A 56,090-nucleotide genomic window follows, 5' to 3' on the forward strand; every position below is an offset into this window, starting at 1 on the left:
CGAATGGCCGCCGTCAGCATCATACTGAGCAACCTCGTCATTGGGGTTGTTGAACATGGGTGATCCTTTCGACCGGTTGAAGGTCTAACTGAGGGTGGAACAGGAAAGTGCGGGGAACGCTTAGAAAACAGACCAGCCCGTGCGGTCCGAAAGGTCGGCGAGCGCGGCGCTGCCCGCCAGGGAATTGCCTTTTGCGTCCAGGCGGGGACTCCAGACGGAGATGGCGCAGTGGCCCGGGACAATGACCAGGATGCCGCCACCCACGCCGCTTTTCCCTGGCAGTCCTACCCGGTAGGCGAATTCGCCTGCCGCGTCGTACATGCCGCAGGTCAGCATGATGGACCCAATGCGTTTCGCCTCGCTCCGGGACACCACGGTTCCCGACGTTCCGCGGCCTTCCCGGGCGAGGAAGAGCCCTGCCTTGGCCAGTTCCGCGCAGGTCATCATGATGGAGCACTGGCGGACGTAGTTTTCCACGACAGCCTCGGCGGACTGCCTGAGGTTGCCGAAGTCTTTGAGAAAGTGGGCAAGGGCCAGGTTGCGGCTGCTGTTGGAAAGCTCACTGACCGCGGCTGCCTCGTCGATGAACGGCCCCGGTTCCCCCGTTTGTCCGGTGAGGAAGCGCAGGACCGCGGTGGCGGCGTCGGGCGTCTCTTCCATCAGACGGTCGGTGACCACCAGGGCGCCGGCGTTGATGAACGGGTTCCGCGGGATGCCGTGTTCCACTTCCAGCTGGACCAGGGAGTTGAAAGCGGAGCCGGACGGTTCGCGGAGCACCCGCGACCACAGCGCTCCGGAACTGTCGCGGCGCAGGGCCATAGCCAGGGTGAACACCTTGGAGATGCTCTGGATGGAGAAGGGGACATCGGCGTCCCCTGAGGTGAAGATCTCCCCGGCCGCGGTGGCCACTGCTATTCCGAATCTGCTGAACGGAACCGCCGCCAAGGAAGGGATGTTGGCCGGAACAGAACCGGCTTCCCTTGGCGGCCTGTGGCTGCGGACGATGTCATCGAGCATCGGGCCCAAGGGCGGAGCATCGATTGTCGTGGTCATTTCCTGCCTCGAAGGTCTTTATGGATGGCGGCCCATTCCTGAATATGCAGCAGGGCCACCAGTGCATCACGCGGATTGCCAAAGTCCAGGCCCGTGACCCGGGCGGCCTTGCTGATCCGGTAGTAGACGGTGTTCTTGTGCAGTGCCATGCGTTTCGCGCATTCGGCCACGTCGAGCGAGGCGTCGAAGTACACAAGCAAGGTTTCCGCGAGGTCGCCGTCGTCCCGCAAAAGGGCGGAGAGGCTGCGGTGACGGAACGTCGAGGACAGAAAATTCCGGACGGCGTCACGGAAGAGGATTTCTCCCTCGAAGTCAGCCACCGTGGCCACGGTGGTGTCAGGGGAGGTGCGGACGCAGTCCAGCAGCGCCTCGGTGATCGGGGTAACCGTGTGGAGAGTCAACAGGTCCGGTGCCACCGGGCCGACGGCGGCAAAGGGGCTGATGCCCAGGTGCTTGCCGGCGTCCCGGATGATGGAGTCGGCCAGGCTCCGCAGCCCGGGTTCCGCCGCCGTGGACTGGAGCCCCGGGACGATCACCGCAGTGTCGCCCCTGAATTGCCCGACGACGGCGCATGCCTTGTAGGCGGCGGCGTGGATGGATGCCAGGCTGGCGAGTTCGCCGTGCTTGAGTGCGGCATCATCAGCCTGCGTGTCCGCGCCGGACATTCCGATCAGAATGAGCGCGGCTGGCCGTTCCGCCGGAATTTTCCCGCTGTGGGCACTGGCGGCAGCCTCCGCGGGGCCGGACAGGATCCGCGCAATACGGTCTTCGCGCATGTGCACCGACTGCTGGTTGCGGTGCCGGATCAGCTCGGCGGAGGCCCGGGCCGCGGATCCCGTCAGCACGTAGTCGACATCCGCGCCGAATCCGTCCCCGGTCTCCTGAAGCCAGATGTAGCCCATGATCCGGTCACCGGCGAAGAGCGTGATGGCCACGCGTTCCCGCAGTCCGTCCTGCGGCCGGGCCGGCACGCGCACAGGCAGCCGGGTTCTGTGCAGCTCGCGGTAAGCGCCGAGGTCCTTGAGCAGCAGTTCGTATTTCCGGGGGCCGCGCCGGGTCAGGATGGATGCCTTGCGCAGTTCGTCGATGTCGTTCGAGACGGTGGAGTAGGCCAGGACCTTGTTGGCGGCATCCTCGATAACCACGTGGCTGGAGGTCAGCCGTGCAGTGGTCTGGGCGATGGCGAACAGGTCCTCTTCCAGCAGTGTCAGCACTTCGCTCTGGTAACTGCGCGGCTGGATCCGGTCCTTCGCGATCGACAGCAGCCGGTCCCAATCGGCAGCCGGGTCCACCAGCAGCAGCCCGCTGCCCGCTGCGGCCAGCAGTTCTTCGGCGTCGGTCAGCTCCTCACGGGTACCCTTGACCGCGACAACCTGCGGCGGATTCTTCAGCAGCCGTCGCAACGCGGGCAAAGCCGAGCGGCCGCGGACGCCGATCAGCAGGACAAAGGCTGTGCCGGCGTCGGACGTTTCATCATCAGCGTCGACGATCAAGAACCGTTCAATGCCCGATCGGTCAGGGGCTGGTCGCAGGATGAGGCTGGCGAAACCCAGAGGGAAATCCGAAAGGATATCGTCCACCGTAACCGCGGGCATGGGCTTCCTTCTGCGTCGATCCACCCGGACGGCTCTGTCCGGTCATCTCATGCTATCGAGCCGGAATCAGCCGAAATATGTGACGGAACCCAAATAGTTTTGTATGTTTTCGGTTTCCGGTCCAATGCGCCGCACGTTTTCGTTCCCGGCTGGCCCGTCGTCCTGACAGTGCAGCGGGGGCTTCGGGCAGACTGGTGCCATGAGTGATGATTCGAAGGCGGTTACGACCCGGCGGTCGACAGTTGAGGACTGGACGCGGGCTTTGTCGGAGTCCGTCGGTTCCCCGGGCGGCGGCGCCGGGGCGGGCGTGATGCTCGCCATCGCCGCGTCACTGGCATCCATGGTCGCCGGATATACGGAAGCTGACGGGCACCAGCGGCAGGAACTGGCTGATGTTCATGCCCGCGTGCGTTCGCTGCGGGAAGCCGCCCTTCGGCTGGCCGACGAGGACGCCTCAGCGTCCCAGGCTTTCGGCGCCGCCTTCCGGCTGGAGCCGGGGCCGGAACGGGAGAACGCGATACACGGGGCGTCCGTAGACGCCGCCAAGGCCTCTGCCGTGCTCGGCGAGCACGCCATCGATGCCATTGCGGACCTGGAGTGGCTGGCGTCCAATGGTAATCAGGCCCTGGTTGCCGATGTCGTCGTCGCCTTCGGGGCCCTGCGGGCAGCAGTGACCGGTGCCCGGACCAACGTGAGTTTCGACCTCGCCGCGCTCACCTCCGCAGGTCGCACCCTTGAACAGATTCGGGACGAGCAGCCGGCCCTGTGGTCGACAGTCGGGGACCTCGACGCCGCAGTCGAGCGGATCGACCGGCTGACGGCCGAGGTGGACCGCCGTTCCGCTCCTGCTGGTTCCGGTTCCCAGGGCGAAACCCGTCGGTGACAGGCGGCGGGGGTTTAGCCGGCCAGCTGGCCGGGATCCGATGCAGGGACAATCGTGTGTCCCAGCGCCGAACCGAACAGTTCACGGGGCTCACACCCGTTGGCCCTGATCCAGAACAGCTCTCCCGAGGGCGTGACGGTTTCCACGTGGCCCACTCGGATGACCATTCCTGCTCTTTCCACCCTGACCTCTGTCCCAATGAGGTCGCGGGCGTCATGTGTGCTTCCTGCAGCTGTCCCCGGCGTCACTGTCGGTGGCTCCTTCGCTTCGAACGGCGTTGGCCTGACCCTTGGGTCCGGACCAGATAAATGAACATCATTCATTTTATGCGGTCCGGGGCGTTATTCATAGCGGCAACGCCCGGAGTTGCTCAGGCGCCTTCGGGGTTCGGCGCCGACGGCCGGCTGCGCAACGTTTCCAGTGCTTCAGCCAGAGGCCTGCGGAGAGCAGCACCATGGCCCGGCAGCACCACCGAGGCGTCGATTTCGTCCAGGCGATGGGTGGCTGCGAGCGCCTGTGCCGGGTCGGTGTGGAACATGGGATGCAGCATCTGCGGGCCGGCTGTCCGGCTCAGCGGATGGCCGCTGACGAACGAATCACCCACGGCTATCGCCCCGGCTTCAGGAAGCAGGATCGCGACATTGCCCGGTGTGTGCCCAGGCAGCAGGACAGCCTCCGGCTTGCCGGGAAGGTTTCTCAACGTGTCGGCGGTCCAGGCCTGGGCCTCCGTTGCGGGCTTTGCCTTGAGGGCTCCCGACCTGATGACATGGACCATCCAGCGGAACACGCGCGGCCGCCAGGCGCGGACGATGACCTGGCCGAACGTGACCTGGTGTTGTTCCCTCCCTTGGACGTGGGCCAGCTCCTCCGGCGCGCACAGGACGGGTGTGCCATAGGTTTCGGAGAAGTAGGCCGCTGAACCGGTGTGGTCCACGTGGCCGTGCGTGATGAGCAAGGCCCGGGCATCCGTCGGCTGCAGGCCCAGACGGCGGATGGATTCAAGGAACAGCGGACGGTCGGACGGGTACCCGCTGTCGATGATCATGAATCCGGTCTCGTCGCGGACCACGATCCAGTTTGATGCCGGTCCCTCGACGAAAAAGACACCGGGGGACGGCTCGGACGTACTGGAGGAGGCCTGCCATCTATGGGTTTGCTGCTTCACATGCACATCCTAGCCACCGGCCTGTGGGGCCCGGTGCCCATTTCGCCCTCGCGTGGCTACCGCAAGTGTGCTTGTCTGTAGCAAGCAGCGCAGATCCGTCAGGGGTCCGCGGCCGTTGTTCGACGAGGTGACACGACATGAGGTTGACCACCACGACCAACGTCTCGGTTGACGGGGTCATGCAGGGGTTGGGCGGACCCGACGAGGACCGCAGCGGCGGCTTCGACCGTGGCGGATGGGCCATTCCGCTTCTCGACGCCGAAGCAGGGGACTATCTCAACCAGGCTTACGGCGGGGCGGATGCGTTCCTCTTCGGCCGCCGGACGTACGAGATCTTTGCAGGGTACTGGGGAGTGATGCCCGACCCGGACACCAACCCGATTGCCGCCGCGCTGAACAGCCGCCCCAAGTACGTGGTGTCCACCACTCTGGCCGACCCTCGGTGGGCGGGCACGACTGTCCTGCGGGGCGACGTTGGCACAGCCATCGCTGAACTGAAGACGAATCACGACGGCGAGCTGCTGGTGCCGGGCAGCGGTGCCCTCGTCAGATGGCTGCTGGCCAACGACCTGGTCGACCAGCTCGACCTGGTCACCTACCCCGTCGTCGTCGGCCAGGGAACACGGCTGTTCCCCGATAGCGGTCCCGACATCGCGCTCGAACTGGTCAGCTCGCGGTCCACGTCCCGGGGGATCACCATCCAAACATATCGGCCCAGCGGGCGGCCGGAGTACGCGGCGTCCACCGTCGGCCCAGAAGACGTGTTCTAGCTGCGCCGATGATGGCGGATTCCGGTGGCCGGACCGTTGACAAGGCCAAAAGGGGGCTGTTTAGCTTGCCGCCAGAAGACTACCGCCGTCGAAGGAGCGCCGCGTGAACTCCGCTTTGCAGGCCGGGCGCGACATCCGCCCGCTTTCCGAGTCCGAGGCCGAGGTGTATGTGGCCTCCGTGTGTTTCAAGACCGGACCGCCGGGCGCCGCCGGTGTGGAGGTCGAGCGAGTGGTACACGACGTTGTGGATCCACAGATCCCGGTTCCGGTGGCACGGCTGAGCGCGGCCATTGCGGCATCTCCCGGGCCGCTGCCCGGCGGCGGGGTCATCACCTTTGAACCAGGGGGCCAACTGGAGGTGAGCTCCGCCTGCGCCCCCGGTCTTCCAGCCCTCGTCGCGGCGACCCGGGCAGACCTGGCAGCCGTTGCGGCCCGGCTCTCAAGGGCTGGTCTTTGCTTCGGACCTATGGCCCTGGACCCCGGCCGTCCAGCTGTGCGGTCATTGGCGCATCCGCGGTACGCGTCGATGGAACGGCACTTCGACCGTTTCGGCCCGGCCGGACGAACCATGATGTGCTCCACCGCTTCCCTTCAGGTTTCACTGGAAGCCGGATTCGACACTCCGGGGTCCACCGGTGCAGTGCAACGCTGGCACCGCCTGCATAATCTCCTTCCGGTTTTTGTCGCGATGTTCGCGAATTCGCCTTTCCTTCACGGCATCCCCAGCGGATGGCACAGCAACCGGCAGCGCACCTGGCTGGACATTGACCCGACGAGGACCGGCGCCGTCCCTCGTTCGGAGGATCCACGCCAGGCGTGGGCGCGCTACGCCCTCGACGCTCTCGTCCTGTGCATCCCGTCCGAGGAGGCCTGCTGGGATCCGCCACGGGAGCTGACGATGCGCGACTGGCTGCAGGGGAGGGGGCCCAGGCCGGCGACGCTGGCCGACCTGAATTACCACCTGACAACCCTTTTCCCGCCGGTGCGGCCACGCGGATTCATGGAGCTCAGAGTGATCGACGCACAGGCAGGGCACGACTGGGAACCGGTCACGGCGATCGTCACAGCGCTCATGGACGACGAACTCGCTGCCGATCTCGCCGCAGACGCCTGCGGGCCCCTTGCTGCGCTGACCGATCCGATGCGAACTGCCGCCCGCGACGCGCTGACGGATCCCGTGCTCGCCGCCGCGGCCATCCGCTGCGCCGAGGCCGCCCTGATGGCGCTTCCCCGGTTAGGGGCGGACGCGTCAACCCGCAGACGGGCCGAACGGTTCGTGGAACGCAATACGGGGCGGAGCCGGTGCCCGGCGGACGAGCGCCTGGACGTGTGGCGAAGAACCGGCAGCTGGTTTGCCCGACCAGAGCCTGACGAGGAGGCCGACAATGCGGAGTGAGCTTTCCGGAGCACCTGCCGATCCCGAAACTCTCAGGTCCTTCATCGCCGACGGGCTGGAACGGGCCCGGAACCGAACCCATGCGCTGACCGACTGCGACGAGGAAGATCTCCTAAAGCAGCACTCACCGCTCATGTCACCACTGGTCTGGGACCTCGCACATGTAGGCAGCCAGGAGGAACTCTGGCTGGTACGTGACGTCGGCAAGATGGAACCGCTGCGGTGCGATCTCGACCAGATGTACGACGCGTTCCAGCATCCGCGAAGCAGCCGCACGACGCTGCCGCTGCTATCGCCGCAGGAGTCACGGAAATACATCGCCGAGGTCCGCGACAAGGCGCTCGACATTCTGCAGCGGACCCCCTTGGAAGGCTCACCGCTGGTGAACCGTGGTTTCGCTTTCGGAATGATCATCCAGCACGAGCAGCAGCACGACGAAACAATGCTTGCCACGCACCAGCTCCGTATAGGAACGCCGGTCCTCCACGGTCAGCCTTTCGCGCCCGGCGTCGGACCCCAGGATCTGCATGCCCTGCCACAGGAGGTTCTCATCCCTTCAGGGCCATTCACCATGGGGACGTCAGTGGAACCGTGGGCACTGGATAACGAACGCCCGTCCCATACAGTGGACGTGCCCGCCTACTGGATCGACACCCTTCCGGTGACCAATGGCGCCTACCGGCATTTCATAGACGACGGCGGATACCGGAATCCCCGCTGGTGGACCCCGGAAGGCTGGGATCACTGCAGGGGCGCCGGGCTGGCGGCTCCCAAGTACTGGGAACGCGACGGCGACGGCTGGAGCAGGACCCGGTTCGGCGTCGTCGAGCCTGTTCCGGACGATGAACCGGTGCAGCACGTGTGCTGGTTCGAAGCGGACGCCTACGCCCGGTGGACAGGGCGGCGGCTCCCGACCGAAGCCGAATGGGAAAAGGCGGCGCGCTTTGATCCCCGGTCCGGGCGTTCCCGGCGCTACCCGTGGGGGGATGAGGATCCTGCACCTCACTACGCCAATCTTGGCGGGTCAGCCCTCCGCCCGGCTCCGGCAGGCTCCTTTCCCGCGGGGGCCTCGCCACTGGGAGTGCGGCAGCTCATCGGCGACGTCTGGGAATGGGTCTCCAGCGACTTCCGCCCGTATCCCGGATTCACCGCATTCCCGTATCCGGAATATAGCGAGGTGTTCTTCGGGTCCGACTACAAGGTGCTCCGGGGAGGGTCCTGGGCGGCGGATCCCGCCGCCTGCAGGGGCACTTTCCGGAACTGGGACTATCCGATCCGCCGGCAGATTTTTACCGGATTCCGCACAGCGCGCGACGTGACTCCGGTGGAGGGCGGCTAGCCCATGTGCCGTCATTTCGCCTACATCGGGAAGCCGATGCCGCTGGCCGAGCTGCTGTTCGCCCCCGACCATGGGCTTTTGGAGCAGTCGTGGGCGCCCCGCCGCCAGCGGTACGGGACAATCAATGCCGACGGATTCGGTGTCGGCTGGTACGCCCCGGACGATCCTGTGCCCGCCCGCTACCGCCGTGCCATCCCGATCTGGGCGGACAGATCCTTCGCCGACGTTGCCCGGGTTACGTCCAGCGGGGCCGTGCTGGCAGCCGTCAGATCAGCAACACCGGGGATGACGCCTGAGGAGTCAGCCGCCGCGCCGTATGCCCATGGCCCCTGGCTCTTCAGCCACAACGGCCGCGTGGAAGGCTGGCCGCATGCGGTGGAAGAACTGGCCGCTTCACTCCCGCCGGCGCGACTGCTGGCCCTTGAGGCGCAGGTCGATTCGGCGCTGCTCTGGGCCCTCGTTCTGGAGCGGCTGGACGCCGGCGACGCCGCCGGGGAGGCGCTGATGCACGTGGTGAACGCTGTCTCAGCCGTCGCTGGAGGCAGATTCAACTTTCTGCTCACAGACGGCATGGCCATCGCGGCCACAGCCGCCGGCGACAGCCTCTTTTGGCGCAACGGCACCGGGGGCGTCGTCGTCGCCAGCGAACCATGTGACGATGGCCCGGACTGGCACCAGGTGCCTGACCGTTCCCTCCTGACCGCCACCGCAGGCAGCGTCGAAGTACGTCCCATTCCGGCACTCACGAAGGAGCACGCAGCCCCATGAGCCTTTCCGCCGACCGCACCGACATCATCCATCACCTTCCCCCGGACCATCTGGAGCGCAGCCTGCGCGCAGACGTGCGCGCGGGTCTCAGCTCGTCACCCAAAACGCTGCCGCCCAAATGGTTCTATGACAAACTCGGCAGCGCCCTGTTCGAACGCATCACGAACCTGCCCGAGTACTACCCGACGCGCGCCGAACGTGAAGTGCTGGAACTCTTCGCCCCAGAGATGGCGGCCGCGAGCCCGGCAGAAACATTGATTGAACTCGGATCCGGGTCGTCCAGGAAGACCCCGCTGCTGCTGGATGCCTTGAGGGACGCGGGATCGCTCCGCCGTTACGTCGCCGTGGACGTCAGCGATAGCGCGCTGCTGGATGCACGCAATGAACTGGCTCCGGCGTTCCCCGATCTTCGGCTGGAGGCAGTGGCAGCGGACTTCGAAACCCAGCTGCACCTTCTCCCTCGAACAGGGCGCCGCATGGTGGCTTTCCTGGGCGGCACCATCGGCAACTTTGAGCCGCAGGCCAGGGCCCGCTTTCTCACGGGTATCCGCGAGCTGCTCGACGGCGACGGCGGTTCGCTGCTGCTTGGCACGGACCTGGTGAAGTCACCCCACATCCTTGTCCCGGCCTATGCCGACGCCGAGGGGGTCACCGCGGATTTCAACCGGAACGTGCTCCGTGTCCTCAACTCCCAGTTGGGCGCCGATTTCGAGGTCATGGCCTTTGACCACGTCGCGCTGTGGATGCCCGACGAAGAGTGGATCGAAATGCGGCTGCGTGCCAGGAAACCGATGCTCGTGCGCCTGCCCGGAGTGGGGATGGACGTCCGGTTCCACGAAGGCGAGGAACTGCGCACGGAGATTTCCGCGAAATTCCGGATCGAGGGCATAGCGGGCGAGCTGGAATCAGCCGGATTCTCCATTGCAGGGCAATGGACCGACAGTCAGAACCGCTATGCGATGACGCTCGCGGAGGCGCTATAGCCGGGCAGCTGCGGCAAACCGGGGGAGCGCAACGCTCACCTGAGTAGATGCACCAGCCGCTGGATCTCGGCCTCGGTGTTGTAATAGTGCACCGAGGCCCTCACCACCGTGGGCGCTGCACATGGTTTGCCGGCGAGGACAGCGTTGACCTCACTAGAGGGCAGGGGAGCCACGGAGACGTTGATCCGGTGATCTGCCAGCTTGGCCCTGACGGTCCCCGCGTCGCTTCCCCGCACCGAAAACGTCACGATGCCGCTCCGGATCACCCCGCCGTCGTGGACGGTTACCGCCGGAAGCGCAGACAAGGCGTTTCGCAGGAGCTCCGCGAGCCTGGCCACTCGCTCCTGCACGGCGTCCAGGCCAAGGGCCAGGGCATAATCGACGGCGCGGCCCAGACCCAGCCTTCCGGCGACACTGGTCTCCCAGCTTTCAAAACGGCGCGCATCGCCGCGGATTTCGAGTCCGTTGGCGCCTGACGGAACGGCTGAATGCCCGTCCAGCATGACCGGCTCCAGCTGCTCCAGAACCGAGGCACGCACATACAGGAACGCGGTGCCGCGGGGACCGCGCAGGAACTTCCGCCCGGTCCCCGCCAGCACGTCGCAGCCCAGCGCCTCCACGTCCAGGGGCATCTGGCCCACTGACTGGCATGCGTCGAGGACAAACAACACACCGGCGGCCCGGCAGAGCCGTCCCACCTGCGTGGCCGGATTGACCAGTCCGTTGGCCATGGGCACGTGTGTCAGGGCGACCATTGCAACGTTTCCGCGCTCAAGCTCCCTCTGGAGGTGCTCGACGTCGACCTGCCCATGGGGGTCGTCGCGGACAACCACAATCTGCAGGCCATGTCGACGCGCAAGCTGCCGCAGGGCGATGACGTTGCCGGAATACTCCGTACGGCCAATCAGCAGCCGTGCCCCGGGCTCAACGGGCAAGCTGTACACCGCCGCACCCCACGCCCGGCTGCCGCTCTCGGCCAGGGCGATCTCGTTTGCCTGTGCCCCGATGAGCCGCGCCACCGACGAGTACACGTCGTCCAGACGGTCAGCAGCCTCCTCGGCAGCTTCATAGCCGCCAATTTCCTCCTCCCGGCGCAGGTGGCCCACCACGGTCTCCGCCACCGGGCGGGACATGAGCGAGCTTCCCGCATTGTTCAGATGGGTCACGTTCCGGACACCGCGGGTCTCTCGGCGCACCGCTTGCACATCAATGGACATGAACCTCATCCTGTCACTAACCAAGGGCCTAAATTAGGCTGACGCTGTGGAGTACAAAGCCCGCGGCATACCAGTACATTACGTGGAGCACGGCGAAGGGGCGCCGCTCCTGGTACTACACGGTGCGGGTGTGGATCACCGCGAGATGGTCGGTGCCATGGAGCCGATATTTACCGGAGTGGCTGATTGCCGGCGTCTTTACCCTGACCTTCCCGGCATGGGTCGCACGCCGGCGGGCACCCTGGACAGTGCCGACGACGTTCTCGACCTGCTGCTCGCGTTTGTAGATGGTGTGATCGGTGACGGGAAGTTTCGGCTCATTGGCCATTCCGCCGGTGCGTACTATGCCCGGGCCGTCGCCGGCAGGCGCCCGGAGCAGGTGACAGGGCTGGCGCTGATTTGTCCGCTGGGGGAGAACGTTCGGAATCTTCCGGCGCACCAGGTCTTGCACTCCTCGGTGGATCCGCGCGAGACGCTCGGTCCGGCTGAGGAGAGCGTGTTCCGTGACTACTTCGTCGTGCAGACCCAGTCCATGCTGGAGCGATACACGCAGTACATCGTCCCTGCCCTCGGCCTTGTCGACGAAAAAGGACTCGAGCGGATCGGCCAACACTGGCTGTTCAGCAGCAGCCCCGAAGCTGGCCCACCGTACTCCAGCCCCGTCCTGATCGTCACCGGACGCCAGGATTCGACAGTGGGGTACGCCGGCCAGTGGGACCTGCTCGAGCACTATCCACGGGCAACCTTCGCTGTGCTCGACCGCGCCGGTCATGCGCTGCCGCACGAGCAGCCCGGCCTCATCAAGGCCCTGATCACCGAGTGGCTTGACCGCGTGCGCGAGCATCGCGCCGGCACTGGCCTGTAAGTTCCCCGCGTAACGGAACCCGCCCCCGGACGCCTGTCCCCGAGCGTGGCGCGGCGGGGGAGCGTCGTCTGTAAAACCTACTAACGTGGATCTTTTGCCTGCTCGCTTCTGGGCCAGTTGGGGAAACTTGCCGCATCACTTTCTGCGATTGCTGGGTTGATTCGCTGTACTAGCCGTCGCAAGAATGAACGTCCTGACGAGCTCTAAAAAATAAATAAGGCTGGACTAGATGTTTAAATCGGCGTAGTTTTGCTTATGAAACAAGTGAACGTGACTTGCATCGCAAGATGCCGCGGACGAGGGGATTCCGACCAACACCTACTGGAGCGCCAAGGGGCACTGATGACAGCAACGATGAATGACCTGATCGACGATCCGTTCGCGGATCTTCCGGCGCGGCGGACCTGCCCGGCCGAGGATTTCGCTGCCCCGGTTCTGACCGTCACCGTCAACGACCAGGCGGTGCTTGCGATCGCTCGCCGCCTGCATGATGGGGCGTGCCTGCGCGGGAGTGGCTGCGGACTCCGCGACTTCCACGCGATGGACAATCACGAGACGGATGTCCGGGTCATGCTGGCCGCAATGGTGCAGGCCGGCGCCGACGGCGACAGTCCGGAAATCAGCCCCTGCCGCAGCGTAACTGAGCGCCGATGGTTCCGCGGCAAGTGGTCGTGCGCTGCATGCGGCGGCGGCATCCGCTTTGGTGGCGGCACCGGCTGGGTCCACGCCCGCTGACCTGATGCACCGTGGGAATGAGGCCCGCTGTTCTTTGTCTGCGTATCGCAGGCGCTCCGCAGCAGTAATGAGGCTTTGAGCTCGAAGACGCCGCGTCACCTAAAGGGGGAGGGTTTATCGCCCGTCGGCTGGAGCTCTCGCGAGGTTACTTTACATAATGCTGATTATCGGCATTACGTAGGGAGGTGCAGAAGTGGGTGCGAAACATCCCGTACGGACGGCCCGCATGGCTTACAGATCAGGTTCATCTCCGTACAGTTTTGACCATTTGAGCCACTGCCTGCGGCCATGAAATGCTTGCCGGCACTGAGTCGCTGATTAGAGATTCGAACCATGTGGCGTTTTAGAACCTTTGTCCGGACGATCACATCGTCGCGCAGGATCCGTGTCGGCACACCGCCTGATCCGGCCAGCTTCGGGACGGCCGCCAATCTGCCTTGCACCCAACAGCCGGCGGATATCGGCGGAGAAACCGCCAGGAAGCCGCCATCACCGGCTAGCTTGACATAATGTCAGACTCTCCCGGCAACCGGGGCCGCTGCATGCTGGAAGATCGTCGTCGTCGCCCTGATAACGTTCACGGCGAGCTTCGTCGCCGCGGCAGCCATCGTGCAGGTTGCCATGAACTTCTAGCACGAAAGGAAGGAACCATGCTTATCATCAATGTCCGTCCATGGGGCGGGAACGCCGTGGACATCGAGGTCCGTGACGGCCGGATCGCTGCACTGCACCCCGCCGGGACCGCCGCCGTCAATGCCGGGACCGCCGGTGGTGCAGTGGACGGGCGCCACCGGATCGCCATCCCTGCCTTCACCGACGTCCACGTCCACCTCGATTCGACCCGGATCGGGCTGCCGTTCCGGGAGCACACCGGCGGTCCCGGGGTATGGAACATGATGTGCAACGACCGGGAGAACTGGCGCGACACCCCCATCCCCTACCCGGAGGTGGTGGCGGGAACGCTGGAACGGATGATTGCGCGGGGCACCACGCGTGTCCGCTCCTACGCCCAGGTCGACGTGGACTGCAGGCTGGAGCGCTTCGAGGCGGTCTTGGCTGCCAAGGAACGCTTCGCCCGCGCCGCAACCGTGGAGATCATGGCATTTCCCCAGGCCGGACTGCTGCTGGAGGACGGGACCGTCCCACTCCTTGAGGATGCCCTCAGGGCAGGTGCCACGACCATCGGCGGCATAGATCCCTGTCAGCTGGACCGGGATCCGGTGCGCCATCTGGACATCGTTTTCGGCCTGGCCGAAAGGTACGGGGTCGACGTCGACATCCACCTGCACGAGCCTGGCCACCTCGGCGTTTTCAGCGCGGAGCTCATCTTTGAACGAACCCGGGCACTGGGCATGCAGGGGCGCGTCTCGCTCTCCCACGCCTACGACCTGGCCAACGTCCACCCCGACGTTTCCGCGCGGCTCCTGGAGCAGATGGCTGAACTGGACATCGCCTGGGCGACCGTGGCCCCGGCGAGTGGCGGCACCCAGTTCGACCTGGCCCGGATGACCGACGCCGGGATCCGGGTTGGGTTGGGCGAGGACGGCCAGCGGGACTACTGGAGCCCGTACGGCAACTGCGACATGCTCGACCGCGCCTGGCAGTTGGCGTTCACCCATCGCCTCCGCAAAGACCGGCTGATCGAGCACTGCGCGGCGATCGCCACCGTTGGGGGTGCCTCCATCATGGACCGTGCAGTCCGCCGCCTCACGAGCCCCGACGACCGGCCGGGCCTGGCTGTTGGCGACGAGGCGGACATCGTCCTTGTCGACGGAGAAACCGTCACGAGCACCGTCATGGACCGCGGAGCGGACCGCACCGTCATCCACGATGGCCGCGTCGTGGCCGATGGGCTGTCCGTTCTGCCGGATCCGGCGGCATAACCTACATGCGAGTCCGTCAGTTGGCGCCCACGTAGGCTGCGAGGTGCTCGCCGGTCAGCGTTGAACGGCCGGCAACGAGGTCTGCCGGCGATCCTTCGAAGACGATATTGCCGCCGTCGTGCCCCGCGCCGGGCCCGAGGTCGATGATCCAGTCGGCGTGCGCCATGACCGCCTGGTGGTGCTCGATGACGATCACCGACTTGCCCGAGTCGACGAGCCGGTCGAGCAGGGCCAGCAGGTTTTGGACGTCGGCCAGATGCAGTCCGGTGGTCGGTTCGTCGAGGATGTAGACGTCACCCTTTTCTGCCATCTGCGCGGCCAGCTTGAGCCGCTGCCGCTCGCCGCCGGACAGCGTTGTGAGCGGCTGGCCGAGGGTGAGATAACCAAGCCCGACGTCGGCCAGCCGGTCCAGGATCTTGTGGGCGGCCGGTGTGCGGGCATCGCCGTCCTCGAAGAACTCCTCGGCCTCAGCCACCGACATCGCCAGCACCTCGGCGATGTTCCGTCCCCCGAGCGTGAACTCCAGAACCGCTGCCTGGAACCGCTTGCCGTCGCACTCCTCGCACGTGGTCTCGACCGTGGCCATGACACCCAGGTCCGTGTAGATGACGCCGGCGCCGTTGCACGTGGGGCAGGCACCCTCCGAATTGGAGCTGAACAACGCGGGCTTCACGCCGTTGGCTTTGGCAAACGCCTTGCGGATCGGCTCCAGGAGCCCGGTGTACGTGGCCGGGTTGCTGCGCCGGGAACCGCGGATGCCGGCCTGGTCGATCACCACCACGCCGTCCCGCTTGGCGACCGAGCCGTGGATCAGCGAGCTCTTGCCGGAACCGGCAACGCCGGTAAGGACGCACAGCACGCCGAGCGGGATGTCGACGTCGACGTTCTTGAGGTTGTTAGTCGACGCGGCACGGATCTCCAGCGCGCCGGAAGCGGAGCGCACCGACTCCTTGAGCTGCGCCCGGTCATCGAGGTGCCGGCCGGTGATGGTGTCACTCCCCCGCAGCCCCTCGACCGTGCCTTCGAAGCAGACGGTGCCGCCCCCGGTGCCGGCGCCCGGGCCGAGGTCGACGATGTGGTCGGCGATGGCGATGCTCTCCGGCTTGTGCTCCACGACGAGCACCGTGTTGCCCTTGTCCCGCAGCTGGAGCAGCAGGGAGTTCATCCGCTCGATGTCGTGCGGGTGCAGGCCGATCGTGGGCTCGTCGAAGACGTAGGTGACATCAGTCAGCGACGAACCGAGGTGGCGGATCATCTTGGTGCGCTGTGCCTCTCCCCCGGACAGTGTCCCCGATGGCCGGTCCAGCGAGAGGTAGCCCAGTCCGATTTCCGCGAACGAGTCCAAAAGGTGCTGCAGCCCGGCGAGCAGCGGGGCCACGGACGGCTCGTCGAGGTCCCGGACCCAGTCGGCCAGGTCGGTGATCTGCATGGTGCAGACGTCGGCGATGTTCTTTCCCTTGATCTTCGAGGACAGCGCTTCCTGGCTGAGCCGGGTGCCGCCGCAATCGGGACAGGTCGTGAAGGTGATGGCCCGCTCCACGAACGCACGGACGTGCGGCTGCAGCGCGTCCACGTCCTTGGACAGCATCGACTTCTGGATCTTGGGGATAATGCCCTCGTAGGTCAGGTTGATGCCCTCGACCTTGATCTTCGTCGGCTCCTTGTAGAGCAGGTCGTGGATTTCCTTCTTGGTGAACTTGTTGATCGGCTTGTCCATGTTGAAGCCGGCTCCGCTGAAGATGCGGCCGTACCAGCCATCCATGCTGTAGCCCGGAATGGTCAGGGCACCGCCGCTGAGTGACTTGCTGTCGTCATACAGCGCCGTAAGGTCGAAGTCGCTGACGTTGCCCATGCCTTCGCAGCGGGGGCACATGCCGCCGAGCCGGTTGAACGTCGCCTTCTCCGCCTTGGTCTTGTTGCCGCGCTCGACGGTGATTGCGCCGCTGGCCTTCACCGTCGGGATGTTGAAGGAGTAGGCATTGGGCGAGCCGATGTGGGGCTGGCCCAGCCTGCTGAAGAGGATCCGCAGCATCGCGTTGGCGTCGGTTGCGGTGCCTACGGTGGAGCGCGGGTTGGCCCCCATCCGCTCCTGATCGACGATGATGGCGGTCGTCAGCCCCTCCAATACATCCACCTCAGGCCGCGACAGTGTGGGCATGAACCCCTGCACGAAGGCGCTGTACGTCTCATTGATCATCCGCTGCGACTCGGCGGCGATTGCGCCGAACACCAGGGAGCTCTTGCCTGAGCCGGAGACACCGGTAAACACCGTCAGGCGGCGCTTGGGGATCTCGACGCTGACATCCTTGAGGTTGTTCACGCGCGCGCCCTGCACCCGGATCAGGTCATGGCCATCGGCGGTGTGCAGTCCGGATGACTGCGTGTCCGTCCTCGTGGTTATGGTCATCGTGTCTCCCTCTGTCAGGCGGATAGCCGGTTCGGTCCGGCTTCGCGCGCCACGTCTGATTCTTGTTCGTTGTCGCGGTTGCGGCAACAGTAACTCCGCACGGCAACCGGCGGACGCAACAGCTGCGCCCGCCGGTCGTGATCGGAAGTCCGGTTGTGATCGGAAGTGTCTTACAGGACTTCGTTGATGCGGATCAGGTTCCCCGCAGGGTCGCGGAATGCACAGTCGCGGACACCGTATGCCTGCTGGGTGGGCTCCTGCACCACCTCGGCGCCGCTGGCCTGCACCTTTTCGAAGGTGCCGTCCAGGTCCGGGGTGGCCAGCACGAGGCGGGCGTAGGTCCCCTTGGCCATCATTTCGGTGATGGTACGGCGTTCGTCCTTGGTGATGCCCGGGTCGGCTGCCGGCGGTTCCAGGACCACAGAGGTGCCGGGCTGGTCCGGAGGACCGACGGTGAGCCAGCGCATCCCGCCGTACCCCACATCGTTGCGGAGCTCGAATCCGAGGGTGTCGCGATAGAAGGCCAGGGAGGCGTCGGCGTCGTTATGCGGAAGGAAAGTCCAGTGAATGGTGAGGTTCATGCCGCCAGTCTAGGTGCGGCCGGACGGGACCGCTTCTCGATTCCTGACCGGTCTGCTTACCTGTTTCACCACGCATGACGCCATGCCCTCGGTATCCCCCGCCGCCTGTGTCCGGTACACGCTGGGCGGCATGCCGACCAGCTCGGTGAAGCGGCTGCTGAACGTCCCCAGCGACGAACAGCCGACGGCGAAACACACCTCCGTGACGCTGAGGTCGCCGCGCCGCAGCAGTGCCATCGCCCGCTCGATGCGCCGCGTCATGAGGTAGGCGTACGGGGGCTCGCCGTAGGCTTCCCGGAACTGCCGGCTGAGGTGACCGGCTGACATGTTCACGCCGCGCGCAAGCGCCTCGACGTCCAGCGGCTGGGCGTACTCCCTGTCGATGCGGTCACGGACGCGGCGCAGCCGCGCCAGATCGTCCAGGCGCTGTTCTGCGGCGGGTCTGGTGGTCACATTCGTGATCGTGCTACCTCCCGCCTGAGTTGTCCAGTTGCCGCCAGGCCAATCCATTGTCTTAACCTGCGCTCTCGCTAAGAATGAACCAATGACGGTCTATGTGAGAGCTCTCGAAACCGCAGTCCCGCCGACTTTGCTCATCCAGCACGAGGCCCGTGACGTCTTCGCGTCGCAGCCCGGGCTGACCCGGCTCGGCTCCCGGCTTGTGTCCACGTGCTTTGATTCCGCCGCCATCGACACCCGGTACACGGCGGTCCGCGAACTGACCCTGGACTCCGCCGCCGAAGACCCCCAGTTTTTCGATCCGCAGACCCGCGTGCTGCGGAGCCCCAGCACCAAGGCACGCAACAACCTCTTCGCCGAGGAAGCCACGAAGCTTTTCATCGAGGCGGCGGACGCGGCCGTTTCCAAGTGCGACGGCATTGACCCGCCGGACATCACCCACCTCATCACAGTCTCCTGCACCGGCTTTTTCAACCCCGGGCCGGATTACAAGATCGTCCGCGCCCTGGGCCTCAACCCGGCGGTGCAGCGGTACCACCTCGGCTTCATGGGCTGCTACGCGGCCTTCCCGGCGCTCCGGGCGGCCAAGTCCTTTTGTGAGGCGGACCCGGCGGCGGTTGTGCTGGTCGTGTGCGCCGAGCTGTGCTCCCTGCACGTCCGGACCTCCAACGATCCGGACACGATCATGGGATCTGCGCTGTTTGCGGACGGCGCGGCGGCAGCCGTGGTGACGGCGCGTGAGGACCTGGAATCCCGGCCGCTGCTCCAGTTGGACCATTTCGAGACGGTCCTGACCCCGGTGGGTGAGGACTCTATGGCCTGGAATATCGGCGATGAAGGCTTTGAGATGGTGCTCGGCAACTACGTGCCGCACATCATCGATAGCCACATCGTTGGCGCGCTCGAGCCGCTGCTGGCACGCGACCCCTCGCTGCGGGAACTCGCGTACCGCGACATCACCCACTGGGCCATCCACCCGGGCGGCCGCAGCATCCTGGACAAGGTGCAGTCCCGGCTGGACCTCACCGATGAGCAGTTGCATCCGGCCCGCGAAACGCTGCGGAATTACGGCAACATGAGCAGCGCGACGGTGCTCTTCGTCCTCAAGCACATTCTGGATCTTCCGTCGCGGGAGGGGGACGAACGCATCTGCTCCATGGCGTTCGGCCCCGGGCTGACGGTGGAAACCGGGCTGTTCACCAAGGTGAGGCAGCCGGCCGACGGGCTTCATGCGGCGTCCGCCGAGGCCGAGCCGTCCCTGGCCTGACGGCCGTGAGGATCCCGGGAACGGGCCCAGGCGTCCTTGGCCTGCGGGACACGGACGCCGTCGAGGACATGGACCGGCCGGACTGCGATCCGGACCGGCTGCGGCGCACCTACCAACAGTTCGCGCTGGTCAACCGAGTGGTCTCCGGCTGGCACCGGCTGTACCGCACCAGAGTGCGCCCGCAGGTGGCCGGCATGGGCGCCGCGACGGTGCTGGACGTTGGCTGCGGCGGCGGCGACCTGGCCGTGATGCTCGCCCGCTGGGCGTCGAAGGACGGGATCCAGCTCCACGTGACGGGGATTGACCCGGATGAAAGGGCCTCCGTTTCGCCGCCGGCCGCAGGCCCATCCCCGGTGTGGAGTTCCGGCAGGCGAGCAGCGGCGATCTGCTCGCCGAAGGCAAGTCCTACGACGTCGTCATCTCCAACCACGTGCTTCACCATCTGGCTGCGAAGGAATTGCAGCAGTTCCTGGATGATTCCGCCGGGCTGGCCCGCCGCCTGGCCCTGCACAACGATCTGACCCGGAGCGCGGCTGCCTATGCGCTGTTCAGCGCCGGTGCCCTCCCGCTCACCGGCTCCTATATCCGCGGGGACGGGCTGACCTCGATCAGGCGCAGCTACACCGTCCCGGAGCTGGCCGCCGTGCTCCCTGCCGGCTGGACGGTGGAGCCGCACTCCCCCTTCCACTGCCTGCTCACCTACCGGCGGCGCCCGGCATGACCGACGTGCTGATCGCGGGCGGCGGTCCAGTTGGGCTCTTTCTCGGTTCGCTGCTCCTGCAGCACGGGGTTACGGTGCGGGTCCTCGAAAGGCGGACCGGCCGCAACGCCCACACCCGGGCCATCGGCATCCATCCGCCGGCGCTCGCGGCCCTCGAGCGCATCGGCGTCACCCAGGAGCTGATCGGCCGCGGCGTCCCCATCCGCCAGGGCTTCGCTGTGAGTAACGGCCGGAAGATCGCCTGCATGCCGTTCGCCCCGGTCTCCGACCGGTACCCGTTCGTCCTCGCCGTGCCCCAGCCCGTGACGGAAGAGGTCCTGGAGCGTCGGCTCAGGGAGCTGGACGGCGGCGCGCTTGTCCGTGACGCCCGGGTCACGGGAATGCACGACGACGGCAGCCGGGTCACGCTGAGCGTCACCATTGCCGGGGCCGCCTCCGGCCACTCCGCCGCTTTCGCGGTGGGCGCCGACGGCGCCTACTCGACGGTGCGGACACTTTTGGGGGTGGCGGCGCCGGAGAAACTGTATCCGGACCATTACCTGATGGGTGACTTCCCCGAATCCAGCCCCTTCGGCAGTGACGCCGCGCTGTTCCTGGAAAGCGACGGCATTGTGGAGTCGTTCCCGCTGCCCGGCGGTGTCCGCCGCTGGGTTGTCCGGCTGGGGAGTCCGCCGGCCCGTCCTGATGCGGAGCAGCTGGCCGGACTCGTTGCGTCCAGAACCTGCGTGGCGCTGGACCCCGGCGCGAATACCATGCTCAGCAGCTTCAGCGTCCGTTCGCGGCTGGCTGCGCGCATGGTTTCCGGCCGGACGGCGCTCGTCGGAGACGCGGCGCACGAGATCAGCCCCATTGGCGGCCAGGGCATGAACCTTGGCTGGCTGGATGCCGAAGCGCTGCTGCCGGCGATCCTCGCCGTCGTGCGCGGTGGGCCGTCCGCTGAAGCGCTGCGGCGTTTCGATGCCGGACGACGCCGGGCCGCAGCCGCCGCGGCGCGCCAGGCCGAGGTGAACATGGCGCTGGGCAGGCCGCTTCCGGCCGGCCTGCTGCGGCCCCGGAACGCGGCGATCGCCGGCGTGGCGGCCATACCGGCCTTCAACGCGTTGGTGGCCCGGCGCTTCACGATGCAATAGCGCGTTCATGATGCAACAGCGCGCCGCTGCCCGGTGTGAAAGGGCACCGCGCTGCGCTAACCCGGCGCTAGGCTGTCCCCATGACCCACGCATCTCCGCCCACGACCTATAACCCGGCCCGGATCAGGGAAACCGTGCAGGAACTGCTGGCCTCAGAGGCCCTGCCGCCCATCGTGCAGGCCGGGCATCCGGTCCTCAGGCAGCACGCGGCTCCGTTCGAGGGCCAGCTGGAGCCCGAGGAACTCAGCCAGCTGATCGTCCTGATGAGGAAAGTCATGCATGCCGCACCCGGCGTCGGGCTGGCAGCTCCGCAGCTGGGCATTCCGCTGCAGCTGGCCGTCCTCGAAGACCAGTTCGAGATCGACGAGGTCACGGCCACGGCCCGGGACAGGGCGCCGCTGGAGTTCTTCGCGATGCTGAATCCGTCCTACACCCGCCTGGGCAACGGCACCGCAGCCTTCTTCGAAGGCTGCCTCTCGCTGTCCGGACTGCAGGCCGTGGTTGAGCGTCCCGACAGCGTGCGGCTGGAGTACCTCACGCCCGACGGCGGGAATGTCACCAAGGACTTCAGCGGCTGGCAGGCGCGGATCGTGCAGCACGAGACCGACCACGTCCACGGCACGCTCTACATCGACCGGGCCGAGCTCCGCTCACTCAGCACGAACAGCGAGTACGCCACGCGCTGGGCCGGGCCGGGCATCGCCACGGCCAGCCGGGAGCTTGGCTTCCCGGCCGGCGCGATTCAGGGCACGGATTAGCCGGCGCCGGATTAGCCGGCACGGATTAGACGGTCGCCGCGCGGTTGTTGTCCGTCGGCAGGTACTTCGCCCACCAGGCCAGGATTTGTTCGAACCGCTGCCGCCGGTGGTGTGGCGTCCCCGAGCGTGACAGCTCGTGGTCCTCGCCCGGGAAAACGAGGAACGCCGAGTCGACGCCCTGCTGCTTGAGGGCAGTGAAATAGCGCTGGCCCTGTTCCACCGGGCAGCGGAGGTCATCTTCACTGTGGATCACCAGTGTGGGCGTCCTGACGGCCGCAACCGTTGCCATGGGACTCTGCGCGGCCACCTGCTCGGCCGCCGAGCCGACGTATTCACCGCCGAAGAACCAGCCGATGTCCGACGAGCCCGTGAAGCTCACGGGATCCAGGAATCCCCGCTCCACGATGGCGGCCTGGAACCGGTGGTCCTGGCTGATGGTCCACGCCGTGAGGTACCCGCCATAGGAACCGCCCATGATGCCCAGGGCGCCGGCGTCCAGGGAGGAGGAGAACTTCTCGAGGCCGCCGTCCAGGAACGCGAGCACGTCCTGCATGTCCACGGTGCCCATCCGCTCTTTGATGGACCGGCCGTGGGCCTGGCCGTAACCGGCGGAGCCGCGCGGATTGCACATCAAAACGGCATATCCGGCCGCGGCATAGACCTGTGCTTCATCGAAGAACGCGGTGGTGTACTGCGAGAACGGTCCGCCGTGGATGTTCAGCAGCACCGGGTGCGGGCCCTTCCCCGGCGGCAGGACCAGCCAGCCGTGGACCGGATAGCCGTCCGGGGCGGGGAACGAAAGTTCCTGCGGTTCGATGATGCCTGCTTCGGTCCGCAGTGCGGCCGAGAAATCGCTGAGCAGGCGGAGCTGGCCGTCCTCCAGGACCCCCACATCACCCGCCGTGGCGGCGTCGCTGTAGCTGATGAAGACCGTGCCCGCACCGTCCCCGGCCCCGGCGACCACCCGGTCACCGTGCACGAGGAGGGCGTGGTTCCCCGTGGCGCTGAACTCGAGCAGCTCAACCGTTCCCTGGGCATTGTTCAGCACCAGCGCGCTGTCGTTGCCGCGCAGGCCAATGGTGGCACCGGGCGCTCCGACGTCCATGTTCTCTGCGTCGCTCAGGGCAACGGTGTCGCCACCGGCGGCCGGCATGACGTGGAGGACCGTGTTCTTGGCAACGAAGTCCTGGCGGGTGCCGCCCAGATCCTGGGACGTGAAGAACAGCCAGCGTCCGTCTGCCGACTCCCTGACGTCGGAGACGGTCTGGGCGCCCAGGTTGGGGGCCGGCACCAAAGCCGGCGTGCCGCCGTCGGCCGCCACGCGGTAGATCCCGGATACCAGGTCCTGGTCGGCATCCTCGTGCAGTGCTGCCACGAAGTAAACGGCACTGCCGTCACTGCTGAAGGTGGGGCAGGTGTGGTCGGTGGCCGACGTCGTAAGCTGGCGTGCCTTTGGGAACCCGCCGGAATCCTCGCCGGATTCCGCCGCACCTTCACTGCCGCCGTCGCTCTTGCCCTTCCCGCCCTCGCTCCGCTTGGCAGCGCGCCCCACTGGCTTGACCCAGGGTTCCCCGCCCAGTTCCGGCACGTCGAGCATGAACAGCTGCAGCGGCTTGTCCCGCGTGTAGCCCACGCCGTTCATCCTGTACTTGTAATCCGTGATGAGCCGGGCGTCCTCCGCACCGGACCCCACGCCGTCGAGCGATCCGTAGCGGCCCTCTTCCGGTTCCCTCGAGCCGAAAACGATCCGGGTGGAATCCGGGGACCAGCCGAAGGAAGTGACGCCCATCTTCCTGTCGGTCAGGGCCTGCGGTTCCCCGCCCGCGGCCTCCACGACATGAAGCTGGGGCTTGCCGTCCGGGGCGGCGCGGAGGAAGGCCAGCACCCGGCCGTCCGGCGAAAACGCCGGCGCCGTGTCGCGGAAACCCCGGGTCACGCGGCGGGGCAGCTTTTCCGGGTCCCGGGGCACGCTCCACAACTGCCCAACATAGGAGTCGGCATCAAAGTCCGGACGGACAACGGACACAACGGCCCTGGTGCCGTCGGGGTGGACGGCGGGGGCGGAGACGGAGTTGAGCAGCGGCAAATGTTCAGGCTTCACCCACGTGAGCCTAGCGGGTCGGGCAATGGCGCGGAACGGCCGCCGCCGAAAACACCCTGCCCTAGGATGGTCCTCATGCTCTCGCGCCTTCCCGTTCTGCTTTGCCCCGTCTGCCGCCAGGAACTCCAGCCCGTCCACGACGGCGGCAACGGCAGGGTCCGCGCGCTGGCGTGCCCGGAGCGCCACAGCTTCGACGCCGCCCGGCAGGGGTACTTCAACCTGCTGGTGGGCAAGGGAACCGCCTTCGAATCGGACACCGCGGAGATGGTTGCGGCACGGACAGCCTTCCTCGACGCCGGTCACTACCGGCCCCTGGCCGACGCGCTGGCCAAGGCAGCCGGGCCGGCCCTGAACGGGCCAGCCCCAACTGTCCTTGACTCCGGCACGGGAACGGGACACTACCTGCGCGCGATCCTTGATTATCTGGAGAGCGACCATCATCCGGAGAGTGACGACCACAGCGCCGCCCCGGCTGACGGCACGGGCGGTGTGGCCGCCGTCGGGCTGGACATCTCCAAGTTCGCCCTGCGCCGCGCCGCCAAACTCAACCCGGAAGCCATCAACCTGGTGGGTGACGTCTGGCAGCCGCTGCCCCTGCATGACGCCGCCGTCGACGTCGTCACCGTGGTGTTCGCGCCCCGCAACGCTGCCGAGTTCGCCCGCGTCCTCAAACCCTCCGGCAGGCTTATCGTAGTGACGCCGCGCGCCGGACACCTCGGGGAAATTGCCCGCCAGGCGGGCATGCTGGGCATCGACCCTGACAAGGACGAGCGTTTGGCCGAGGCGCTCGCGGGCCGCTTCTCGCCGCTGTCGGCACAGGACATCGACGTGGAACTGTCGCTTTCCCCGGAGGACGTTGCCAACCTTGCGCTTATGGGCCCCGCCGGCCACCACACGGACCGCGCCACACTGACCGACCGGCTCGCCGGCCTCCCGCAAACCACCAGGGTCTCCGCCCGGTTCCGGATCAGCATCTTCGTTCCGTTGGAAATCCCCGCTCCATAACGGCTTGGCCACGTTCCTGTGTTGCCCGCCGTTCCCCTGCCGGGCGCTCGTGCTTCGGTCTACGATGGAAGAAAGTCACTGAGGGTCTGCCCCGCAGCCCTCGGGATCAAGGGGGAACGCGATGTTTGAATGGCTAGGCCAAAACTGGTGGGCACTGTGGCTCACCCTCTTCCTGGTGTTCGCCGCCGTGGAGATGCTGACCCTTGACCTGTTTTTCATCATGCTGGGCGGAGGTGCCCTTGCCGGCCTGGTGGCCGACTTTGCCGGCGCTGACCTGTGGCTTCAGATCGTGGTGTTCTGCGTCGTCTCGCTGCTCATGATCGCGTTCGTCCGCCCGGTGACACTCAAGCATCTGCACAAGGGCGCGCCGGAACAACGCACCAACATCGACCGCCTGATCGGTGAATCAGCGCTCGTGCTGGAAGCGGTAACGGCCAGCGGCGGACGCGTGAAGATCGGCGGCGACATCTGGAGCGCCCGTTCGCAGTCCGGCGTCCTTCCCGAAGGCCAGCGCGTGATCGTCTCGGCCATTGAAGGCGCGACGGCGGTCGTCGCACCTCAGGCTGAGACCGCCGTCCAGTAGGCGGCTCCCCCATGGGTTTCTGCTCCCGCCGCGGCGGAGCAGCAGATTGCGGCGAGTTTTCGCCAGGTTAGAGCTTCACTGAAAGTTGGGGACAAGGAGAAGTATGGATAGCCCAGGAGGAATCGCACTCACGTTCGTGATGGTGGTTCTGATCATTTTCGTCATCATCGTGCTGGTCCGCTCGGTACGTATCGTGCCGCAGGCCCGGGCCGGCGTCGTCGAACGCCTGGGGAAGTACCAGCGCACGCTCAATCCCGGCCTGACGCTCCTCATCCCCTTTGTCGACCGGCTCCTGCCGCTGCTGGACCTGCGCGAACAGGTGGTCTCCTTCCCGCCGCAGCCCGTGATCACCGAGGACAACCTCGTGGTGTCCATCGACACCGTGGTCTACTTCCAGGTCACCGACCCGCGCGCCGCCACGTACGAGATCGCCAACTACATCCAGGCCGTGGAGCAGCTGACCACCACCCTGCGTAACGTGGTGGGCGGCCTGAATCTGGAAGAGGCGCTCACGTCCCGCGACCAGATCAACGGCCAGCTGCGCGGTGTCCTGGATGAAGCCACTGGCCGCTGGGGCATTCGTGTCTCCCGAGTGGAGCTGAAGGCCATCGATCCGCCGCACTCCATCCAGGATTCCATGGAGAAGCAGATGAGGGCGGAACGCGACCGCCGCGCTGCCATCCTGACCGCCGAGGGAACCAAGCAGTCCGCCATCCTGACCGCCGAGGGGCAGCGGCAGGCCGCCATCCTCAAGGCCGAGGGTGACGCGAAAGCTGCCATCCTGCGCGCAGACGGTGAGGCACAAGCCATCCAGAAGGTGTTCGACGCCATCCACAAGGGGAACCCGGACCAGAAGCTGCTGGCCTACCAGTACCTGCAGACCCTGCCGAAGCTCGCCGAGGGCTCCTCCAACAAGCTGTGGATCATTCCCAGCGAAGTCGGCGAGGCACTGAAAGGCATCGGAAGCGCCTTGGGCGGAACCAACCCTGATCCCCGCTCCGGCGATCTCTTCGGCGGCGAGGACGGCGGCCAGGCCGGCGCCCAGACCGGCGCCCAGACCGGCGAGGCGGCAGCCCGGACCCAGGTTTAGGGTTTCAAGACAAAGCAGCCTTTCATGGCAAGACAACGGGAGGCAGGCCGCCGCGGCCTGCCTCCCGTTGTCTTGCGCACCTGGCTGCGCTGCTGCGCCCCGCCGGTCTGTTGCATGCCGCCGGATTGCTGCGCCCCGCCGGAATCCGTATAATGGGATATTTGTCCGGCCGGATCAGTCCGTGCGGAACAACAAAGCTTGGCGAAGCGTTTCACCTAGTGATGCTACGTGAACCACACCGTAGTCCGGAGGCGCCCTAACCAGGGCTTCCGGCTAGCGCGGAGTCCGCTCCGCGAACCGATTAGAGGGAGAAATCATGAGCGATCGCAGCCTGCGAGGCATGCGTCTTGGCGCCCAAAGCATGGAGACGGAATCCGGCGTGGAGCCGGCTCCGCGTCAGCGGGTTGAGTACCGGTGCGAGGACGGCGAACAGGTTTTTGTAACCTTTTCCTCCGAAGCCGAAATTCCCCCTGTCTGGGTTTCCAAGACCGGCAAGGAAGCGCTGCTCGTTGATGGCGAACGCCCGGACACCAGCAACGAAAAGGCAGTCCGTACGCACTGGGACATGCTGCTGGAACGCCGCTCGCTTCCCGAGCTGGAGCAGATCCTCGAAGACCGCCTCACCATTCTGCGCGAGCGTCGTGGCGAACGGCGCTCAGCCTAGCCGCTGCTAGCTGGCAGGCAGGCGCGACAGCCAAAAGGCCGGATCCGCTGCATCCATGGATGCAGCGGATCCGGCCTTTTGCGTATCAGCCTGGTTCTTTGTGCCAACTGGCCGCGGTGCCGGCTAGTCTCGGTGCCAGTCAGTCGCGCGGGGTGCCAGTTAGTCGCGCGGGCTCTTGCCCGTCAGCTTCTTCCAGCGGGCGGTCAGGCCCCACTTCGTCACGTTGATCATGGCCTCAACCACAATGTTGCCGCTCATCTTGGAAGCGCCGAGTTCCCGCTCCACGAAGGTGATGGGCCGCTCCACGATATTCAGGCCCATCTTCGCGACGCGCCATGCCAGGTCCACCTGGAATCCGTAGCCGACGGAATCGACCTGGTCCAGGTTCAGCTTCTCCAGCGTGGTGCGACGGAATGCGCGGTAACCGCCGGTCACGTCCTTGATCTTGAGGCCGAGCATGATGCGCGCGTACGTGCTGCCGGTCCGGGAGATGGCCTGCCGGTACAGGGGCCAGTTCACGACGCTTCCGCCCTTCACCCAGCGGGAACCCATGGCGAGGTCGGCGCCCTGGTCCACGGCCTCCAGCAGGGAGGGCAGCTGTTCGGGCTGGTGCGAGCCGTCGGCGTCCATCTCCACCAGAACGTCGTAGCCGGCGTCCAGTCCCCACCTGAAGCCCGCGATGTAGGCGGCGCCCAGGCCTTCCTTGCCCTTCCGGTGCAGGACGTGGACCTGGTTGTCCCCGGCGGCGATGCTGTCCGCCAGTTGCCCGGTGCCGTCCGGGCTGTTGTCGTCAACAACGAGGACGTCGGAAGCCGGCACGGCGGCGCGGAGTCGTCCCAGAGTCTTTGGAAGCGACTCCAGCTCGTTGTAGGTGGGGATGATGGTGAGGACACGCACAGGGAGGCCTTTCCTGGATGGGAGCGGTCAGCACGCGGGGAGCCCGGCGGGAACGCCGGCTCGCAAAGCGCAACTCCCTATTATACGGGCCCCGCACAGCGCATCTGTCCGCGCAGCAGGGATCCGGCTCCGCCACGGGCGGGTCCTTGCGCTACGGGCCAGTTCCTGATGCCGCGATAAGCGGATGGAGGAACTGTTTTCTGCTGCGCTTCGGACCCGCCCCCGGAAGCTCAATGCTACGGACTGGCTGGGGGCTGTCAACAGCCCCCTGACCTGCCCGTTCACCTATCGCCGCAGGTCAGAGCCCTTTTCCGGGAGGGAATCCCGGCACGGCCGGACACTATGTGTCGCCGAATTAAGCCCGGCGAAGATCAGCCCCGGAGGGCTTCTGTCGAGAACAGCTCCAGCCCGTCCCGCACGGTCTGCAGGCACCGGGGATCCGTGCCGGTGTCCAGGGCGGGCAGCAGCGGTGTGCGGGCCCGGGGATCCGTGCTCCAGGACTGCACCCTGGTGTCCGCCACCTGAACCATGAGCTCATCCACTTCCCAGACGGCGAAGGATGCCGGTGCGCCCGGTACCAGCTGGCCCGCCATGGGGTTTTCGTAGCGGGCGGCACGCCAGCCGGCCCGCGTGTGGCCGAGGAAGGCCGCCCGGGCGGAGATCCGCTGGTCGGCGTCGTGGTGCTCGAGGCACGACCGGACGCTGGACCAGGGACGGAGCGGCGTCACGGGGGTGTCGCTGCCGAAGCAGATGGGGACGCCGGCCGAATAGAACGAGGCGAACGGGTTCATGCCCTGGCTGCGGGATCCGAGGCGCCGCTCATAGAGCCGGCCCTGGCCACCCCACGCGGCGTCGAAGGCTGGCTGTGCGCTGACGGTCACTGAGTACTTCGCCAGGCGCGCGATGGCGTCGGCGTCGGCCATTTCAACGTGCTCGAAGCGGTGCCCGGCCGCCCGGACCCGTTGCTCCCCCACCTCAGCGGCTGCCTCCTCTAGGGCCTGCAGGGCCGCATCGAGGCCGGCGTCTCCTATGACGTGGAAGCCGCCCTGGATGCCCAGAAGCGAACAGGCCGCAAGGTGCGCGGCCGCCTCAGCCACGGACAGGTACGTTGTCCCGGTCTCCCCGGGTGCGTCCGTGTAGGGTTCCCGCAGGGATGCCGTGCGGGAGCCGATTGACCCGTCGATGTTCAGGTCCCCGGCAAATCCGCGGACCCGGACCCCAAGCTCAGCGAGGAGCGCCTCGGCGTCGGCCGCCGTCGTCGTCAATTGTCCCCAGTACGGCAGCACCTCGGGGGCCGGGCGCGTGCCTGCCGCGTCGTTCCATCCCGCCGCCAGCCGCAGGTCGTCGAAGCTGCTGATTCTTGGTGCACCCATCTCGGCCAGTGCCACATACCCGTTGGCCGCAGCCTCGTCCAGGGCACGACGCTGGTAGTCCTGCAGCGCGGCGGTTGATAGGCGGCGGGTGGCCTGCCGGGCGGCAGTGTGGGCCTCGCGCCGGACATGGCCGCCCGGCGCGTAGCCGTCCAGTCCCGCCAGCCCGGCACTGGCCACGAGTGACGGCGAGACAAGGGCCGAATGAACATCAACCCGGGAAAGGTACACCGGACGGCCGGCGGCAGCCCGCTCCAGCTCTCCGGCGTCCGGGAGGGTGGGATCGTCCCAGAGCGACTCATCCCAGCCATGACCCAGCACGGCGCCTTCCCCGCCCGAGGCCGCAACGGCGTCCAGCAGTTCGCGGGCCGACCGCACGCCGCCGAGCTGCAGTGAGTCGAGCGCAATGCCGGTCTCGGTCAGGTGGGCGTGGGAGTCGACAAATCCGGGAGCGACGAGGGCGCCGCGGAGATCGATGATATCCATGGAGTTGTCGGCGATCGAGGTGGCAGCCTGTTCCGAGCCGACCCACGCGATGGTGCCGCCGTCCACCAGCATGGCCGTGGCGAAGGGATCAGCCGCGGTGTAGACGGAACCGTTGCGGTACAGCGTGACCTTTGACGGTCCGGTTCCTTCCTGCGGGCGGGCGGGGGCATCGGCCATGGAGGCGCTCCTTGGAGAGTTCAAACGGGGTGTTGGGTACGGAAGTGTTTGGTACGGAAACGTTCAGTGCGGAGGCGGGGCCAGGGTGCTGGGAGTCAGCCCACAGTGGAGTAGGCCACGACGCCCCGCCTGATCAGCTTGATGGCCTCGGCGCAGAGCCGGGCCAGCCGGGGATCGAGGCCGGGGATCTTGGCCAGCTGGTCCAGCAGGTCGATCACCTGCTTGACCCACCGGACGAAGTCGCCGGCGGCCAGGTCCGTGCCGCTGAGCACGTCCTGCAGGTGGCGGCCGCGGGCCCACTTGTACATCGGCCAGATTAGTCCCAGTTCCGGTTCGCCGGTGAGCGGGAGCTTGTTCTGCTCCTCCACGTCCTCCAGCGCAGACCACTCGCGGACCACGATATCCACGGCGGTCTCGAGGGAAACGCTGGGCATGCGGGGACGCAGGCCGCGGTCCTCGCGCTTGGCCTGGTACACCAGCACACTGGCGAACGCGGCCACCTCCACAGCGTCGAGGTCATCGAACGCCCCCTGCCGCAGGGCCTGCGAAATCAGCAGGTCCTTCTCGCCGTAGATCCGGCGCAGCCGCTGGCCGTCGGTGCTAATGCGGTGCTGTCCGTCCTCGGTGGACTCGAGGTAACCGTAGGCCGACAGGACATCGCACACCCGGTCGAACGTCTTGGCGATGGTGTTGGTGCGTCCCTGGATCTGGCGGACCAGACCGTCGGTTTCCTTGCGCAGCTTCCACCAGCGTTCGGACCACCTGGCATGGTCCTCGCGTTCGCTGCAGCCGTGGCACGGGTGGGCCCGTAGGGCACGCCGCAGGTCGGCGATCTTCTTTTCCTGGTTTTGCAGCGCGGAGCCAAGCCCGAAGTCGTTGTTGCGGCTGTTTCCCCTGGCCGGCGGCCGGTTCTCCCGCAGGGCGTTCCGGACGGAGGAGGCCAGGTCCCGCCGCGACTTGGGAACCTTCGCGTTGAATGACTTGGGGATCCTGATCCGGGTCAGCGGCGCAATAGGGCCCTCCAGGTCATCGACTCCGATACGGCGCAGCTGGCTTTCCAGCGTCAGCACCGCGGGCCTCGGCTCGCGGGAGCTGTGGTCCGAGCTCAGCACCACGGCAAATCCGGGGGCCCTGCCTGCCGGGACATCCACAACGTCGCCCGGCAGCAGACGGCTCAGGGAGTCCTCGTTGAGCGACTTGCGGGCCCGTGATTTGCTCCGCGAACTGAAATTCTCGGCGTCGGACAGTTCCCGCCGCAGCCGGGCGTACTCGGTGAAGTCGCCAAGATGGCAGGTCATCGATTTTGCATAGCCGGCCAGCGACTCCTCGCGGCTGCGGACCTGACGGGCCAGGCCGACCACCGACCGGTCAGCCTGGAACTGGGCGAAGGAGGACTCCAGGATTTCCCTGGCCCTGGGCCGGCCGAACTGGGCGAGCAGGTTGATGCTCATGTTGTACGTGGGCTGGAAGCTGGAATTCAGCGGATACGTCCGGCGGGAGGCCAGGCCGGCCACCGCTGCAGGGTCCGTCCCGGGCTGCCACAGGACCACGGCATGGCCTTCGACGTCGATGCCGCGCCGGCCCGCCCTGCCGGTGAGCTGGGTGTACTCCCCTGCCGTGATGTCCACGTGGGCTTCGCCGTTGAACTTGTCCAGCTTCTCCAGCACCACGGAACGGGCCGGCATGTTGACCCCGAGGGCCAGCGTCTCGGTGGCGAACACCGCCTTCACGAGGCCGTCCGCAAAAAGCTTCTCAACCACTTCCTTGAAGGTGGGAAGCATGCCGGCATGGTGGGCTGCGATGCCGCGCAGGAGCCCCTCCCGCCAGCTCCAGAAGCCCAGCACTTCGAGGTCGTCGGTCGGAATGTCCTGGCCGGCCTCGTCCACCCGCTGGGCGATGATGCCCTGCTCCCGCTCCGTGGTGAGCCACAGCCCGGACGCTACGCACTGTGCGACGGCGGCGTCACAGCCGGCCCGGGAAAAGATGAAGGTGATGGCGGGCAGCAGGTCCTGCCGGTCAAGGCTGGCGATGACCTGCGGCCGGCTGGCCCGCCGCACGGCGCTCCGGGTCTCCTGCTGGGGCTTGTCACCATAGCGCTGGCGCTGTTGCCGCCGCTGGCTCCGGCCGCCGTGGCCGAAGCGGCCCTGGAAGTTGAGCTGGCTTTCAGCCCTCGAAAGGGTCAGCAGTTCCGGGTTGACCTCGAATCCCCGCTGGCCGGCGTCGGCTGGTGTTGGGGCCAGCGGCAGGGCGGCGGCCGCTGCCGGGCTGCCGGCCGGGGCGATTTCGTCAAAGGTGGTCTCGCCGGCGAATAGATCCACGATGTCCCTGCCCACCATGACGTGCTGCCAGAGCGGCACGGGACGGTGTTCGGAGACGATTACGTCGGTGTCGCCGCGGACGGTGTCCAGCCAGGCGCCGAACTCCTCCGCGTTGGAGACCGTGGCGCTGAGGGACGCCACCTGCACCTCGCTGGGCAGGTGGATGATGACTTCCTCCCAGACCGCACCGCGGAAGCGGTCGGCCAGGTAGTGGACCTCATCCATGACCACAAAGCCCAGGTCGAACAGGGTGTCGGAGTCGGCGTACAGCATGTTGCGCAGGACCTCGGTGGTCATGACCACCACGGGCGCGTCGCCGTTGATGCTGGTGTCACCGGTCAGGAGCCCGACGTTCGCGTCGCCGTATTTCTCCGTCAGCTCGGTGAATTTCTGGTTGCTGAGCGCCTTGATGGGCGTGGTGTAGAACGCCTTCAGTCCGCGCTGCAGCGCCAGGTAAACGGCGAACTCGCCCACGATGGTCTTGCCGGCCCCGGTGGGCGCGGCAACCAGCACCCCGCGGCCTTCCTGGAGGGACTTGCACGCCTGCCGCTGGAAGTCGTCCAGTTCAAAGCTGAGTGTGCGGGCGAATGCGCCCAAATGGGTCTTTGCTTCCGCGGCCCGTTCGGCGCTGGCGCGGTACCGTTCGGAAGGCGACGGAGTGGTGGTGGACATGCCTCAAGCCTAGCGGGGGCGCACCTAGAGATTCTTCAGCTCACTGCTCGGAGTCGCGACATCGGCTGTGGCCTCGGTCTCAGCGGCCCGCTTCACTGCCCGGCGCGCACGACGGCGGTCATTCAGGACGCACAGGCCGATGGCCAGGAAGAAGAGCAGGAGCATGGGGCCGGCAAGGTAGAACATGCTCATCGCGTCGCCGCCGGGGGCGGCCATGGCCGCGAAGAGGCAGACAAGGAACACGGTGATGCGCCAGCTCTTGATGAGCTGTTCCCCGCGGAGGATTCCGGCGAGGTTCAGTCCCACCAGGACAACCGGGAGCAGGAAGGCAATGCCGAAGGCGAGCAGCAGCCGCAGCACGAAGGACAGGTAGACCTGCGCGCTGATGAAGTTGGACCCGCCGGAGGGCGTGAAGTCGGTGAGGACCCGGACGGCGTTGGGCAGGACGAGCCATGCCATCGTCACGCCGCCGACGAAGAGCGGCACCGCGGCCGCCACGAAGGACAGCGCCAGCCGGCGCTCCTTCTTGTGCAGCCCGGGGACGATAAACGCCCAGAGCTGGTACAGCCAGACGGGGCTGGCCAGGATGACACCGAGGAAGACGGACACCTGGATCATGAGGTCGAAGGAGCTCGCCACGCCGTCGAAGTTGAGCGACGCCTGCCGGCCCTGGCTTTCGTTGAGGTCCCGGATCGGTTTGATCAGGGCCGCGAGCATGGGCTGGTAGACCATGAAGCCCGCAACGGTGGCGAGCACAACGGCAATGGCGGACTTGAACAGCCTGTTCCTGAGTTCGCGCAGATGGTCCAGCAGAGCCATCCGTCCCTCAGGATTGGAGCGACGACTCATGGTTAGTGCCACGTGATCTTAGGCGCGGTTGGGGGGCGGAACGTCGTTTCCGTCGGCAGGACGGTTGTCCGTCGTGGCGGACCGCGGGTGGTTCACGACGGTGCCTTCGACGGGATCTGAGCCGTCCTTGGCTTCCGGGGCCCCGTCCTTCTTCATTTCGCGGACTTCCGACTTGAAAATGCGCATCGACTGGCCGAGGCTCCGGGCCATGCCGGGCAGCTTCGGTGCCGCGAAGAGCACCAAAGCCAGGACGATGATGATGATGAGATGCCAGCCTTCAAGCCTCATGGTGGGTGTTCCTTTCGTTTAGTAACATCCTACGTTTATCTGAATTCGATGTCGCGCAGCGACTGGGGCTGGCCCCGTTCGGCCTTCCGGCGGACCCTGCGCTGGCGCCGGGCTTCCCTGCGGGCCTCCTTGGAGGCGTGGTAATCATGGCGCATCTGGTGCGGCGAGGCAAAAGGGGCGGTTCCCGGTGCAACCCCGATGACGTCGGAATCGGGTGCCGCCTCCATGGCACCTGCGGACGCTGTCGCAGGAACGGGAAGGCGGGTGAGTTTGTCCCCCGCTTCACCGAGCTCCTTGACCGTCGCCATGAACTGGCGGAACAGTCGGACACCCATGAGCACGAAGAACAGCAGCGACAGCGACACAAGCGCCACCCAAATAAGGATCCAGGACCACCAAGGCATGCTGAGTAGTCTAACTGGCGTACTGGCTAGTCCTTGTACTGGGCCAGGGCCGCCCCGATCCATTCACGCGAGGCTTGAGCAAGCGCCTCCGGTTCCAGGATCCGTGCCGTCCCGCCGTGCTGGGCCACGAACATGGGCAGCCATGCCGTGTTGCCGAACCGGATTTCGGCCACCAGGCCGCCGTCCGGCAGCGGCGCTGTCCGCTCGGCATAGTAGTCGTCCGCGAGACCGGCGCCGCGGGCGGTGAGCTGGACGGTGACCAGAGTGTCGTCGTCGTTGGGGGTGAACAGCTTTGCCGGGAACCCGCCGTCGGGCTGTATCCCGGACGAGGCCGGCTTGCCGGTCGGGGTGAGGTCCTCGATCCGGTCCAGCCGGAAATTCCGGAGGCCGGCCGCCGAATGGCAGTAGGCCTCGAAGTACCAGGTGTTGTCCAGGGAGTAGAGCCGGAGCGGATCCACGTCCCGCTCCGACAGGGTGTCCTTCTGCGCGGAAAGATAGACGAGGTGCAGCTGGGACCCTGATTCAATCGCGTCGCGGATGACCTCCAGGTTGGCTGAGTTGCCGGGTCCCACTTCCGGTCCGGACAGGGCGGCGGCGCGGAGCCCCTCCTCCCCCGCGGCGGCCATCAGCTTGAGCGTCACCGATTCCAAGGCACTCCCCTCGGCCAGTTCCGGCAGGCCGTTCAGGGTCTCGAGGCCGGTGAGCAGCGCGCAGGCCTCGTCCACGGTGAATCGGACAGGCCGGTTCAGCTCCATGGACTGGCTGATGAAAACGTGGCCTTCCTCCCACTGGATGTCCAGCAGCTCGTCCGGGTAGCCCTGCGGCAGGCCCGAGCAGATCAGGATCAGCAGATCGTCTTCGAGCTCCTGGCGGGTCACGCCGAACCTGTCGGCGACCTCCTCGATGGGAAGGCCCTGGTTGCGGACCAGGAACGGCACCAGCTGCAGCATCCTCCTGAGCTGGTCCTCGGACGTGCGCTTGCGGGTCCGCTTTCCCGTACCGGCATGTCCGAACGAATACGACGGCGCCGGAGCGTCGATGAAGGCGGCGGCATTCGCAAGGCGGCGCTGCACGGCAGCGGACAGCTCTGCCGGGGCCACCACCCTGACGTGCGGCCCGTAGGAGGCCAGTTCTTCTCCCAGCACCTCGGCGTCGCGATAGGGAACGGTAAGCCGGTCCCAGCCGGCGTCGGTCTCCGTGACCTCGGCGGCGTCCGGATCCACATCCGCGGAAGCGGCGGCTCCGGCGGCACGCTTGCGCAGTCCCAGCAGCTTGCCGCTGCGGACATCCACGACGGCGGCGCTGACCGGAAGCTCCGGAAGGCTGTCCAGCTGGGCACGCATGTTGAAGCCGGCAGGCGGCGTGAAGGCTTCCCGCTCCAGAATGGTGACTGCCGACGTGAAGCGCGACAGCCGGAAGAAGCGCTTGGCACCGCGGCCCCGGTCGAAACCGACGAGGTACCACTGGCCGAAGCGGCTGCCCAGGCCCCAGGGTTCAACGGTGCGTTCCTCTTCCCGGCCCGTGCTGCCGGCCAGGTAGCGGAAGCGGACAGCGTGCTGGGCGTGCATGGCGGCCACCAGGTCCTCGAACGCCTGGCCGGCCGGTTTGATGCGCGGCTGCACGCCGGCCGGAAGTTCGACGTCGGCCAGGCCGCCCGCCGCCTGGAGCTTGCGGAGGGCGTTGCTCGCCGCCGTACCCAGCGCCGCCTGCTCCCAGAGCTGCGAAGCCAGCAGCAGGACCGTCCATTCGTCCGGGGTCAGCTCCACATCCGGCAGGCGGTTGGATTCCTTGCCGATCCGGTACCGGGTGGTGCCCGGATCGTCCGAACTCCAGCCCAGGTCCGTGACCGTCTCGACGTCGAAGCCGAAGTCGCGCAGATCGTTCTTGTCGCGTTCGAACATGCGGCCAAAGGCGGCGTCGCTGGCCGCACCGCCGGCGTAGATTTTCTCCCGCAGCTCACTGCGCCGCAGGCCGTACCTTGAGTTCAGCAGTGCGATCAGGAGGTTCAGCAGGCGTTCAGTACGTTGGGCGGACACCCTCGTTACGTTACTAAAGCCGTTCCGGCAAAAACGCGAAAGCGCGGCAACAATCCGGAAAATCCTTCCGATTGTTACCGCGCTTGCGCAGTTAGTGTGCTTCCGGCGGAAAACCCGCGATCAGCGGACGCCCACCAGGTCCACGACGAAGATCAGAGCCTCGTTCGGGCCGATGGCTCCGCCGGCACCGCGTGAGCCGTAAGCCAGCTCCGAGGGGATCTCCAGGCGGCGGCGGCCGCCGACCTTCATGCCGAGCAGACCCTGGTCCCAGCCCTGGATGACCTGGCCGACGCCGACACGGAAGTCCAGCGGGGCGCCGCGGCCCCACGAGGCGTCGAACTCTTCGCCGGTGGACCAGGCCACGCCGACGTAGTGTGTGGACACGGTGTCGCCCGCCTTGGCCTCGGGACCCTCGCCCTCAATGATGTCCGTGATGACGAGTTCCGTGGGCACCGGGCCTTCGGGGAAGTCGATTTCCGGCTTTTCACGGTCGAGCTTGCGCTGGCCAAATGACATGGTTGCTCCTTCTGCTTATGGGAACTTGGGTATTCGGGGTGTTGCTTCAAGCCTGGGTTTACTTAGCACCCAGGATATCGACGACGAACGCGAGGTCACCCTTCGCGTCACCCTGGCCGGAGTCGCCGTAGGCCAGATCCTTGGGGATGACGAGCAGGACGCGGGAGCCGACCGTCTTTCCGGTCAGGCCCTGGGTCCAGCCCTTGATGACCTGGTTCAGCGCGAACTCTGCCGTCTGCTTGCGGTCAAAGCTGGAGTCGAACTTCTTGCCGCTGGCCAGGGCCACACCGACGTAGTTCACGGTCAGGGTGTCCGTGGCCTTAACGGCGGCGCCCTTGCCTTTGATCAGGTCCTGGGCGATGAGCTTCTTCGGGGCTGCGACGCCCTTCACCGAGAGCTCCGGGACGCCATCCTTCTCGGTGACGGTCGGCAGGCCGGCGGGCGGGGTGACCGGGTCGCCTTCAGGCTTGTCGAGAACCTTCGCGGCCTCCTTGGCGGAGAGCACCTTGATGATCAGAAGCTGGGTCGGCTGGGCAGCCTGGCCTTCTGCCGCTGCCTTGCCCGGGATGGCGAGGGCGAGCTGGGAGCCCACCTTGGCGCCAACAAACGCGTTGTAGACGATCGCGCTGCCGGTCTTGAGCTCCTCGTTCAGTTCAAGGGGCTCGGGATCACGGGGGAAGCTGTCGTCCAGCGTGGAGCCGTCCTTGGCATTGAGGGCAAGAACGGAAATCTCGGCGATCTGGTTGGCCTTCACGCGGTCCCCGCCGCCTTCGGTGACAACCTTGACAGTGGGTTCGGCAACCTCGAGGGGCTTGGTGAACTCGACGCCCGGGGCTTTCTTGTCCCCCTTGTCCGTCAGCTTGAGCGAGTCGAGCTTGGCGGTCTCACCCGCGGACTGGCTGGTCGGTTCCGGGGCTGCGGGCTCCTGGCCACCGCAGGCGGTCAGCAGAAGCAGCGCGGGAAGAAGGATTGCTAGTAGTCGGCGCACGTAAGAACTTTCGTCGGGGCAAGATGGATGCCCTGCCGGGATGCTGGACACGGCAAGGCAGTCAGGACCGCAGAACGGCCTCTTCCAGAGTAACGCGGAAAGCTGGGTATCAGCCCATAGAGTCCAGAAGCGCATCCACCCGTTCGTCCTCGTTGCGGAACGGGTCCTTGCACAAAATGGTCTGGTGCGCGCGGTCGTTGAGCTTCAGATGGACCCAGTCCACGGTGTAGTCGCGGCCCAGCTCCTGTGCCTTGCGGACGAAGTCGCCACGCAGTTTGGCCCGGGTGGTCTGCGGCGGGGCGTCCACGGCGTCCTTGATGGCCGTCTCCTCCGTCACGCGGCGCACTGCCCCGCGTGCCTGCAGCAGGTAGTACAGGCCGCGGGAACGGGAGATGTCGTGGTAGGTCAGGTCCAGCTGCGCGATCCGGGGCGCGTCCAGGCCCAGGCCGTGGCGCCTGCGGTAGCTGTCCATCAGTTTTTTCTTGATCGCCCAGTCGATTTCGGTGTCGATGGTGCTGGAGTCGCCGCTTTCGATGGCCCGCAGCGTCCGCCCCCACAGGTCCAGGATCAGCGGGACGTGCGGGTTGTGGGCTCCGTTTTCCTCGACGAACGCCGTGACTTTGCTCAGGTACTCCTGCTGGATCTCCAGCGCGGTGAGCTGGCGGCCGTTGGCGAGCCGGACAAGCGCGCGGCCGCTTAGGTCATGGGAGATCTCGCGGATGCTGCGGATGGGGTTTTCCATCCGCATGTCCCGCATGATCACGCCGGCCTCGATCATCCGCAGGATGAGGTCCACGGTGCCCACCTTGAGCAGCGCCGTGGTCTCGGACATGTTGGAGTCGCCGACGATCACGTGCAGGCGGCGGTAGAACTCGGCGTCGGCATGCGGCTCGTCGCGGGTGTTGATGATGGGCCGGGAGCGGGTGGTGGCGGATGACACGCCCTCCCAGATGTGGTCCGCCCGCTGCGAAAAAGCGTAGGTGGCTCCGTGCGGCGTCTTCAGGATCTTGCCGGCACCGGCGATGAGCTGGCGCGTGACGAGGAACGGGATGAGGATCTCGGCCAGCCGGGTGAACTCGCCGCGGCGGGGAATGAGGTAGTTCTCGTGGCTGCCGTAGGAGTTGCCGGCGGAGTCGGTGTTGTTCTTGAACAGGTACACCGTCCCGTTGAAGCCTTCGGCAGCCAGCCTGGACTGGGCCTCGTCCACGAGGTCGTCCAGGATAAGCTCCCCGGCCCGGTCATGGGCGATCAGCTGGGCAAGGTCGTCGCATTCCGCGGTTGCGTATTCCGGATGCGAGCCCACGTCGAGGTACAGGCGGGACCCGTTGGTGAGGAAAACATTGGAGGACCGTCCCCAGCTCACCACCTTGCGGAACAGGTAGCGGGCCACTTCCTCCGGGGCGAGGGGGCGGGAATCCGGGCTCGAATAGGAAATCCCGAATTCGGTTTCAATGCCGAAGATCCTCTTGTCCATGTCAGCTCTCCTCAGCCAGCAGTTCCACCACGTCCTGGTCGGACAGTCTGCGGAAAGCCCTCCGCGTCCCCCTGTTGCTTTCCGAACTTCGGTCCAGCACCGCCACCTCCAGGGCCTTGGCCGGCAGGTCGGGTGTCTCGTTGTCCGTCACGAGTCCCTTGACGGCGAGCCGGATCGCCGCAGCGAACGAGAGGTCGCGCTGCCAGCCGCCCTCGACCGCCCCGGATACCTTGTCCGCCTGGCCGCCCATCACAATGAAGTTGTGCTCGTCCGCGATCGAGCCGTCGAACGTGAGGCGGTAGAGGTGGTCGAGGTCCTGGCTGGCTCCGACTTCCGCCACGGCCAGTTCCACCTCGAAGGGCTTCTGCTCCGCGGTGAAGACGGCGCCAAGGCTCTGGGCGTAGACGCTGGCCAGTCCCCTGGCCGTGACGTCCTCGCGGTCGTAGGAATAGCCGCGGACGTCGGCGTAGCGCACCCCGGCCTGGCGCAGGCTCTCAAACTCGTTGTACTTCCCGACGGCGGCGAAGGCGATCTTGTCGTAGATCTCGCCGATCTTATGCAGCGACGGTGACGGGTTCTCCGCCACGAGCGCAATCCCGTCCTCGCAGCTGATCACGATCACGGACCGGCCGCGGGCGATGCCTTTCCGTGCGAAATCCGCACGGTCCTTCATCAGCTGCTCGGGAGAGACATAGAACTGCTGTGTCATATCAGGCCTCCCTGCGGGCAGCTGCCCTGGACTCGATGATGTTTCCGGCCATGGTTGCGAGTTCCCGTTCGGATACCCGCCGGGCTCCGGCCCGGTTGACGGCGTACACCACGGGCCAGAGCTGCCGCACGGGGTCGGGACCGCCGGTGGCGGAGTCGTCGTCGGCTGCGTCGTACAGGGATTCGACGGCCACGGCGATCGCTTCGTCCTCGGGCAGGTTCGGCCGCCAGAGCTTCTTGAGGGCGCCGCGGGCGAACATGGATCCGGAGCCCACGGCGTGGTGTTCCTGTTCCTCGTAGCGGCCGCCGGTCACGTCATAGGAGAAGAGCCTGCCTATGCCGGCGGCAGTGTCGAAGCCCGCGAAGAGCGGGACCACGGCGAGGCCCTGCAGCGCCATCGGCAGGTTGCCCCGGATCATGGCGCCGAGCCGGTTTGCCTTGCCGTCCAGGCTCAGGAGGGTGCCCTCGATCTTCTCGTAGTGCTCGAGCTCCACCTGGAACAGGCGGGTAAGGTCGATTGCGATGCCTGCCGTGCCGGCGATTCCGAGGACCGAATACTGGTCGGCGGGAAAGACTTTTTCGATGTGCCGGCTGGCGATGATGTTGCCCATGGTGGCCCGGCGGTCGCCGGCCATCACGATGCCGCCCGCGTAGGTCATGGCCACGATGGTGGTGGCGTGGGGCACGCCGAGGGGCTGGCCGGCGGGCGTGCCCGACGCGAATGGTGTGTATTGGGGAAGCAGTTCCGGACGGTCGCGTTGGAGATGCTCAGTGAACGACGACGTCGAGTGGGCGGCTACCTTGTTGGCTGTTGTCTCCTGCACTGGTGCACTCCTTCAACGTGATACTTCAGCGGCTGTCCGGTACCTCTGGCCTCCGTGCCCGGTGCGGGTGGTGTCGCTGCCGGTCTACTGGCCGCCCTTTTGGACGAACGCCCGGACGAATTCCTCCGCGTTGGACTCCAGGACGCCGTCGATCTCGTCGAGGAGATCGTCAACACCCTGTGTCGAGGCGGATGCCTGGCCTTCTGCGGGCTCCGGCGGTGCGGGGACCTCTTCCTCGACCTCGGTGTCGCGTGGCTGCGGCTGCTGCTGCTCCTGGCCTGCCATGTCCTTCTCCTTCATCCAGTCCCCCATTACGGAGGGACATCCTGTATGCCCATATTGCCACGCAAAGGGCCTCTGCGGGGTGCATTATGCCTGTGGCGGAGCCGGTGCCGATCCGAGCAGTTCTGCAAGGAACGGTCCTGCCTCGCGGTGCCTGGAAAACAGCCCCCCGGTCAGCGCCTTCGTGCCGCGCAGCGGCTCCCGGGTGGGGACGCGCTGCAGTCTTCCGTATCCCGGTACGTCGAAGATCACCGAGTCCCAGCTGGCCCCCACGACGTCCTTGCTGAAGCTGCTGACGCAGCGTCCGCGGAAGTACGCGCGGGTGTCCGACGGCGGTTCCGTCACCGCTGCTGCGATGTCGGCGTCGTCCACGATTCGCTGCATCCGGTTGCGTGACAGCAGGCGGTAGTAGAGACCCTTCTCGGGCCGAAGGTCGGCCCACTGCAGATCCACCAGTCCGAGCCGGGCGTCATCCCACTGGAGCCCGTCGCGTTGGCGGTAGCCCTCCAGGATGGACAGTTTGGCCAGCCACTCCACCGACGTGGCGGCAGCGGCCCGGTCGCTGTCCAACTGGGTCAGGGTGGTGGCCCACCGCTCCAGCACGGCATGGGTGTGGCCGTCGCCGTCAACGGCGTCCGAGACACCCGTGTCCTGGGCGAGCTTGGCAGCGGCCTCGTGGTACATCCACTGCAGGTCCAGGGCCGTTACCCGGCGGCCGTCCAGGAGCCTGATCCTGGTGGTGAGGGTGGTGTCGTGGCTGATGGCCTGCAGTGCGCCCACGGGCTCGTGGACCTCAATCCGCGGCGCGAGGCCCGCCTCGATCAGGCTCAGCACCATGGCGGTGGTCCCGAACTTCAGGTAGTTGGATACCTGGCTCAGGTTGGCGTCGCCGATGATGACGTGCAGCCGCCGGTACTTGTCTGCCGTGGCATGGGGCTCGTCGCGGGTGTTGATGATGGGGCGCCGGATGGTGGTCTCAAGGCCCACCTCCGCCTCGAAGAAGTCCGCCCGCTGGCTGATCTGGTAGCCGGGCCGGGAGCTGTCCTGGCCCATGCCCACCCGCCCCGAGCCGCAGATGATCTGCCGCGACACGAAGAAGGGGGTCAGCCCGCGGACAATGTCGCCGAACGGCACGGACCGCGGCATCAGGTAGTTTTCGTGCGACCCATAGGACACGGACTTGTTGTCGGTGTTGTTCTTGTAGAGGTTGACGGCGGGAAGTTCCGTGTCGCTTGCCAGCCTGCGGACCGCAGCCAGGCCCACGAGGTCCCCGGCTGCGTCCCAGGCGACTGCCGCCGCGGGGTTGGTGACCTCCGGGCTGGAGTACTCAGGGTGGGCGTGGTCGACGTAGAGCCGGGCCCCGTTGCCGAGCACCATGTTCATCAGCAGCGAGCCCGATTCGTCCTCGCCGTCGAGCTCGAGCTCTTCCCGGCCGTAGGCAAGCGCCACGGCCTCGGCGTCCAGCACGGGCGGCTGGTCCGTCAGCTGGCTCGGATGGGCCTGGCCGCGTTCGAGGGTCCAGCCGCGGGCGTCGTGCAGCGGCTCCTCGTCCGTGTAGTCCCAGCGGGTTTCAGCGCCGCCGGCAGCCCTGAGCCGCGTGACCTGGGCGTAGGCCTGGACCACCCGGGCGGACATCATGGTGGCATTGGCGCCCGGTGCGGCCGGCGCGTGAATCCCGTATTCGGTTTCCGACCCCATGACCCGCATGGCGCCGCCGGCCGGCAGGCCACCTCCCAGCGCCGATTCGGAGCCGGCCGTCACAGGTACTGGCCCGTGTTGGGCATGGTCTCGATGGATTTGCCGGGCTCCTGACCGGCCTTGCCCTGGACGATGGTGCGGATGTAGGTGATGCGCTCACCCTTCTTGCCGGAGATGCGTGCCCAGTCATCCGGATTGGTGGTGTTGGGCATGTCCTCATGCTCGCGGAACTCATCGACGACGGCGCGCAGCAGGTGGTCGATGCGCAGGCCCTTCTGCTGGGTGGTCAGGAGGTCCTTGATGGCGTACTTCTTGGCACGGTCTACAACGTTCTGCACCACGGCCCCGGAGTTGAAGTCCTTGAAGTACAGCATCTCGGTGTCGCCGTTGGCGTAGGTGACTTCCAGGAACTCGTTGGATTTCTCCGTTGAGTACATCGACTCCACGGTCCGCTGGACCATGGCGTCGACGGTGGCCAGCACATCGCCGTCGTGTTCCACCAGGTCATCCTCGTGGAACGGCAGGTCCGGGGTGATGTACTTCCGGAAGATGTCCGCCGCGGCCTCGGCGTCGGGGCGCTGGATCTTGACCTTCACGTCGAGGCGGCCGGGGCGCAGGATGGCGGGGTCGATCATGTCCTCGCGGTTGGAGGCACCGATGACAATGACGTTGTCCAGCCGCTCCACCCCGTCGATCTCGCTCAGCAGCTGCGGCACAATCGTCGTTTCGACGTCGGAGGAGATGCCCGTGCCGCGGGTGCGGAAAAGCGAATCCATCTCGTCGAAGAAAACCACTACGGGGCTGCCGTCCGAGGCTTTTTCGCGGGCCCGGGAGAAGATCAGCCGGATGTGGCGTTCGGTTTCGCCGACGTACTTGTCCAGGAGCTCGGGTCCCTTGATGTTCAGGAAGTAGCTCTTGAGGTCGATGTTGCCCGAGCGTTCCGCGGCGCGGGCGGCCAAAGAGTTCGCCACGGCCTTCGCGATGAGGGTCTTGCCGCAGCCCGGAGGCCCGTACAGCAGGATGCCCTTGGGTGCCTTGAGCCCGTGTTCGCGGTAGAGGTCAGGGTGCAGGAACGGCAATTCGATGGCGTCCCGGATCTGTTCGATCTGCGGGCCGAGGCCGCCGATGTCCTCGTAGGTGATGTCCGGGACTTCCTCCAGGACGAGGTTCTCCACCTCGGACCGCGGGACCTTTTCGAGGGCGTACCCGGTGCGGGAATCAATGGACAGGGCATCGCCCACGCGCAGCTTCTCGCTCAGCAGCGGGCCAGCGAGCCGGATGACGCGCTCCTCATCGGCACGGCCCAGCACCAAAGCGCGGTCCGGGCCGAGCATCTCCTTGAGCGTGACGAGTTCGCCCGCACGCTCGTAACCCAGGCCGGCCACCACCAGGAGAGCCTCGTTGAGGAGGACCTCCTGGCCGACCGCCAGCTGGTTGATGTTGACCAGCGGGCTGACGCCAACGCGCATTTTGCGCCCGGCGTTGAAGATGTCCACCGATTCCTCGGTGGCTGCCTGGCCGTTGCCGGCGGCCTGGCGCCGCGGGTTCAGCTGGAGGATGGTGCCGAAACTGTACGGCGGCTGCCCCTCCTGGTCGAGGGCATTCTTCAGCCGGAGTATTTCGGCCTTGGCAGTTTCCAGCATTGCCACGAGCTTGGAGTTGTTCTGCGTGGCAGCGGCCAGTTGGCGGTCGATATGCCTCAGTTTGTCCCTGAGGATATTGACCTGCCGGTCCGCGACAGACAGTTCGTTGGCGCCAGCCTGCTCAGCCGGCGTAGGCACGGAGTCATTGTTTGGCGTCTCCATGATGCATCAGCCCCTTCCTACGCTTCTCTTAAGACCATAGCCCCAAGTTGGCTGGTAGAGCCGACGACATCCGAAATACGGACTAGTTTGTGATCTCCGGGTCGTCCTTGACGTTGGTGCCGGCGATCGCGTCCCGCGCTGCCCGGCGGAGCTTCTTGTCGGAGACGAGGCGCTCCCCGACGGCGCCCGGTGTCCAGGCGTTGACGTCCTCTTCGTTGAACTCGGTCTTGGACGGGCGCCGCTTCACGGAGATGCCCGTAACGCCGTCAGCGAGCCGCCGCGTGACCAGCAGGAAGCCGGTGTGGGCAACCATGCGGTGGTCGGGGCGGACGGCCAGCCCTTCGAGGTGCCAGCCGCGGACCATGGATTCCCAGGCGTCCGGCTCGGTGAAGCGGCCGTCGGCGCGGATGGCTTCCGCCGTGCGGGAAAGCTGGGTGACGGTGGCGACGTAGTTGATCCACACGCCGCCGGGGGCCAGGACGGTGGCCACGGCGTCGAGGCATTCCCAGGGTGCCAGCATGTCGAGGACCACACGGTCGATGGACCCGGGCTCTTCGGCACGGACCACTTCCTCCTGGAAGTCGCCGATGGAGATCTGCCAGGCCGGGTGCGGGCCGCCGAAGATGGTCTCCACGTTGCCGCGGGCGATGGCGGCGAATTCCTCGCGGCGTTCGAAGGAATGCAGGTAGCCCTGGTCCCCCACCGCACGCAGCAGCGAGATGGAGAGCGCACCTGAGCCCACGCCCGCCTCCACGACGCGGGCGCCCGGGAAGATGTCAGCCATGGTGATGATCTGGCCGGCGTCCTTCGGGTAGACCACGGCGGCGCCGCGGGGCATGGACAGGACGAAGTCGGACAGCAGCGGGCGGAGCGTCTGGTACTGCTGGCCGACGTTGTTCACCACTACCGAGCCGTCCACCTTGCCGATGATGTCATCGTGGTTGAGGAAGCCCCGGTGGGTGTGGAACGCTCCGCCGGCCTCGAGGCTGATGGTGTTCATTCGCCCGCGCTCGTCCGTCAGCTGGACCCGTTCGCCTTCGCGGAAGGGGCCCCGCCGCCGGGCAGCACCCACCGGCTGGTCCGCCGTTCCGGCTGCAGTGCCGGAAGGAAGGCCCGTGCTGGTTCCGTTGGCGGCAGATTCGCTGCTCATGACTGTGTCCTCGCTCCTGTGAAAGCTGTTTTGGCGTGCACCGTGGCGGTCGGGCAGGGCGCCGTGCACCCGCTGCCGATTTCACGACCGGCACGTAACTCTACCGGTTCCGGCCGCGCCGGCGAGTGTTTAGCGGGAGGCCTTGCCTGTTATGGCCGTCACCACGGTGGATTGGCGCAGCAGGCCGGTGACCCGCCCGTTGTGGTCAACCACCGCATAATCGTGTCCCTCAAGCTGCGCCAGGTACTGGAGCAGCTCCTGCCCTTTGGACCATTCCGGTACGTAGGCACCGGCGCCGAGCGGGTAGGCCACCGCTCCGGCGGGGGTGGTGCCGGCCATGGCGACGGGCACCGCGGCCAGTGCGGCGGGGTCCACCACGCTGCTAGGCCTGCCGTCCGGAGCGCAGAGCACCACGGCGGTCTGACCGCCTGCCGACACGTTCAGGACGTCGCCGACGCTGACTGTCTCGGAGAGGCCGACGGCGGGTTCGGCCAGCGCGGCGGCGCTCACCAGGTGGAGCCGGCTGCGCAGGCGGCCCTGCTGGATTGAGGCTGACGCGCCCATCCAGAGGAAGCCGCCGACCAGGATGGTGATGAGCAGCATGCTGGTGTCCGGGACGTCTCCGCTGAGCAGCGGCCGGACAATGAAGTACAGGCCCAGGGCGATGACGATGATTCGGCCGCCCCAGCCCGCGGCGACCGTGCCTTTGGCGTGGCTGCCGGTGGCCTTCCAGACCGCGGATTCCACCAGGCGGCCGCCGTCCAGCGGCAGCCCGGGCAGCACGTTGAAGATACCGATCACAAGGTTGGCCCAGAAGAAGATGTTCAGGAGGGTGTCCGCCACGCCGGACAGCCCGCCCGCGGAGATCACCAGCCACGCTGCACCTGCGAGCACGAAGTTGGCGGCGGGCCCGGCCATGGCAACCAGCACGGACCGCCCGGGGGTTGCGGTGAAGCTTTCAAACTGGGTGTGGCCGCCCCAGAGGTTGAGCACGATTTTCTCGCTGGGCCAGCCGTAGATCTTGGCCGTCAGCGCGTGCGCCAGTTCATGGACGAGGACCGACAGCAGGAGCAGGACGGCGTAGGCGAACGCCACGTAGTACGCCCCGATGCCCAGCGACGGGGTACCGTGCTGCAGCACGGGTCCGTATACGATCACCGTGAAGGCGGCGATGATGAACCAGGAGTAGGCCAGGACGATGGGAATGCCGGCGATCCTGCCGAGCGGGATGCCCTCGCGCCGGCTGTTCCTGGTCTGCACGCTCTGGGGCTGCTGACCGGATCCCGCGGGATCAGACACGTTCCGGCTCCTTAGTTAACGTTTTCGAAGGTTGCCGCCGGCTCGCGCGAGCCGAGGCGGAGCCTCACCAGCTCCTCGAGTTCGGCCACACTGCGGTCCGTGAGGGTGTCCCACGTGAACCGGCGGACGTCGTCCGGCAGCGGCACGATGTGCGGGATTGCGACGGTCACCGCTCCGGATGCCACGGCAGCGGCGACGCCCGGCGCCGAGTCCTCCAGCGCCACGCAGTGGTCGACGGTGAGCTCAGGGTCCTGCTGCTTGAGCAGGTCCACAGCCTTGAGGTAAGCCTCCGGGTGCGGTTTGCCGTGGGTTACCGTGTCGCCGGTAATGAGGAACTCGAAGTAAGGCCGGGGAAGGCTCGCCACAATTTCGCGGGCCAGCGGTGCCTCTGACATGGTCACAAGGGCACAACGCACGCCGGCGCTGAAAAGTTCATCCAGCAGCTCCCGGGCCCCTGGGCGCCACGGCACGTTTTCCCGGACGCGGCTGATCACCTGGGCCGTCAGCGTGTCGATGATCTCGCGGATCTCCAGCCGCACGCCGGCGCGCTGGAGGATGCCGGCCGAGTGGACCAGTGATTGCCCCACGAGCTGCATGGCCTGCTCGTGCGACCACGTCCCCCCGTAGGCCTCAACAAGGTTGTGTTCGGCTTCGATCCAGTACGGTTCGGTGTCAACGATGGTGCCGTCCATGTCCCATAAAACGGCTTTGAGCAAGGGCTGAGTGGCGGCGGATTCCATGCATTCCACTGTACCGGGCCGCCCGGCGGCGCCCTGCCGCGGGCCCTGGCCGTACGCCGTCGGCGAATTTCCCCGTCCCCGCACGGCGGAGAGGGGGGTTTGTCCGGATCTTCGGCGGTTCGTTCTATGCAACAGCAACACTTGTGGACGTAGGGTGAAGGGATGAACAGCTTTGACGGAGATACCAACGAACCGGGCACCGCGCCTGAGACGGAGCAGCTGCTGCAGCCTGTTCCCGAGGGTCAGCGCATTACTGTGATGCTGGCTGCGTTCGAGGGCTGGAATGACGCGGGGGAAGCCGCCAGTGATGCGCTCCGTTACCTGAACAAGCTGTGGGGCGGGAAGAAGGTCGCGTCCATCGACGCCGACGAGTACTACGACTTCCAGTTCACCCGGCCCACCGTGCGCCGCACGGCGTCCGGTGAACGCAAAATCAAGTGGCCCTCCACGCGGATCTACAAGGCCAGCGCTCCCGGCACCAATGTGGATGTGATTTTCATCCAGGGCACCGAACCGTCCTATAAGTGGCGCGCGTATACAGCGGAACTGCTGGTTCACGCCGAAGCGCTTCATGTGGACTACGTGGTCCTGGTGGGTGCACTGCTGGCGGACGTGCCGCACAGCCGCCCCATCCCGGTCAGCACGTCCACTGACGATGGCGCGCTGCGGGAACGGCTCAACCTTGAGGCCTCGCAGTATGAAGGGCCCGTGGGCATCGTCGGTGTGCTGTCCGAGGTTTCGCTGCTCGCCGGCATCCCCACGGTCTCGCTTTGGGCGGCGGTGCCGCACTACGTGGCCCAGGCCCCGTCACCCAAGGCGCAGCTGGCCCTCCTGCACCGCATCGAGGAACTGCTCCAGGTTCCGCTGGACACCCACGAGCTGGCCGAGGAGGCCGAGGCATGGGAGCGCGGCGTCAACGAACTGGCCACCGAGGATCCCGAGATTGCTGCCTATGTAAGGCAGCTGGAGGAAGCGAAGGACACCGCTGACCTGCCCGAGGCCAGCGGTGAATCCATAGCGCGCGAGTTTGAGCGCTACCTGAAGCGGCGGGGCAAGGACAAGCCGTAGGCTTCCGCCGTTTCGGGTACTACAGGTTTCGGCCGCTACAGTTCGACGCCGAGAAGCGCGTTGACGGCGTCGCGCACCAGTGCCTGGTCTGCTTCGGACCCGCTGCCCGTGCTGTGGGACGCGGGGTTGTTCAGGGCAGCGTCTGCCCACTGGTCCACGGCGGCCAGCGCAGCGGGGGCGTCCAGGTCGTCGGCCAGGGCCCCTCGCATTTGCCCGATCAGTTCCGTGGCGGTTCCGGCCGGCGCCGCGGCCAGGGCTGAACGCCACCGTTTCAGGCGTGCCTTGGCCTCCTCGAAGCCTTCCGCCGTCCAGGACCAGTCGGACCGGTAGTGGTGCGCCAGGATGGCCAGGCGGATGGCTGCGGGTTCTTCGCCCGCAGCGCGCAGCTTGGAGACCAGGACGAGGTTGCCCTTGGACTTGGACATCTTCTCGCCGTCGAGTCCCACCATGCCGGCGTGGGCGAAGTGCTCGGCGAGGGGAACCCCGGACAGCGAGTAGGCATGCCCGGCACCCATCTCGTGGTGCGGGAAAACCAGGTCCGAGCCGCCGCCCTGCACGGTGAAGGGCGCGGGGAGGTACTTCTGGGCGATGACGGTGCACTCGATGTGCCAGCCGGGCCGGCCCTCCCCCAGTTCGCCGCCGGGCCAACTGGGCTCGCCGTCGCGGGCCACCCGCCACAGGAGGGGATCGAGGGCCTGGCGCTTGCCTGCCCGGCCGGGGTCGCCGCCCCGTTCGGCAAACAGCTCCAGCATCTCGGCTTCCGGCAGTCCGGAGATTGCGCCGAGGCTCCAGGCGTCCACGCCGACGGCGTGCTTGCTGGCGGCCTCGACGTCGTAGTAGACGTCGCCGTCGGGCTCGCCCGGGGTGCCGTTAACGCGGTAGGCCAGTCCCTGGTGCAGGAGCCGTTCAATGGCGGGGACGATCAGCGGCATGGCTTCAACGGCGCCGATGTAATGATCGGGGGCGATGACGTTGAGGGCTTCCATGTCTGTGCGGAAGAGCTCGATCTGGCTGGCCGCGAGCTCGCGCCAGTCGACGCCGGTTGCCTCTGCGCGCTCCAGCAGCGGGTCATCAATGTCGGTGACGTTCTGGACGTAGGCAACCTGCTGGCCACCGTCGCGCCAGGCGCGGTTCAGCAGATCGAACGCGACATAGCTGGCGGCGTGACCCATGTGGGTCGCGTCATACGGGGTGATCCCGCAGACATACATCGACTTTGCGCCATCGGCGTTCAGGGTTACTGCGCGCTCTTCTGTTGTGTCAAACAAGCGGAGCGCGGGCATTTCCCCCGGCAGGACAGGCACGGGGCGGGAGATCCAGGACTTCACAGACCAAGCCTAGTGCTAGGCGCTGATGACATTGAAACCGAGCAGCAGGTACAGGGCGAGGCCCAGGAAGATGCGGTACCAGACAAAAAGCCGGTAACTGCGCGTTGAAATGAACTTCAGGAACCAGCCGATGATGACGTAGCCGATGACGAACGCAATGACCGTTGCCAGGGCCGTCTCCCCCAGCCCGAAGGGACCGCTCACGCCGTCCTTGGCCACCACCTTGAAGAGCTGGTAAAGGCCGCTGCCGAACACCGCCGGGATGGCAAGGAGAAAGGAGTAGCGGGCGGCGGCTTCACGCGTGTAACCCATAAGGAGCCCGGCCGTGATGGTGCCGCCGGAGCGTGAAACGCCGGGGATCAGCGCCATGGCCTGGGCGAAGCCGTAGAGGATGCCGTGCTTGTAGGTAAGCCTGGAGAGGTCCCGGTCCTGCTTGCCGACGGCGTCTGCCACGGCGAGGATCAGGCCGAAGACAATGAGCATCGTGGCCACGATCCACAGGCTTCGCAGGACCGATTCGATCTGGTCCTGGAACAGCAGGCCCAGGACGATGATGGGCAGGCTGCCCAGAATCACCAGCCAGCCCATCCTGGCGTCCGGGTCCTGGCGCGAAACCCGCCCGGACAGCGAGCCGAACCAGGCCTTCACGATCCGGACAATGTCCCGCCAGAAGTAGACAATGACGGCGGTCTCCGTGCCGAGCTGCGTGATGGCGGTGAAGGCCGCTCCGGGGTCCGCCGCATTCGGCAGGAAGGAGCCCACAATCCGCAGGTGGGCGCTCGATGAAATAGGTAGGAATTCGGTCAGTCCCTGCACAAGACCCAGCAGGGCCGCTTCAATCCAGTTCACGCTAAGACCCTACGTCATGATGCAGGTGGTTTCCCCGTAAGCTAACTGCTATGCAGCAGCGTTACATCGGCAACAGCGGGCTCCGCGCCTCCTCCCTCTCCCTGGGCACCATGTCGTGGTCCCGCGAAACGGACGAGCAGGATGCATCGGAGCTGCTGCGCACCTTCGTGGACGCCGGCGGGACCCTTGTGGACACCGCGGCCTCCTACGCCGACGGCCAGGCCGAAGCCATGCTCGGGTCAATGCTGGGCGACGTCGTCTCCCGCACGGAAGTGGTCATCTCCACCAAGGCAGGGGTGTCGCCGTCGGACGGGCGGCAGCGCGTGGACGCATCCCGGAACGCCATGCTGTCCGGCCTGGACGCCAGCCTTGCGCGGCTTGGCACCGACTACGTTGACCTCTGGCTCGCCCAGGCGTGGGACCCCAATGTCCCGCTGGAGGAGACGTTGTCCGCCCTCGACTTCGCCGTCCGCAGCGGACGGGCCCGGTATGCCGGAATCGCCAACTACAACGGCTGGCAGACTGCCAAAGCCGCAGCGGTGGCCGGGTTCCCGCTCGTGGCCAACCAGTCCGAATATTCGCTGCTCCGCCGCAAGCCCGAGGCGGAGCTGGTGCCGGCCATCGAGGATGCGGGCCTGGGGCTGATGGCGTGGGCGCCGCTGGGCCGCGGCGTCCTCACGGGCAAGTACCGCGGCCATGTGCCGTCCGACTCCAGGGCGGCCGGCACGCGGCTGGCCACCTACGTGGAGCCGTACCTTGAACAGCCCTCATCGCAGGTGGTCGAGGCTGTTGCCATGGCGGCCCGTGGCCTGGGACGGTCGTCCCTGGATGTTGCGCTGAGCTGGCTGCTGTCCCGGCACGCAGTGGCGACCGCCATCGTGGGCGCGCGCACGCCGGTCCAGCTCAAGGAAATTCTTGACGCCCAGCTCACGCCGCTTCCGGCGGAAATAGCGCGCGCCCTCGAGGATGTCTCCAGCAACCAGGCCTGACCGGGGCCGGACCGCATCCGGCTGCGTTACTCCTCGACGATTTCCAGATCCTCGTCGTCGGCTTCCTGGTCTTCCTCTTCGTCTTCCTCGTCATCGAAAACCTGGAGCGGCGTCACTTCGTTGTAGGCCTCATAGAGGGCGTCCTCGTAGACTTCGAAGGCATCGGCAACAGCAAAGAATGCCGCCTCCACTGAGGGGTCACCATCCCCGCGGCGGGCCGAGGCGGCTGCAAGGTGTTCTTCCAAAGCGGCAGTCAGGGACTGAAGCGCGACACGCGGATCGATGCTCATGCCTTCACGTTAGCGGGAAAAGGACGAAAATGGAGAGCAATGAAGGAACATTTTCTGACCAGCTCGGTCCTGCGGGAAAGGGACTACGCCCGTCAATACGAGTACCTCGTATTGACGGTCGGTCCTGACGATTCCCTGCCCGAAGCCCGGCGCCGGCTCGTGGAACACTCCGAGTACGGCAAGTGGGAACTCGAGCGCAGCAGGCTCTACGTGGGCGGCGGCAGGCGCTTCTGGCTTCGCCGCCGGGTCACGCAGGTGCAGCGCACAGTCTAGGCCGCTCCGGCCCGCCGGGCGCGCACCTCGATGGTGCGCGCCTGCTTCCACATGGAGCCTGGCTAATCTTCTAGCGGGCCCAGCCAGGCGTTGGCAACCGTATTGTGCGCAGACTCGTCGTCCGAGGGGTGGAACATGCCTGCCAGGACGTCCCGGTACAGGCGCTCCAGCTCCGAACCCCTGAAGTAGCTGGAGCCGCCGGAGACCCGGATGGCGAGATCCACCACCGTCCGCGCCGTCTCCGTGGCCCGGAGCTTGACGCCCACCAGCCTGGCAAACCACTGGCTGCCATGGTCCGCCAGGCGGTCCACATCTCCGGCCACCACCGAAAGCTGCGGGTACAGCGCATCCATGGCCAGGGCGGCCTCGGCCACCTTCCAGCGGATGTCAGGGTCCTGGGCCAGGCTCCGGCCGCCATTCTTGAATGATGTCCTGCGCCTGGCGGCTTCCACGGCCAGCACCAGGGCCCGCTCCCCGATGCCCGCGTAAACGCCGGCCAGCAGGGTTTCAAAGCAGGCGAAGATCGCGAAGATCAGCGGATCGGCGTTGGGGCCCACCGGCAGCTTCCGGAAGATGCGGCCGGGCTGGACAACCGCGCCGTCCAGGATGGTGGTGTTGGACTGGCTGGCGCGCATGCCCAGTGTGTTCCAGTCCTCCAGGATCCGGTAGCCGGCCGTGTCCCGATCGATGAACCCGTGCACCAGTTCTCCGTCGCCGTCCCGTGCGGCCGGGTCCTTGCCGAAGATGCCCAGGCGCGTCCAGGCCGGCGAGAGGCTCGTGAAAATCTTGGTGCCCGTGAACGAGTACCCGCCGTCCGGCAGGGGCGTGGCCGCCGTCAGGGAATCGAACAGGACGGAGTCGTTGCCGGCCTCTGAGTTGCCGAAGGCGAAAATCTCCCCCGCCGCCGCTTCCTGCAGCACGAAGTCCAGCGAGGAGTCGCCGCGTGCGGCCAGCACGCGGGCCACCCCGGTCCAGACCAGATGCATGTTGACGGCCAGCGCGGTGGCCGGGGCCGCCGTCGCCAGCCGCCGCTGGCAGCGGACCGCAGCCTCCAGGCCAAGTCCCGCGCCGCCGTCGGACTCCGGCACGAAAAGCTTCAGGTATCCGGCGGCGGCGAGTTCCTCAAGATCCTCGGCGAAGAAGCGGTTCTGTTCGTCGTACTCCGCAGCCCTCCCGCGGACCCGCGCGAGCAGGCTGTCAGGAAGCAGCTGTTCCGGTTCCACCGCCGGCCTCAGTAGTTGGTGAGCAGCGTGTTCAGGACGCGGGCGCCGAACTTCAGGGATTCCGCCGGAACCCGTTCATCGACTCCGTGGAACATGCCGGTGAAGTCGAGGTCGTCCGGCAGCTGCAGGGGCGCGAAGCCGTAGCCGGTAATGCCAAGCTTGGAGAGGGACTTGTTGTCGGTGCCGCCGGACAGGGTGTAGGGAAGAACCTTCGCGCCCGGGTCTTCGGAGTGCAGGGCGTCGATCATCGAGTCGACCAGGTTGCCGGCGAATGGCACTTCCAGGGAAACATCGTTGTGCACGTAGCTGACGTCAACGCCGCTGCCCGCCAGCTCGCGGACGATCTCGAGAACCTGGTCCTGCTGGCCCGGGAGGGTCCGGCAGTCCACGAGTGCCTCTGCGGACTCGGGGATGACGTTGTGCTTGTAGCCGCCGCCAAGGAGCGTCGGGTTGGACGTGTTCTGCAGCGTGGCCCCCACGAAGCGGGCTACCGTGCCCAGTTCCTTCAGCAGCAGTTCCGGGTTGTCGGGATCGAATTCGACGCCGGTCAGTTCCGTCACGCCGTCCAGGAACTGGCGCGTGGTGGCGGTGAGCTCGATGGGCCACTGGTATTCGCCGATGCGGGTCACCGCGCCGGCGAGCCGGGTGATGGCGTTGTCAGTGTTGATCTGCGACCCGTGGCCGGCACGGCCGTGCGCCACCAGCCGCAGCCAGGAGATGCCCTTTTCCGCCGTCTGCAGGAGGTACGCCCGCTGGCCGCCGATGGTGGTCGAAAAGCCCCCGACTTCCGAGATGGCCTCCGTCGCACCCTCGAACAGTTCGGGCCGGTGCTTCACCGCGTACTGGGCGCCGTGCACGCCGCCGGCCTCCTCGTCGGCAAAGAACGCAAAGATGATGTCCCGCTTGGGCTTGCGCCCGGTGCGGGCGAAGTTGCGCAGCACGGACAGGATCATCGCGTCCATGTCCTTCATGTCCACTGCGCCGCGGCCCCAGATCAGTCCGTCTTTGAGCTCGCCGCTGAACGGGTCCACGGACCATTGCTCGCGGAGGGCAGGCACCACGTCCAGGTGGCCGTGGACCACGAGGGCACTGGCGGAGGGGTCCTCCCCCGCCATGCGGGTGACCACGCTGGCCCGGCCGGGCTCTGATTCGAAGATTTCCGCATCCAGCCCCACCTCAGCGATCAGGCCGGCGGTGTATTCGGCCGCCGCACGTTCGCCGGGACCCGAGCCGTCCCCATAGTTGGATGAATCGATGCGGATGAGCTCCTGGCAGATGGTGACGACTTCATCCTCGGGCCGTACGTGTGTCATTGATCACTCCTTGATGCGGGGAATACGCGGATTCATGCGGGTTCTGGCGGTTTTTGGCTGCCGGACCACCCGGGTTCAGCCTACCCAGTCCGCTCGATTCCATCTTTCCGGAAAGTTCGTGTTAGAGTTTTTCTCGCTGCTTCGGAGAGAAGCGAACCGCTGAAAGGCGTGAGAGAGTCCTCCGAAATACCACCTGCGCGGGTGGCGGAATGGCAGACGCGCTAGCTTGAGGTGCTAGTCCTCGAAAGGGGGTGGGGGTTCAAGTCCCCCTCCGCGCACAAAGGGAAAACCCCGGGAATCCAATGGATTCCCGGGGTTTTTTCGTTTCTCCCTGAACTTTTTCGTTTCTCTTTGAACG

General features: G+C 66.5%; 52 protein-coding genes, 1 tRNA gene and 1 pseudogene. 22 read left to right on the forward strand and 32 right to left on the reverse strand.

Features of this window, described 5'->3' with window-relative positions; translation table 11 throughout:
• Positions 1–120 precede the first annotated feature (120 nt).
• Positions 121–1,053 carry a glutaminase gene (locus ARGLB_RS10790; protein WP_003802186.1) on the reverse strand — a complete coding sequence of 311 codons (933 nt, stop codon included), beginning with the start codon at positions 1,051–1,053 and terminating at the stop codon, positions 121–123.
• Positions 1,050–2,648, reverse strand: a complete 1,599-nt coding sequence (locus ARGLB_RS10795; protein ID WP_003802187.1) for a PucR family transcriptional regulator — start codon at positions 2,646–2,648, stop codon at positions 1,050–1,052. The genes ARGLB_RS10790 and ARGLB_RS10795 overlap by 4 nt, the downstream gene beginning before the upstream one ends.
• Positions 2,649–2,847: 199 nt before the next feature.
• Between ARGLB_RS10795 and ARGLB_RS10800 the strand changes: the two genes are divergently transcribed.
• Entirely contained in the window at positions 2,848–3,531 is a 684-nt protein-coding gene (locus ARGLB_RS10800) for a cyclodeaminase/cyclohydrolase family protein (RefSeq protein WP_003802188.1), read from the forward strand.
• 14 nt (positions 3,532–3,545) lie between these two features.
• Here ARGLB_RS10800 and ARGLB_RS23580 read toward each other — a convergent pair whose 3' ends face one another.
• Positions 3,546–3,698 (reverse strand): hypothetical protein, encoded by a 153-nt coding sequence (locus ARGLB_RS23580; protein ID WP_003802189.1) that lies wholly within the window; start codon positions 3,696–3,698, stop codon positions 3,546–3,548.
• A gap of 203 nt (positions 3,699–3,901) precedes the next feature.
• Positions 3,902–4,696, reverse strand: coding sequence for an MBL fold metallo-hydrolase (locus ARGLB_RS10805; RefSeq protein ID WP_003802190.1), 795 nt, complete (start codon positions 4,694–4,696; stop codon positions 3,902–3,904).
• Positions 4,697–4,833: 137 nt separating this feature from the next.
• Between ARGLB_RS10805 and ARGLB_RS10810 the strand changes: the two genes are divergently transcribed.
• From ARGLB_RS10810 to egtD, 5 genes are all read left to right on the forward strand, one after another.
• Complete coding sequence (locus ARGLB_RS10810; RefSeq protein ID WP_003802191.1) at positions 4,834–5,466, forward strand: dihydrofolate reductase family protein; 633 nt, start codon at positions 4,834–4,836, stop codon at positions 5,464–5,466.
• Positions 5,467–5,569: 103 nt separating this feature from the next.
• Positions 5,570–6,862: an ergothioneine biosynthesis glutamate--cysteine ligase EgtA gene (egtA, locus tag ARGLB_RS10815; protein WP_003802192.1), complete on the forward strand. Its 1,293-nt coding sequence runs from the start codon at positions 5,570–5,572 to the stop codon at positions 6,860–6,862.
• Positions 6,852–8,201 (forward strand): ergothioneine biosynthesis protein EgtB, encoded by a 1,350-nt coding sequence (gene egtB, locus ARGLB_RS10820; RefSeq protein ID WP_003802193.1) that lies wholly within the window; start codon positions 6,852–6,854, stop codon positions 8,199–8,201. Before egtA ends, egtB begins: the two co-directional genes overlap by 11 nt.
• Before the next feature lie 3 nt (positions 8,202–8,204).
• A complete protein-coding gene (gene egtC, locus ARGLB_RS10825; RefSeq protein WP_003802194.1) occupies positions 8,205–8,969 on the forward strand; it encodes an ergothioneine biosynthesis protein EgtC in 765 nt (254 codons plus the stop codon).
• On the forward strand, positions 8,966–9,952 hold the full coding sequence (gene egtD / locus ARGLB_RS10830) for an L-histidine N(alpha)-methyltransferase (protein ID WP_003802195.1): 987 nt from the start codon (positions 8,966–8,968) through the stop codon (positions 9,950–9,952). The genes egtC and egtD overlap by 4 nt, the downstream gene beginning before the upstream one ends.
• 35 nt (positions 9,953–9,987) lie before the next feature.
• Here egtD and ARGLB_RS10835 read toward each other — a convergent pair whose 3' ends face one another.
• Positions 9,988–11,169, reverse strand: a complete 1,182-nt coding sequence (locus tag ARGLB_RS10835) for an aminotransferase class V-fold PLP-dependent enzyme (RefSeq protein ID WP_003802196.1) — start codon at positions 11,167–11,169, stop codon at positions 9,988–9,990.
• Between the two features lie 46 nt (positions 11,170–11,215).
• Between ARGLB_RS10835 and ARGLB_RS10840 the strand changes: the two genes are divergently transcribed.
• The 3 genes from ARGLB_RS10840 (at position 11,216) to ARGLB_RS10850 (ending at position 14,652) form a co-directional block, all read left to right on the forward strand.
• Entirely contained in the window at positions 11,216–12,034 is an 819-nt protein-coding gene (locus tag ARGLB_RS10840; RefSeq protein WP_003802197.1) for an alpha/beta fold hydrolase, read from the forward strand.
• 342 nt (positions 12,035–12,376) lie between these two features.
• Positions 12,377–12,769, forward strand: a complete 393-nt coding sequence (locus tag ARGLB_RS10845) for a hypothetical protein (protein WP_003802198.1) — start codon at positions 12,377–12,379, stop codon at positions 12,767–12,769.
• A 650-nt stretch (positions 12,770–13,419) separates the two neighbouring features.
• Positions 13,420–14,652 carry an amidohydrolase family protein gene (locus ARGLB_RS10850; protein WP_003802199.1) on the forward strand — a complete coding sequence of 411 codons (1,233 nt, stop codon included), beginning with the start codon at positions 13,420–13,422 and terminating at the stop codon, positions 14,650–14,652.
• A gap of 16 nt (positions 14,653–14,668) precedes the next feature.
• Here ARGLB_RS10850 and ARGLB_RS10855 read toward each other — a convergent pair whose 3' ends face one another.
• The 3 genes from ARGLB_RS10855 to ARGLB_RS10865 form a co-directional block, all read right to left on the reverse strand.
• Entirely contained in the window at positions 14,669–17,059 is a 2,391-nt protein-coding gene (locus tag ARGLB_RS10855) for an ATP-binding cassette domain-containing protein (RefSeq protein ID WP_003802200.1), read from the reverse strand.
• Between the two features lie 170 nt (positions 17,060–17,229).
• A complete protein-coding gene (locus ARGLB_RS10860) occupies positions 17,230–17,640 on the reverse strand; it encodes a VOC family protein (RefSeq protein WP_003802201.1) in 411 nt (136 codons plus the stop codon).
• Between the two features lie 9 nt (positions 17,641–17,649).
• Positions 17,650–18,093 (reverse strand): helix-turn-helix transcriptional regulator, encoded by a 444-nt coding sequence (locus tag ARGLB_RS10865; RefSeq protein WP_003802202.1) that lies wholly within the window; start codon positions 18,091–18,093, stop codon positions 17,650–17,652.
• A 91-nt stretch (positions 18,094–18,184) separates the two neighbouring features.
• Between ARGLB_RS10865 and ARGLB_RS10870 the strand changes: the two genes are divergently transcribed.
• The 5 genes and pseudogenes from ARGLB_RS10870 to ARGLB_RS10885 all read left to right on the forward strand — a co-directional run bounded on the left by ARGLB_RS10870 (position 18,185) and on the right by ARGLB_RS10885 (position 21,975).
• Complete coding sequence (locus ARGLB_RS10870; protein WP_003802203.1) at positions 18,185–19,366, forward strand: type III polyketide synthase; 1,182 nt, start codon at positions 18,185–18,187, stop codon at positions 19,364–19,366.
• Positions 19,367–19,434: 68 nt separating this feature from the next.
• Positions 19,435–19,611 (forward strand): annotated as a pseudogene (locus ARGLB_RS24365) (class I SAM-dependent methyltransferase); the annotation flags it as partial.
• 110 nt (positions 19,612–19,721) lie between these two features.
• Positions 19,722–20,087 (forward strand): methyltransferase domain-containing protein, encoded by a 366-nt coding sequence (locus ARGLB_RS24370; RefSeq protein ID WP_003802206.1) that lies wholly within the window; start codon positions 19,722–19,724, stop codon positions 20,085–20,087.
• Entirely contained in the window at positions 20,084–21,217 is a 1,134-nt protein-coding gene (locus tag ARGLB_RS10880; RefSeq protein ID WP_003802209.1) for an FAD-dependent oxidoreductase, read from the forward strand. Before ARGLB_RS24370 ends, ARGLB_RS10880 begins: the two co-directional genes overlap by 4 nt.
• Positions 21,218–21,297: 80 nt before the next feature.
• Complete coding sequence (locus ARGLB_RS10885) at positions 21,298–21,975, forward strand: peptide deformylase (RefSeq protein ID WP_003802211.1); 678 nt, start codon at positions 21,298–21,300, stop codon at positions 21,973–21,975.
• A gap of 25 nt (positions 21,976–22,000) precedes the next feature.
• Here ARGLB_RS10885 and ARGLB_RS10890 read toward each other — a convergent pair whose 3' ends face one another.
• Positions 22,001–24,076 carry a S9 family peptidase gene (locus ARGLB_RS10890; RefSeq protein WP_003802213.1) on the reverse strand — a complete coding sequence of 692 codons (2,076 nt, stop codon included), beginning with the start codon at positions 24,074–24,076 and terminating at the stop codon, positions 22,001–22,003.
• 75 nt (positions 24,077–24,151) lie between these two features.
• Here ARGLB_RS10890 and ARGLB_RS10895 point away from each other — a divergent pair, with 75 nt between their 5' ends.
• The 4 genes from ARGLB_RS10895 (at position 24,152) to ARGLB_RS10910 (ending at position 27,418) form a co-directional block, all read left to right on the forward strand.
• Positions 24,152–25,081: a putative RNA methyltransferase gene (locus ARGLB_RS10895; RefSeq protein ID WP_003802215.1), complete on the forward strand. Its 930-nt coding sequence runs from the start codon at positions 24,152–24,154 to the stop codon at positions 25,079–25,081.
• A 121-nt stretch (positions 25,082–25,202) separates the two neighbouring features.
• Entirely contained in the window at positions 25,203–25,664 is a 462-nt protein-coding gene (locus tag ARGLB_RS10900; RefSeq protein ID WP_003802216.1) for an NfeD family protein, read from the forward strand.
• A gap of 103 nt (positions 25,665–25,767) precedes the next feature.
• Complete coding sequence (locus ARGLB_RS10905) at positions 25,768–26,754, forward strand: SPFH domain-containing protein (protein ID WP_003802219.1); 987 nt, start codon at positions 25,768–25,770, stop codon at positions 26,752–26,754.
• Positions 26,755–27,070: 316 nt separating this feature from the next.
• Entirely contained in the window at positions 27,071–27,418 is a 348-nt protein-coding gene (locus ARGLB_RS10910; protein ID WP_003802221.1) for an RNA polymerase-binding protein RbpA, read from the forward strand.
• 159 nt (positions 27,419–27,577) lie between these two features.
• Here ARGLB_RS10910 and ARGLB_RS10915 read toward each other — a convergent pair whose 3' ends face one another.
• The 18 genes from ARGLB_RS10915 to ARGLB_RS11000 form a co-directional block, all read right to left on the reverse strand.
• Positions 27,578–28,315 (reverse strand): polyprenol monophosphomannose synthase, encoded by a 738-nt coding sequence (locus ARGLB_RS10915; protein WP_003802223.1) that lies wholly within the window; start codon positions 28,313–28,315, stop codon positions 27,578–27,580.
• A 371-nt stretch (positions 28,316–28,686) separates the two neighbouring features.
• A complete protein-coding gene (locus ARGLB_RS10920) occupies positions 28,687–30,348 on the reverse strand; it encodes an amidohydrolase (protein WP_003802224.1) in 1,662 nt (553 codons plus the stop codon).
• 95 nt (positions 30,349–30,443) lie between these two features.
• Positions 30,444–33,338, reverse strand: a complete 2,895-nt coding sequence (locus tag ARGLB_RS10925; protein WP_003802226.1) for a DEAD/DEAH box helicase — start codon at positions 33,336–33,338, stop codon at positions 30,444–30,446.
• Positions 33,339–33,362: 24 nt separating this feature from the next.
• Positions 33,363–34,157 carry a twin-arginine translocase subunit TatC gene (tatC, locus tag ARGLB_RS10930; protein ID WP_003802228.1) on the reverse strand — a complete coding sequence of 265 codons (795 nt, stop codon included), beginning with the start codon at positions 34,155–34,157 and terminating at the stop codon, positions 33,363–33,365.
• A gap of 48 nt (positions 34,158–34,205) precedes the next feature.
• A complete protein-coding gene (gene tatA, locus ARGLB_RS10935; protein ID WP_003802229.1) occupies positions 34,206–34,475 on the reverse strand; it encodes a Sec-independent protein translocase subunit TatA in 270 nt (89 codons plus the stop codon).
• A gap of 35 nt (positions 34,476–34,510) precedes the next feature.
• Positions 34,511–34,879 (reverse strand): hypothetical protein, encoded by a 369-nt coding sequence (locus ARGLB_RS10940; protein WP_003802231.1) that lies wholly within the window; start codon positions 34,877–34,879, stop codon positions 34,511–34,513.
• A gap of 26 nt (positions 34,880–34,905) precedes the next feature.
• On the reverse strand, positions 34,906–36,915 hold the full coding sequence (locus ARGLB_RS10945) for a helix-turn-helix transcriptional regulator (RefSeq protein WP_003802232.1): 2,010 nt from the start codon (positions 36,913–36,915) through the stop codon (positions 34,906–34,908).
• Between the two features lie 120 nt (positions 36,916–37,035).
• Positions 37,036–37,431 (reverse strand): FKBP-type peptidyl-prolyl cis-trans isomerase, encoded by a 396-nt coding sequence (locus tag ARGLB_RS10950; RefSeq protein ID WP_003802234.1) that lies wholly within the window; start codon positions 37,429–37,431, stop codon positions 37,036–37,038.
• A gap of 58 nt (positions 37,432–37,489) precedes the next feature.
• A complete protein-coding gene (locus tag ARGLB_RS10955; RefSeq protein ID WP_003802235.1) occupies positions 37,490–38,419 on the reverse strand; it encodes an FKBP-type peptidyl-prolyl cis-trans isomerase in 930 nt (309 codons plus the stop codon).
• A 109-nt stretch (positions 38,420–38,528) separates the two neighbouring features.
• A complete protein-coding gene (pafA, locus tag ARGLB_RS10960; RefSeq protein WP_003802237.1) occupies positions 38,529–39,893 on the reverse strand; it encodes a Pup--protein ligase in 1,365 nt (454 codons plus the stop codon).
• A gap of 1 nt (position 39,894) precedes the next feature.
• Complete coding sequence (gene prcA / locus ARGLB_RS10965; protein WP_003802240.1) at positions 39,895–40,602, reverse strand: proteasome subunit alpha; 708 nt, start codon at positions 40,600–40,602, stop codon at positions 39,895–39,897.
• 1 nt (position 40,603) lies between these two features.
• Positions 40,604–41,425 (reverse strand): proteasome subunit beta, encoded by an 822-nt coding sequence (gene prcB / locus ARGLB_RS10970; RefSeq protein ID WP_003802243.1) that lies wholly within the window; start codon positions 41,423–41,425, stop codon positions 40,604–40,606.
• 84 nt (positions 41,426–41,509) lie between these two features.
• Positions 41,510–41,710, reverse strand: coding sequence for a ubiquitin-like protein Pup (locus ARGLB_RS10975; RefSeq protein WP_043418809.1), 201 nt, complete (start codon positions 41,708–41,710; stop codon positions 41,510–41,512).
• An 84-nt stretch (positions 41,711–41,794) separates the two neighbouring features.
• Entirely contained in the window at positions 41,795–43,414 is a 1,620-nt protein-coding gene (gene dop, locus ARGLB_RS10980) for a depupylase/deamidase Dop (RefSeq protein ID WP_050934336.1), read from the reverse strand.
• A 50-nt stretch (positions 43,415–43,464) separates the two neighbouring features.
• Positions 43,465–45,210, reverse strand: coding sequence for a proteasome ATPase (arc, locus tag ARGLB_RS10985; RefSeq protein ID WP_003802250.1), 1,746 nt, complete (start codon positions 45,208–45,210; stop codon positions 43,465–43,467).
• Between the two features lie 82 nt (positions 45,211–45,292).
• Positions 45,293–46,360 (reverse strand): tRNA (adenine-N1)-methyltransferase, encoded by a 1,068-nt coding sequence (locus ARGLB_RS10990; protein WP_003802252.1) that lies wholly within the window; start codon positions 46,358–46,360, stop codon positions 45,293–45,295.
• Between the two features lie 129 nt (positions 46,361–46,489).
• Entirely contained in the window at positions 46,490–47,659 is a 1,170-nt protein-coding gene (locus ARGLB_RS10995; RefSeq protein ID WP_003802254.1) for a site-2 protease family protein, read from the reverse strand.
• 11 nt (positions 47,660–47,670) lie between these two features.
• Entirely contained in the window at positions 47,671–48,399 is a 729-nt protein-coding gene (locus ARGLB_RS11000) for an HAD family hydrolase (protein WP_003802256.1), read from the reverse strand.
• Between the two features lie 162 nt (positions 48,400–48,561).
• On the opposite strand from ARGLB_RS11000, the gene ARGLB_RS11005 reads away from it, so the two are divergent.
• A complete protein-coding gene (locus ARGLB_RS11005) occupies positions 48,562–49,467 on the forward strand; it encodes a PAC2 family protein (protein ID WP_003802259.1) in 906 nt (301 codons plus the stop codon).
• Between the two features lie 35 nt (positions 49,468–49,502).
• Here the strand turns inward: ARGLB_RS11005 and mshC are convergent, their stop codons facing one another.
• Both mshC and ARGLB_RS11015 read right to left on the reverse strand, forming a co-directional pair.
• Entirely contained in the window at positions 49,503–50,795 is a 1,293-nt protein-coding gene (mshC, locus tag ARGLB_RS11010; RefSeq protein ID WP_003802261.1) for a cysteine--1-D-myo-inosityl 2-amino-2-deoxy-alpha-D-glucopyranoside ligase, read from the reverse strand.
• A 15-nt stretch (positions 50,796–50,810) separates the two neighbouring features.
• A complete protein-coding gene (locus ARGLB_RS11015) occupies positions 50,811–51,644 on the reverse strand; it encodes an undecaprenyl-diphosphate phosphatase (protein ID WP_043418788.1) in 834 nt (277 codons plus the stop codon).
• Between the two features lie 50 nt (positions 51,645–51,694).
• On the opposite strand from ARGLB_RS11015, the gene ARGLB_RS11020 reads away from it, so the two are divergent.
• A complete protein-coding gene (locus tag ARGLB_RS11020) occupies positions 51,695–52,633 on the forward strand; it encodes an aldo/keto reductase (RefSeq protein WP_003802264.1) in 939 nt (312 codons plus the stop codon).
• 26 nt (positions 52,634–52,659) lie between these two features.
• On the opposite strand, the gene ARGLB_RS11025 is transcribed toward ARGLB_RS11020, so the two are convergent.
• The gene (locus ARGLB_RS11025) at positions 52,660–52,923 is read right to left on the reverse strand and encodes a hypothetical protein (protein WP_003802267.1); all 264 of its coding nucleotides are present in this window, start codon (positions 52,921–52,923) and stop codon (positions 52,660–52,662) included.
• Positions 52,924–52,962: 39 nt separating this feature from the next.
• Between ARGLB_RS11025 and ARGLB_RS11030 the strand changes: the two genes are divergently transcribed.
• A complete protein-coding gene (locus ARGLB_RS11030) occupies positions 52,963–53,196 on the forward strand; it encodes a DUF5703 family protein (protein WP_003802269.1) in 234 nt (77 codons plus the stop codon).
• A 62-nt stretch (positions 53,197–53,258) separates the two neighbouring features.
• On the opposite strand, the gene ARGLB_RS11035 is transcribed toward ARGLB_RS11030, so the two are convergent.
• Both ARGLB_RS11035 and ARGLB_RS11040 read right to left on the reverse strand, forming a co-directional pair.
• Positions 53,259–54,419 carry an acyl-CoA dehydrogenase family protein gene (locus tag ARGLB_RS11035; RefSeq protein ID WP_003802271.1) on the reverse strand — a complete coding sequence of 387 codons (1,161 nt, stop codon included), beginning with the start codon at positions 54,417–54,419 and terminating at the stop codon, positions 53,259–53,261.
• Positions 54,420–54,427: 8 nt separating this feature from the next.
• On the reverse strand, positions 54,428–55,732 hold the full coding sequence (locus ARGLB_RS11040) for a M20/M25/M40 family metallo-hydrolase (RefSeq protein WP_003802272.1): 1,305 nt from the start codon (positions 55,730–55,732) through the stop codon (positions 54,428–54,430).
• Positions 55,733–55,927: 195 nt separating this feature from the next.
• On the opposite strand from ARGLB_RS11040, the gene ARGLB_RS11045 reads away from it, so the two are divergent.
• Positions 55,928–56,010, forward strand: a tRNA-Leu gene (locus ARGLB_RS11045).
• Positions 56,011–56,090: the final 80 nt, after the last annotated feature.

The sequence above is a fragment of the Arthrobacter globiformis NBRC 12137 genome, assembly GCF_000238915.1.
Lineage (GTDB): Bacteria > Actinomycetota > Actinomycetes > Actinomycetales > Micrococcaceae > Arthrobacter > Arthrobacter globiformis.

Bases quoted from the DNA above. Each gene is read 5' to 3' on its own strand.
- ARGLB_RS10790 (WP_003802186.1), bottom strand. From the start codon at position 1,053: ATGACCACGACAATCGATGCTCCGCCCTTGGGCCCGATGCTCGATGAC.
- ARGLB_RS10795 (WP_003802187.1), bottom strand. From the start codon at position 2,648: ATGCCCGCGGTTACGGTGGACGATATCCTTTCGGATTTCCCTCTGGGT.
- ARGLB_RS10800 (WP_003802188.1), top strand. From the start codon at position 2,848: ATGAGTGATGATTCGAAGGCGGTTACGACCCGGCGGTCGACAGTTGAG.
- ARGLB_RS23580 (WP_003802189.1), bottom strand. From the start codon at position 3,698: ATGGTCATCCGAGTGGGCCACGTGGAAACCGTCACGCCCTCGGGAGAG.
- ARGLB_RS10810 (WP_003802191.1), top strand. From the start codon at position 4,834: ATGAGGTTGACCACCACGACCAACGTCTCGGTTGACGGGGTCATGCAG.
- egtB (WP_003802193.1), top strand. From the start codon at position 6,852: ATGCGGAGTGAGCTTTCCGGAGCACCTGCCGATCCCGAAACTCTCAGG.
- egtC (WP_003802194.1), top strand. From the start codon at position 8,205: ATGTGCCGTCATTTCGCCTACATCGGGAAGCCGATGCCGCTGGCCGAG.
- egtD (WP_003802195.1), top strand. From the start codon at position 8,966: ATGAGCCTTTCCGCCGACCGCACCGACATCATCCATCACCTTCCCCCG.
- ARGLB_RS10835 (WP_003802196.1), bottom strand. From the start codon at position 11,169: ATGTCCATTGATGTGCAAGCGGTGCGCCGAGAGACCCGCGGTGTCCGG.
- ARGLB_RS10845 (WP_003802198.1), top strand. From the start codon at position 12,377: ATGACAGCAACGATGAATGACCTGATCGACGATCCGTTCGCGGATCTT.
- ARGLB_RS10850 (WP_003802199.1), top strand. From the start codon at position 13,420: ATGCTTATCATCAATGTCCGTCCATGGGGCGGGAACGCCGTGGACATC.
- ARGLB_RS10855 (WP_003802200.1), bottom strand. From the start codon at position 17,059: ATGACCATAACCACGAGGACGGACACGCAGTCATCCGGACTGCACACC.
- ARGLB_RS10860 (WP_003802201.1), bottom strand. From the start codon at position 17,640: ATGAACCTCACCATTCACTGGACTTTCCTTCCGCATAACGACGCCGAC.
- ARGLB_RS10870 (WP_003802203.1), top strand. From the start codon at position 18,185: ATGACGGTCTATGTGAGAGCTCTCGAAACCGCAGTCCCGCCGACTTTG.
- ARGLB_RS10880 (WP_003802209.1), top strand. From the start codon at position 20,084: ATGACCGACGTGCTGATCGCGGGCGGCGGTCCAGTTGGGCTCTTTCTC.
- ARGLB_RS10885 (WP_003802211.1), top strand. From the start codon at position 21,298: ATGACCCACGCATCTCCGCCCACGACCTATAACCCGGCCCGGATCAGG.
- ARGLB_RS10895 (WP_003802215.1), top strand. From the start codon at position 24,152: ATGCTCTCGCGCCTTCCCGTTCTGCTTTGCCCCGTCTGCCGCCAGGAA.
- ARGLB_RS10900 (WP_003802216.1), top strand. From the start codon at position 25,203: ATGTTTGAATGGCTAGGCCAAAACTGGTGGGCACTGTGGCTCACCCTC.
- ARGLB_RS10905 (WP_003802219.1), top strand. From the start codon at position 25,768: ATGGATAGCCCAGGAGGAATCGCACTCACGTTCGTGATGGTGGTTCTG.
- ARGLB_RS10910 (WP_003802221.1), top strand. From the start codon at position 27,071: ATGAGCGATCGCAGCCTGCGAGGCATGCGTCTTGGCGCCCAAAGCATG.
- ARGLB_RS10920 (WP_003802224.1), bottom strand. From the start codon at position 30,348: ATGGCCGATGCCCCCGCCCGCCCGCAGGAAGGAACCGGACCGTCAAAG.
- ARGLB_RS10925 (WP_003802226.1), bottom strand. From the start codon at position 33,338: ATGTCCACCACCACTCCGTCGCCTTCCGAACGGTACCGCGCCAGCGCC.
- tatC (WP_003802228.1), bottom strand. From the start codon at position 34,157: ATGGCTCTGCTGGACCATCTGCGCGAACTCAGGAACAGGCTGTTCAAG.
- tatA (WP_003802229.1), bottom strand. From the start codon at position 34,475: ATGAGGCTTGAAGGCTGGCATCTCATCATCATCATCGTCCTGGCTTTG.
- ARGLB_RS10940 (WP_003802231.1), bottom strand. From the start codon at position 34,879: ATGCCTTGGTGGTCCTGGATCCTTATTTGGGTGGCGCTTGTGTCGCTG.
- ARGLB_RS10950 (WP_003802234.1), bottom strand. From the start codon at position 37,431: ATGTCATTTGGCCAGCGCAAGCTCGACCGTGAAAAGCCGGAAATCGAC.
- pafA (WP_003802237.1), bottom strand. From the start codon at position 39,893: ATGGACAAGAGGATCTTCGGCATTGAAACCGAATTCGGGATTTCCTAT.
- prcA (WP_003802240.1), bottom strand. From the start codon at position 40,602: ATGACACAGCAGTTCTATGTCTCTCCCGAGCAGCTGATGAAGGACCGT.
- ARGLB_RS10975 (WP_043418809.1), bottom strand. From the start codon at position 41,710: ATGGCAGGCCAGGAGCAGCAGCAGCCGCAGCCACGCGACACCGAGGTC.
- dop (WP_050934336.1), bottom strand. From the start codon at position 43,414: ATGCGGGTCATGGGGTCGGAAACCGAATACGGGATTCACGCGCCGGCC.
- arc (WP_003802250.1), bottom strand. From the start codon at position 45,210: ATGGAGACGCCAAACAATGACTCCGTGCCTACGCCGGCTGAGCAGGCT.
- ARGLB_RS10990 (WP_003802252.1), bottom strand. From the start codon at position 46,360: ATGAGCAGCGAATCTGCCGCCAACGGAACCAGCACGGGCCTTCCTTCC.
- ARGLB_RS11000 (WP_003802256.1), bottom strand. From the start codon at position 48,399: ATGGAATCCGCCGCCACTCAGCCCTTGCTCAAAGCCGTTTTATGGGAC.
- ARGLB_RS11005 (WP_003802259.1), top strand. From the start codon at position 48,562: ATGAACAGCTTTGACGGAGATACCAACGAACCGGGCACCGCGCCTGAG.
- ARGLB_RS11020 (WP_003802264.1), top strand. From the start codon at position 51,695: ATGCAGCAGCGTTACATCGGCAACAGCGGGCTCCGCGCCTCCTCCCTC.
- ARGLB_RS11025 (WP_003802267.1), bottom strand. From the start codon at position 52,923: ATGAGCATCGATCCGCGTGTCGCGCTTCAGTCCCTGACTGCCGCTTTG.
- ARGLB_RS11030 (WP_003802269.1), top strand. From the start codon at position 52,963: ATGAAGGAACATTTTCTGACCAGCTCGGTCCTGCGGGAAAGGGACTAC.
- ARGLB_RS11040 (WP_003802272.1), bottom strand. From the start codon at position 55,732: ATGACACACGTACGGCCCGAGGATGAAGTCGTCACCATCTGCCAGGAG.